The sequence below is a fragment of the Streptomyces sp. NPDC044061 genome, assembly GCF_056434305.1.
The window spans coordinates 217397-275067 of the sequence record NZ_JBWKFL010000013.1; the positions used below are offsets into that span (position 1 = coordinate 217397).

Sequence of the window (57671 nt, forward strand, 5' to 3'; positions counted from 1 at the left end):
TTTTACCGTTGTGTGGTCGGCCTTTGCTCTCTGCCCCTCCTTCCCCCCCCCCCCCCCCCCCCCCCCCCCCCACGCCGGCCGTCAGGCAACTGCCTCGACCAGGTCGTCCCGGGCGACCGTCGTGGGCGTGCAGTGCCCGGACAGGGCGAGCGTGAGGTCCAGCTCCGCGAGCACACAGCGGACGACGTGCTCGACGCCCGCCTGTCCGTCCAGGCCGAGCCCGTAGACGTACGGCCGTCCGAGCAGCACCGCCCGCGCGCCGAGGGCGAGGGCCTTGAACACGTCGTCGCCGGTGCGCACCCCGCTGTCGAACAGCACCGCCAGCCGGTCGCCGACCGCGTCCGCGACCGTGGGGAGCGCGTCGGCCGCCGCGAGGGCTCCGGCGACCTGCCGGCCGCCGTGGTTGGAGACCACCACGCCGTCCATCCCGGCGTCCGCGGCGAGCCGGGCGTCGTCCGGGTGCAGGACGCCCTTGAGGACGATCGGACCGTCCCAGTGCTCGCGCAGGAAGGCCAGGTCCGGCCAGGTGTGGCCGGCGTCCCCGAACAGGCCGAGGAAGTGCAGCACCGCCGCGTTCGGGTCCTCGTGCACGGGCTTGGCGAGCCCCGCCCGGAACGCCGGGTCGGTGAAGTAGTTGGCGGTGCCCACCCCGTGCAGGAACGGCAGATAGGCCTGGTCCAGGTCGCGCGGCCGCCACGACAGCAGCGGCGTGTCCAGGGTGACGACCAGCACCGAGAATCCGGCCGCCCGGGCCCGGGCGAGGAAACTCCGCGTCACCTCGCGGTCCTTGCCCCAGTACAGCTGGAACCACCGCTCGGCGTCCCCCATCGCCTCCGCCACCTGCTCCATCGGCGTGCTGGACGCCGACGACAGGATGTACGGCACCCCGTGCGCGGCGGCGGCCCGGGCGGCTGCGGGCTCGGCGTCCGGGTGCATGATCGACAGCACGCCGACGGGGGCGAGGGCGAGCGGCGCCGGCAGCGCACGGCCGAGGACGTCCACCGACAGGTCCCGCTCGTGCACGTCCCGCAGCATGCGCGGCACGATCCGGCGCCGGTCGAGCGCGGCCCGGTTGGCCCGCGCCGTGCTGCCGTCGCCCGCGCTCCCCGCCACGTACCCCACCGGCCCCGGGCCCAGCCGGTGTTCGGCCAGCTCCTCCAGCCGGGTGAGGTCGGTGGGGAGCCGGGGCACGGCCCCCGTCATCCCGTTCAGATAGATCTCGTACTGGAAGTCCGCCCAGTGCTTCGCCATCCGTACGTCCCGCCTCTCGTCGTCGAGCATGCGCCGCGCCGACCATACTCGCGGGTAGGTACGGGTCCGCCCACCGGGATGCCGTCAGCCCACCCGGGCGACCGCCCGCACCGGAGCGCCGTCCGACCCCGGCAGCCGCAGCGGGAACAGGAACACCTCCGCCGCCGCCGCGCCCACCAGCCGTTCCAGACCGGTCAGGTTCTCGGCGATCACCCCGCCCGCGCCGCACAGCAACCGGTGCGCGGGCAGCCCGGCATCGGCGTGCGGATCGCCCGGCTGGGGCGTGGGGTCGACGCTGAGCGCGTCGACGGCCACCGTCCGCACACCCGAGGCCACCACGGCCCGGGCCGCCTCCGGGGTCAGCCAGGGGTGGGCCAGGTACTCGTCCGTGCCCCAGTGCGCCGACCAGCCCGTCACGAGCAGCAGCAGCGCGCCCGGTGCCGTCGCGAGGGCGGCCAGCGCGGGGGCCAGCAGGGCCGGGGTGATGGGCGAGCGGGCGGGCAGCCCCCGTACGTCGGCCACGACCGCGGGCCCGGCGAACCGGTCCAGCGGCAACTCGTCCAGCCGGGGCCAGGCGTCGTCCACGTGGTACGGCGCGTCGACGTGGGTGCCGGACTGCGAACCCAGGTACAGGGCCAGGACGTTGACGCCGTCGGCCGGGGCCCGCAGGGCGGGGGAGACCGTGACCTCCGGGTCACCGGGATACACGGGCATCCCGGTGACCACGGGCACCGACAGGTCGAGCCAGTCGCTCATCGGCCGCCCTCGGCCGCGAGCGCGGGCGCCACCGCGTCCGCCGGGGCGCCGGGACCGGTGATCGCGGGCACCGGCGCCTCGACGGTACGGACCAGTCGCCCGCCCTCGGGTCCGTACGCCGCCCGGGGCTCGGGGAACAGCCGCAGCAGCGCGAGGAACAGGATCGCGGCCACCGCGAGCGAGAGCGGCAGGCTGATGTCGACGCCGTTCGCCAGGTCGCCCAGCGGGCCGACGAACTGGCCCGGGATGTTCGTGAACAGCACGCCGACCACGGCGGCCACCCACCAGGCCGTCATGCCGCGCCAGTTCCAGCCGTGCGCGAACCAGTACCGGCCGCCGCGCTGACGGCGGTTGAACACCTGTAGCGCGTCGGGGTCGTACCAGCCGCGCCGGGTGTAGAAGCCGAGCATCATCACGACCATCCACGGCGTGGTGCAGGTGATGATCATGGTGGCGAACGTCGAGATCGACTGCACGAGGTCCAGACCGAACCGGCCGATGAAGATGAACGCGATGGACAGCACGCCGACCAGCAGCGTCGCCTGCACCCGGGACAGCTTCGGGAACACCGACGAGAAGTCGAGTCCGGTGCCGTACAGCGAGGTCGTGCCCGTCGACATGCCGCCGATCAGGGCGAGCAGACACACCGGCAGGAAGAACCAGCTCGGGGAGATGGCCAGCAGGCCGCCCACGAAGTCGGGCGCGGCCGGGTCGACGTACTTCGGGGCCTTCGTCGCGATGATGCTGGCGGTGGCCAGGCCGAAGACGAACGGCAGCAGGGTCGCGATCTGCGAGAGGAACGCGGCGCCCACCACCCTGCGGCGCGGCGTGTCGGCCGGGATGTAGCGCGACCAGTCGCCGAGGAACGCGCCGAAGGACACCGGATTGGACAGCACGATCAGCGCCGCGCCGATGAACGACGGCCAGAACAGCGACTGCGTCGAGGCGTCCGCCGAGGCCGTGAAGACACCGGCGTACGACGGGTCGAAGTCACCGGCGAAGGCGATCGCGCCGAGCAGGAACAGCACGGTCGCCGAGGTCACGGCGATCTTGTTGACGAACAGCATGAACCGGAAGCCGTACACGCACACCGCGAGCACCAGCCCGGCGAACAGCGCGTACGCGACGACGTACGACAGCGTGCCGCGCTCCAGGCCGAACAGCCGGTGCGCGCCGCCGACCAGGGCGTCGCCCGAGCTCCACACCGAGATGGAGAAGAAGGCCACGGCCGTCAGCAGCGACAGGAACGAGCCGACCACCCGACCGTGCACGCCCAGGTGCGCGGAGGACGACACCGCGTTGTTGGTGCCGTTCACCGGGCCGAACACGGCCATCGGGCACAGGATCAGCGCACCCGCGACGACCCCGAGGAGAGTGGCCGCGAGTCCCTGCCAGAAGGAGAGCCCGAAAAGGATCGGGAAGGCGCCGAGGACACAGGTCGAGAAGGTGTTGGCGCCGCCGAAGGCGACCCGGAACAGGTCGAGCGGGCTCGCGGTGCGGTCGGCGTCGGGGATGCGCTCGACGCCGTAGGGCTCGACCTCGGTGAGGGACGGCGGCGGCGCCGTCGGCGAGTCGGGGGACTGAGGGGTCACGGGGGGCTCCAGCGAGGTTGCGGCGGTGGAGCGCTTGGTGGCGCGGCGGGAGGCGAACGGCCGCCGGTGCCGCGGGATGTGCGACGCCGGCGGAGGACGTCCTGGAGGGTTCTGCCGACGCTACGGCGCGGTTCGGGACCCCTGCCAGTGGATGTTTCATCCATCTTCGCCGTCGTCGGTGGACGAATCCGCCACCTCCTCGCCGTCCGGCCCCTGGGCCCGGACCCGCTGGACGTGTTCCAGGGACTCGCGCAGCTCGGTCAGCCAGTCGTCGGTGTGGCGCTGGACCAGGCGCACGCACCAGGCGAGGGCGTCGCTGCGGCTGCGGGCGACGCCCCCGGCGACGAGGGTGTCCAGGACCTGGCGCTCGGGCTGCCGCAACCGGGTCATCACCGGCGCCGCCAGGTGGGTGAACAGGGCCCGCTCCGTGCCGCAGACCACGCCCCAGGACACCTTCCGGCGGAACCGGTGCTCGGCCTCGCGGGCCACCTCCATCCGGGCCTCGCGGGTCCGCTCCCGGAACTCCTGGATCCGCGCCCGGACGGCGGCCTCCCGTTCGGCTTCCGAGGCGCCCTCGGCGAGCCGGGGCTCCGGAACGCGCCCGATCACGGTGATCTCCTCGCGGTCGGCGGTCACTTCGACCAGGTCCTCGAAGAGATCGTCGGGCAGTCGGCCCGCGAACCAGCCGCGCAGTTTCTCTCTCTGCTCTGTCGTAATCATGTAATCACAATTACTCCGACCAGTTCATGAACACAAGGCGTCACGAAGGGGTTCGCCGTGGGCGGAGTCGGAATGTTTCAGGCCTATTAACGAGGCGGTGGTTTTCGGCCATCGGTTGGCTGCACACGATCAAGAACCGCTCGGTTGAGCGGCCGACCTGTTCGGTTTCCGTGACTTCACGCCACTGATTCAACACGCAAGGTTACTGAAACCCGTGGGTTGGATGTGTGTTTCGGCGGCGGACTCGGCAGAGTGGCGCACGCCGCTCCGGCGCCACCCGTCCGGAGGCCGGCAACCCTCTATCCGAGCGGAAGGATGCACACAATGCGGAACACCGCGCGCTGGGCAGCGGCCCTCGGCCTCACGGCCGCCGCCGTCTGCGGGCCCCTGAGCGGGGCCGCCACCGCCGCGCCGGACGCCGCCGCGAAGTCGCTCTACGCCCCCTCGGCGCTGGTGCTCACCACCGGTCACGGCGACAACGCGGCCACGGCCACTCCGGAGCGCGCCGTCACCCTGAACTGCGCCCCGACGGCCTCGGGCACCCACCCGGCAGCCGCCCAGGCCTGCGCCGAGCTGCGCGGCGTCGGCGGCGACTTCGGGGCCCTCAAGGCCCGCGACGACGTCTGGTGCACCAAGCTCTACGACCCCGTCGTGGTCACCGTCCAGGGCGTCTGGCAGGGCAAGCGCGTCTCCTACGAACGCACCTTCGGCAACTCCTGCGTGAAGGACGCCCTCAACAGCAGCGTCTTCGCGTTCTAGGGACCGGGATCGCACAGTCCCCGTACAGCCGGATCAGGCCCGCAACTGGGGAGTGCGGCCCCTGGAGCGGGGAACTGCGATCTCGCACCGGGGTCGGACGGGCGGAGTGGGGCCGCCCGCCGGCTTCGGGCACACAGCCGCTCCCCGGGTAGGCCCGTGGGGGGCCTTCCGGGGAGCGGCGAAAAACAATCGGTTTCAACCGTCGGCTAGGCCTTACGGCGGTGACTCGTGTCGCACCAGGGATAGCAGCGGCTCCGCCGGCAGGTGCACAGAGCGACACGGAAACGGTCGGAGGAGACCGTGGTGCCGTCCTCGAGTTCGACTTCCACCGGGCCCTCCACCAGCAGCGGCCCCCGCCGCTGCACGCGGATCCGGCGGGGCCGGTCAGCAGGGTCGTTCGGCACGGATGACCACCAGCTCTTCCTTGTCGTCGGCAGCCGCGAGCAGCCCGCTCCGGCGCAGCCAGGCCTCCCGGGAGCGCAGCACCGGACCGAAGGCGATCCAGCGGCGCCGGACCACCGCGGCCTTCAGACCCGCCGCACGCAGCAGATGCAGGCTGTGCTCGGGTCCGCTCAAGGCGGAGTGGACGATCAGCAGCACACCCCCGGGCCGTAGCAGCCCGGGCCCGTCCCGGCAGATCCGGTCCAGCAGCAGCCGCCCGTCGCGGCCCGCGTCCCAGGCCCGGGAACGGCCGCGCGGCCCGTGCCCCGCGTTGGGCGCCGGCACATAGGGCGGGTTGGCGAGGACCAGGTCGTACGTCCGGCCCCGGACCGGGCCGAAGAGGTTGCCGCGCCGGATCCGGACCGGCAGCCGGGTCAGCCACGCGTTCAGCCGCGCCGTCCACACCGCCCGCCAGGACACGTCCACCGCGGTGACCTCGGCGCCGCGCCGGGCGGCCGCCAACGCCAGCGCACCGCTTCCGGTGCCCACGTCCAGTACGTGCGCGCCCGGCGCGGGCGCCTCCTCGTGGAGGGCCTCGGTCAGCAACGCCGTGTCGTCCTGAGGGGCGTAGACGCCCGGAAGCACCAGTGAGATCACCATGCGCGGGTACCCGCGCATTCAGGATGTATAGGCCACTACCGGGGCAGACGGTGCACGAAGCGACGACCGTCCCGCCCGCCACTCGGTGAGCAGCCGCCGCGCCAGCCGGTCCTCCAGGTACTCCGTCGCGTCGATGCCGAAGGCGATGTCGTCCGCCGACTCCGGCTCCTCCTCGAGCAGTCCGCCGATCACGTCGTGGCGGACGACCTGCTCGTGCACCGCGTCCGCCTCGACGTGCTCGTCGTAGAAGAACTCCGCGGCCGGACCGGCGCCGGTCCGGCGCATCGCCTCCGCCAGCCGGCGCGAGCCGGGCGAGGAGGTGATCTCCACGTCGGCGAAGTGACCCACCAGCGCGCCGCGCAGTTCGCGGTGCAGCCCGAACAGCGACATCAGGTTGACCACGGCGAGCATCTCGGCGCCGGCCGCGTCCAGGTAGTGCCCGTACGCGGTGTCCAGGCCGAGGTCCGTCATCAGGTCGGCGAACAGGCGGGCGTGGACCCGCTCGGCCCGGCCCGCGCCGAACTCGTCGTACTCCACCGCCGCCATCGCCGCCTTGGCCCGCCCCCACAGCCTGGGCAGCACCCAGGCGTGCGGGTCGGCCTCCTTCAGGTGGTACAGGGACCGCTGGGCCGCGTACTCGCGCAGGTGCCACAACTCGCCCTCGTCGCGCAGGAAATGGGTGATCCCCGTGCCCTCGGCCGGTTCGACCAGGAGAGCGGCGAGCGCGGCGTCGAGGCCGTCGTGCACCGGGGTGTCGGCGCGCAGCGCGGTCAGGAAGCGGTGCTCCAGCGCGGCGCGCAGCCGCAGCAGCTCCGGGTCCCACTCGTACCTCGGCGGTACGTCGGCGAAGCCGCGGTAGTGCAGCTCGTAGCACAGGTACAGGGCGAGCTGGAGGTCGTCGCCGTACGGATCCGCATCGGCGGCCGCGGGCAGCCGGCCGGAGCCGCGCAGGTACCCGGTGACGGCGGTGGAGAGCGGTCCACGGGGCGGGGGCAGCCGGGGTCCTCGCAGGTGGTGGTTCATGGGACCCGGGTACCCGCACCCCGTGGAGGCATGATGATCGCCGAGGCCCTCGGATGACCCCCCGGCCGTTCACTCCCCTTCCGACTGCTCCTGCGCCGCGGTGTTGGGGGTGATGGCGTCGGCGGCCTCGCCTCCGCCGCCCTCGTCCTCGTCGCGCTTCTCCGCTTCCTCGACCTCCCGGAGCACCTCCTCCAGGGCCGTCTCGGGCCGCTCCTCGTGGCGGTCACCGCCCGGCATGGCGTCTCCTTTCGTCAGTCTTGATCCACTTCGAGTTACCCGTCTGCGCCGTCTCAAGCGTCCCGGGGAGCGCGCCGCGGCCGGCACGGCCGCGCCGCCCGGCGCCACGACGAGGAAACGGGGCACCGCCCGGCGCCGCCGACGCCTTCCGCACCCCCACCACGACAACGCCGAGGGGCCGCCGTCTCCCTGCTGACGGCGGCCCCTCGGCTCCGGGGGATTCGGCTCTACATGTGGACGACCGGCGCGGCCGCGGCGTCCTGCTTCGGCACCCCGCGCCGGTAGAGCAGGAAGGCGAGGACGGTGCCCGCGGCGAAGAAGACCGCCGACCACCAGAAGGCGGTGGTGTAGCTCTCGATCGTGGCCTGCGCCTGTACCGCCTTGCTCGCGGGGTTGTGGCCCGACAGGTAGTCGGTCGCGGCGCTCGCGGCAAGGGTGTTCAGCAGCGCCGTGCCGATCGAGCCGCCCACCTGCTGCATGGCGTTGACGGTCGCCGAGGCGACGCCCGCGTCCTCGGCCGCGACCCCGCCGGTGGCCAGCTGCATGGCGGGCGGCATGACCAGGCCGAGGCCCGCACCGATCACGATCAGCTGCGGCAGTACCGCGCTCGGGTAGGCGGAGCCGAGACCGATGCCGGTCAGCCAGGCCATGCCGGCCGTGGCGATCGCGAAGCCGAGCGGGATGACCGCCTTCGGGCCGATCCGGGGCAGCAGCGCCGTGGTGCCGACCTGCGCGGCCACCATGAGCGCGCCGACCATCGGCAGGAAGGCCACACCGGTCTTCGTCGGGCTGAAGCCGAGGTTGAGCTGGAGGTAGTAGGTCAGGAAGAGGAACACGCCGAACATGCCCGCGCCGGTGATGAGCACCGCGAGGAAGGAGGCGCCCCGGTCGCGGTCCAGCAGGATGCGCAGCGGCAGCAGGGGGTGCGCGGCCCGGGTCTGCCACCAGGCGAAGGCCGCCAGCAGCAGTCCGCCCGCGGTCAGGAAGCCCCAGGTCAGCGGGGAGCCCCAGTCGTGGGTCTCGGCGTTGGAGAAGCCATACACCAGCGAGAACAGACCGGCGGCGACCAGGACCGTGCCGGGCACGTCCAGCTTGGCGTTCGCCGCGTCGCGGTGGTTGCCCAGCAGCATCCAGCCGCCGGCGAACGCGACCACCGCGATGGCCACGTTGACGTAGAGGGTCCAGCGCCAGTCGAGCGCGTCGGTCAGCACACCGCCGAGCAGCAGGCCGACCGCACCGCCGGCGCCGGCGATGGCACCGTACACGCTGAACGCGCGGGCCCGCTCCCGGGCGTCGGTGAACGTGGTGTTGAGCAGTGACAGCGCGGCCGGTGCGAGCAGCGCGCCGAAGGCACCCTGCAGGGCGCGTGCGGCGACCAGCATGGTGAAGCCGTTCGCGGCTCCGCCGAGCGCGGAGGCCGCGGCGAAGCCGACGACGCCGACGAGGAAGGCGGGCTTGCGGCCGAACAGGTCGGCGATGCGGCCGCCGAGCAGCAGCAGTGAGGCGAAGGCCAGCGCGTAGGCGGTCACGATCCACTGCCGGTTGCCGTCGGAGAAACCGAGGTCGGCCTGGGCTGAGGGCAGGGCGATGTTCACGATCGTGGCGTCGAGGACCACCATCAGCTGGGCGACGGCGATGACCGCGAGGATCCACCACCGCTTGGCCGAGGCCTCGGTGCGGGCCTGCGCGAGGACACCCGTGCGGGAGCCGTCGGCCAGGGTCTTCTGAGGCATGGGGAACCACTCCGGGGAAGTCGTCCGGGATCGCTCACGGGGAGCGCCAGGCACGGCGCATAAACGAAACCGTTTCGTACACCTGGAGACTAGAACACTTTCAGCGAAACGGCAACGTTTCGCTTGGGGGAGTGGTCCGACCAGGCCCCCCGCGGGGAGTGGGTCCGCTACGGTGGCGCCGTCGGCATGGGGGCTCTGAGTCGAGAATCGGTTACAGGTGGCAGACACTTCTTCTGGTCCCGTCGCGGTGATCCTGACCGCGCTGCGCGTGGAGTACGACGCGGTGCGCGCCCGGCTCGCGGACCTCACCAGGCACAGCGAGAGCGGCACGGTCTTCGAGCGGGGCCGGCTGCCCGGCACCCGGTGGAGCGTCGTCCTGGCGCAGACCGGTCCTGGGAACGACAACGCGGCCGTGGTCACCAAGCACGCCCATGACCTGTACCGGCCGAGGGTGCTGTTCTTCGTCGGAGTGGCGGGCGGGCTGAAGGGCGACGTCCGGATCGGTGACGTGGTCGTCGGCGAGCGCGTCTACGACTACCGCGAGAAGCAGAGTCCCCGGGGCGGCCACTACCGGCCCCGCGACTGGGAGGCTCCGTGGTGGCTCGTCCAGCACGTGCAGCGCATGACCTTCGGGCCCGAGGTCGCCGGCCGGGTGCGGGTCGCGCCGATCGCCTCCGGCAACGTCGTCCTCGACCGGGAGGGTTCCGAGCTCGGCGAACTGCTGCGGGGCAACTACGACGACGCCGTCGCGATCGAGATGGAGAGCGCCGGGGTGTGCCTGGCCGCCCATCTCGTGGGCGGGCTGGACACGTTGACGATCCGGGGGATCAGCGACAAGGCCGACGGGAGCAAACGCCACGCGGACGCGGGCGGCTCCCAGGAGATCGCGGCGTGGTGCGCGGCCGCGGCGGCCGTGCGGATCCTCGCGTCGCTGCCGCCCGAGGGGCAGAGCGATTCCGCGACTCTCCCGCTGGGTGTCGAAGCGGACTCCGGGTCCACGGGGCCCGAACACGCGGGCACCGATGCCTCCCCGCCAGGCGGCGGTGACGCGGCCGTATACGAAGCGCGTGGCGGCGACGGGGCCGCGGCCGGGGCCGGTGACGGCGCGTCCGCCGCGACCGGGACGCACGGTGACGGGTCCGGCCCCTCGGCGGGGCGCCGGGGCGACTCGGCGGCACCGACGGCGCAGGGCGGCGACTCCGGGTCCGGGCCGACGGGGAAGCCGCCCGCCGTACCCCCGGCCCGCCGCCGTCCGCGGCCCCTGTCGGCGGCCGCGAAACGCACCCGCTTACCCAGGGGCGCCGCCGGCCGGTCCGCCCGGCGGACCCGAGCGGTCCTCACCGCCTGTGTCGCGGTGGCCGTGGTCGGCGCGCTGGTCGCCTTCCTGCTGAAGGCCGCGGGGGATTCCGGCACGCCGGACAAGAACTCGGCGCTGGCGCGCTGTACCTCGTCCCAGACGCGCGTGAAGCTGCGCATCGCCGCCTCCATCGACGTCTCGACCTCGCTGAGCGAGGCCGCCGCGCAGTACGGGGCTCGGCAGGGCGCGGACGGCAGCTGCGTCGAGGTCGAGGTCTCCTCCGTCAACTCCGGTACCGCGATGCGCACGTTGGCGCGGGGCTGGGGCGAGGACGACGGCGACGAGCCCGACGTGTGGTCGCCGGCCGGCAGCGAATGGCTCACCCTGGCCCGCACCCGGGCGAACGGGCGGGCGAAGCGACTGCTGCCGGAGACCGCCGAGTCCATCGTGACCAGCCCGCTGACCATCGCCATGCCCAAGCCGATGGCCGAGGCCCTGGGCTGGCCCGAGTCCACCATCGGCTGGGGCAAGCTCGCCCAGTGGGCCGCCGATCCGGCCAAGTTCTGGGAGAGCGTCGGCCAGAAGCAGTGGGGCGCGTTCAAGCTCGGCAAGACGAACCCCGCGTACTCCACCTCGGGCCTGAACGCCACCATCGGCGCCTACTACGCGAAGACCCACACCAGCGCCGAACTGTCGCCCGCGGACATCGACGCGCCGGACAACCAGGCCTTCGTCCGCGCCATCGAGAAGTCCGTCGTCCACTACGGCGACACCACGCTGACGTTCCTGGCCAACCTGCGCGCCGCCGACGACCGGGGCGGTGCCGACGAGGCGCTCAAGTACATCTCGGCCGTCACGGTCGAGGAGAACGCCGTCGTCGCATACAACGAGGGCTACCCGTGCGGGGCCCACAGCAAGTCCCGCGACTGCGCCGAACGGAGCCGTCCGCGCACCCCGCTGGTCTGCTTCTACCCGACCGACAGCGACCCGGTCAGCGACCACCCCTACGTCGAACTCGGCACGATGGACAAGGCCAAGCGGCCGGTGGCGCGGGACTTCCTGAACTACCTCCACCGCCCGGAGATCTATGGCAAGTACTTCGCGCCGTACGGATTCCGGACCCACAAGGGCGCCCCGGACGCGGCCCCCGCCCTCTCCGTGAAGAACGGCGCGCTGCGCGACGCCGAAATCTCCCAGTACACGGCGCCGGACGGCGCCGTCCTGCACCGGCTGCAGACCGTCTGGCCCCGCCTGCGGCGGCGGGCGAACGTCCTCGTGGTGATCGACACCTCCAAGTCGATGGACGACAAGGTGCCCGGCACCGGCGGCACCAAGATGGAGCTGCTGCGCCGCGCCGAACCCGCCCTCTTCGGCGACGACGGCTTCGCGGCCACCGACCGGGTCGGCCTGTGGAAGTTCTCCAACGCGGCCAGTCTCGGCGGCAGACACCACTACGTCCCGCTGGTCGACATCGGGCCGATGGGGGAGAGGCTCGCCGACCGTCGCGGTGCGACGCGGCGCACGGAACTCGCCGACGAGGTCGACGGCCTGGTGCCGGACGGCGCGACCGGGTTGTACGGCACCGTCGAGGCGGCCGTGGACACCATGCGCGAGGCATACGACCCCGACGCCATCAACGCCATCGTCCTGCTCACCGACGGCCGCAACGAGGGTGTGCCGCCCACGCCGACCCTCAAGGACGTGCTCGGCAGGATCGGCGGCCCGGACAAACGGGTCCGCGTCTTCACCGTGGCCTACGGGTCGAAGGCCGACCAGCAGGACGTGAACGGCAGAAGCGTGCTCGGGGAGATCGCCGCCGCCACCGGGGCACACGCCTACGACGCCAAGAACCCGAAGATCCTGAGCGAGGTGCTCACCAGCGTGATCTCCAACTTCTGAGGGGCTCCGTTCATTCCTTGACAGGAATATAACTGCCGAGGCATATTGATGGCATGTCCGACGCAGCGCTCTGGACCGCCCTCGCCGACCCCCACCGGCGGGCCATCGTCGCTCTGCTCCTGGAGCGGCCCCGGCCCGTCGGGGAGATCGTGGAGGCGTGCGGACTGAGCCAGCCGAGCACCTCCAAGCATCTGAAGGTGCTGCGGGAGGCCGGTCTGGTACGGGTCAGGCAGGACGCGCAGCGCCGCGTCTACGCCCTCGACCCGGCTCCGATCGCCGCACTCGACGCCTGGCTCGCGCCCTACCGCAGGCTGTGGAACCGCAGTCTCGACGCCCTGGGCCGCTGCCTCGACGAGACTCCGGACGACACCTGAGACCCCGACCGCAAGGACCGAAGCACCATGTCCGTCGACCTCACCGGCACCTTCCTGACGCTCGACGACGGCCGCCCCGCCGTCCGGTTCAGCCGCACCTACGACCACCCCGTCGAACGGGTCTGGAGGTTCGTGACCGACCCGGACGAACTCGCCCGGTGGTTCCCCTCCCGCGCCGAGATGGACCTGCGCCCCGGCGGCACCATCCGGTTCAGCGGAGACCCGAACATGCCGGAGTCCACCGGCACGGTGCTCGCCGTCCACCCGCCCCGCCACCTGTCCTTCGAGTGGGGCGGCGACGAACTCCACTTCGATCTGGAGGAACTGGAAGGGGCGGAGGAGCCTGAGGAGGCGGCCGGCCGGCGCACCCGCTTCACGCTCACCAACGTCCTCGCCGCCGAGAACACCGCCGCCCGCAACGGGGCCGGATGGGAGGTGTGCCTCGCCGCCCTCGACGTCCGGGCCCGCGGCGAGCGGCTCGAAGGGCCGCACACCGGCGCGGGCGCGCCGTGGAAGGAGTTCTACGACGGCTACCTCGGGGCCGGCGTGCCCTCCGGCGCGCCCGTACCGGGCCTGGACTGACCCCCGAGCGGCGTGGACGCACGGGACGGGGACCCGGCGAGCGGCCCGGCGCCGGCGGGGGACACCCGTGCGCCGCGACGGCCGTCCGGGCGTACGAGGAACGCGTCGCTCGCACCGGTCCCGTACCGCTCACGGAACTCGCCCCCGGCCAGGCGCACGGGCGGCCCCGGGCCTACGCCAGTTGTCTGCGGACCAGTTCGTGCAGCCGTCCCCCGGTGTCCGCGAGCAGTTCGGCGGGTGGGCCCTGCTGGATGACCTTGCCGTCCTCCATGACGACGACCCGGTCCGCGTCCAGCACCGTCGACAGGCGGTGGGCGATGACGACGCGGGTGGCGTTCAGCTTGCGGGTGCTCTCGATGACCGTGCGCTGCGTGTCGTTGTCCAGGGCGCTGGTGGCCTCGTCGAAGAACAGCAGGCGCGGGCGCCGGATCAGCGCCTGCGCGATCATCAGTCGCTGCCGCTGCCCGCCGGAGATCGCGCCGTTGCCCGCGACGATCGTGTGCAGGCCCATCGGCATCCGCTTGATGTCCTCGGCGAGACCCGCCAGTTCGGCCGCCGCCATCGCCTCCTCCGGCGTGTACGGCTCGGTGCCGCAGATGACGTCCAGGATGGAGCCCGTGAAGGGCTGCGCGTGCTGCAGCACCACCCCGCACTGACGGCGGACCGCCGACTGGTCCAGGGCCGCCAGGTCCTGGCCGTCGTACAGGACGCTGCCCGAGACCGGCCTGTCGAAGCCGATGAGCAGCCTGAGCAGCGTGGACTTGCCGCAGCCGCTGGGGCCGACGATCGCCACGAACTCGCCCGGGCGGACCGCGAAGGACACGTCGTCCAGGACGAGCGGGCCGTCGTCGGCGTACCGGAAGGAGAGCCGGCGTGCCTCCACCGCGCCGGACAGCGGTCCGGGCCGGGTGCTCGCCGTGCGGACCTCGGGCGTGGCGTCCAGGACCGGCCTGATCTCCTCGAACAGCGGCAGCGCCGCCACCGCGGCGACGAAGGAGCCCGTGAGCTGGGTGACCGACGTCAGCACCATCGTCACCGAGGTGTTGAAGGTGAGGAAGGCCGCCGCCGACATGGCGCCCCTCGCCGGGCCCGCCAGCAGCATGAACATCAGCAGCGTGCACACCGGCAGGTAGACCGCGCCCAGCACCGAGGTGATGTTCTTGATCCGGCCGACCTTCTGCTGCAGCTCCCGGCTGCGCGCGAACTCCCGCGCCCAGGCGGCGTACGCGTAGTTCTCCGCCGCCGCCACCCGCAGCTTCGGCAGGCCCCGCAGCGTCTGGAACGCCTGGTTGTTCAGCTTGTTGCCGAGCACCACGAGCCGCCGCTGCCAGCGCACCTGCCACAGCCCGAGCCCGAGGAACACGGCGGCGATGACCACGAGCATGCCGATCGCCGCCATGGCCATCGGCACGCTGAACCAGAACAGCAGCCCCAGGTTCATCGCGCCGACCGTCACCGACTGCGCGACCACCGGGCCGACGCCCGCCAGCAGCCGTCGGATCGCGCTGATGCCCATGGCCGCACTGGCGAGTTCACCGGTGGAGCGCTGGGTGAAGAACCGGGTCGGCAGCCTCAGCAGCCGGTCCCAGACGGCCGGTTGGAGCGCCGCCTCGATACGGCCCTCCAGCCGCAGGATGGTGAGGTTCTCCAGCAGCGTGAACGCGGCCGACACGACCCCGCTGACCATCACCGCCAGGCAGACCTGGACGATCAGGCCCTCCTGGGCCCTCGGCACGTACTCGCCGAGCACCTTGCCCGTCGCGACGGGCACCAGCGCGCCGATCGCCACCGTCACCAGCCCGGCGAGCATCAGGTTGAGCAGGTCGCCGCGGGTGCCGCGCAGGCTGAACCGGAGCAGCGCCGAGGGGGTGAGGCGGCGCTCGGGCAGTGGCCGGTAGAACATCACCGCGCGCGGTTCGAACTCCTCCTCGTTCGCCTTCTCGATCGGCGTCTCACGTCCGGTACCCGGATGCACGGCCACATAGCCGCCGCGCCGCCACAGCAGCGCGACCGGCGCCCCGGACAGTGCCCGGTGCCCGATCAGCGGGCCCACGTTCTCCCGCCACCAGCGCCCGTCCAGACGTACGGCACGGGTGCGTAGCCGGGAGGCCAGGGCCACCCGTTCGACCGGGTCGAGGCGTTCGCTCTCGGTGCCGCTCTGCGCGGGTTCGGCGAGTGTGATCCCGGCCGCCTCGGCGACCAGCCGGCAGGCCGCGTACGTGGCGTCGGCGTCCGCCGCCGTCGTACGGCGGGCCGAGCGCTTGCCGATGGAGGCGAGCAGGGTCTGGTCGGCCTGGGCGCGCACCGCCTCACCGGCCTTGATCCCGGCGGCCGTGCGCGTCTCGTGGGTGCGCTCCAGTTGCTCGATCCATCGGTCCAGCGCGGTCAGCAGCCGGTACTGCTGGTCCACCATGCTCTGCCACAGAGCGGGGTCCATCAGCAGGTCGGCGGCGGCCTCCGCGCCGTACAGGGAGCCGTACTGCACGCTGCCCGGCGGCACCTGCATCCAGAACACGTCGTCGTCCGACGGAGCGGCGGCCCGCTCCTCGGCCATCGGCGCCTGGAAGAGGACGGACAGACCCCGGCCGACGCCCAGCGCGACCGCGTACTCCAGCGGGCTCGTGGCCGGCGGCACATACTGCGGATTGCCGTACTCGTCGTAGGACCAGGTCTGGGTGTTCGCCGGCTGGTACAGCTCGCGCAGATTGATCCGGTGCACCACGCAGTCGCGGACCGGCCGTGCCACCAGTGTGTGCTGGGGGCCGGCGACCGGGCCGAGCAGCAGCGCGCCCGCCTCCAGCCGGCCCAGGTGGTGCCAGTGGCCCTGCTGGGCCGCGTCCACCGCGAACAGGTCCAGGGCTCCGGCCGCGACCAGCCACAGCACCTGCGGACCCTCCAGGTCCAGACGGTTGAACCCGGCGCAGTCGACGCGCGCGCCCAGCGAGCCGAGCGCGCCGAGGACGAGGTCGCCTCCGTACCCCTCCTGAACAGTCGTCATCTCACCGCTCCCTGACCAGCGTGGCGTACGCGCCGCCGCGCGCCACCAGCTCCTCGTGCCGCCCGCGCTCCACGACCGCGCCGTGCTCGAGCACCACGATCTCGTCGCTGTCCCGCACGGTGCTCAGCCGGTGCGCGATCACCACACACGCGCAGCCGCGCCGGCGCAGGTTGTCCATCACGACCAGTTCGGTCTCCGCGTCCAGCGCGCTGGTCACCTCGTCCAGGACGAGGATGCTGGGCCGCCGCACCAACGCCCGTGCGATCTCCAGGCGCTGGCGCTGGCCGCCGGAGAAGTTGCGGCCGTCCTGCTCGACCGCGCTGTGGATGCCGCCGGGCCTGCGCATCACCACGTCGTACAGGGCAGCGTCCTTCAGCGCCTCCACCACGGCCTCGTCCGGGATCGACGGATCCCACAGGGCCACGTTGTCCCGGACCGACCCCTCGAAGAGGAACACGTCCTGGTCGACGAAGGAGACGGAGGCGGCGAGCGCGCCGCGCGGGATGTCCTCCAGACGCCGCCCGTCGATGCGGATCACGCCGTCCCACGGGGTGTACAGGCCGGAAATGAGCCGCGACACGGTGGACTTGCCGCTGCCCGAGCCGCCGACCAGGGCCACCTGTTGCCCGGGGCCCACGATCAGGTCGAACCCGGTCAGCAGGGGCTTGTCCAGCGGGCTGTAGCCGAAGCTGACGTTCTCCAGCTCTACGTGTCCGTGCAGCCGGCGCGTGGATTCGCCTCCGCCGGGGCGGGCGTAGAGCGGGTCGGCCTGGAAGTTCTCCACGTCCTTTAGCCGGGCCACGTCGGCCGCGAAGTCCTGGATGCGCCCCGCCACGCCGTTGAGCCGGGTCAGCGGGGCGGTGAAGCGGGTGACCAGCGCCTGGAAGGCGACCAGCAGACCGACCGAGATGTGCCCCTCGACGGCCCGCAGCCCGCCGATCCACAGGATCAGCGCGCTGTTGAGCGTGGCCAGGGTCGGCGCGACCACACCCAGCCAGGCGCTCGGCACGCCGAGCCGCTGCTGCTCCTCCAGCGTGGTGGCGTGCTGCCCGGCCCACTTGCGGAAGTAGCCGTCCTCGCCGCCGGTCGCCTTCATCGTCTCGATCAGCTGCAGGCCCGTGTACGACGTGTTGGTGAGCCGTGCGGTGTCCGCGCGCAGCTTCGCCGTCCGGGTGGCCCGCAGCCGTACCACCAGCCGCATCGCCACCACGTTGAGCAGGGCCACGCCGATGCCGACGAAGGTCAGCTGGGGGTCGTAGGTGTAGAGCAGGACCGCGTACAGCACGACCACGATCGCGTCCACGCCCGCCGCCGCCAGGTCGCGGGCGAGGGTCTCGGCCACCTGGTCGTTGGACTGCAGCCGCTGCACCAGGTCGGCCGGGGAGCGCTGGGAGAAGAACGTGACCGGCAGCCGCAGCAGATGGCGCAGGAAGCGGGCGCTGGAGAGCGTGGAGGAGATGATCCGGCCGTGCAGCAGGTTGGCCTGCTGGAGCCAGGTCAGCACCAGTGTGAGCAGCACACAGGTGGCCATCGACGCGAAGAGCACGCCGAGCAGCGAGGTCTGCCCGCCGATGAGGAACATGTCGATGTAGGTGCGGCTGAGGGCGGGCACCGCCGCGCCCACCGCCACCAGCAGCAGACTGGCCAGCACGGCGGCGGGCAGGGTGCCCGCGGTGCCGCGTAGCCGGGCCGGCATCGCGCCGAGCACGCCCGGCCTGCGGCCGCCCTTGGTGAAGCCCTCGCCCGGCTCCAGCACCAGCACGACACCGGTGAAGCTGCCGTCGAACTCCTCCATGGGCAAGAACCGGCGGCCCTTGGCGGGGTCGTTGATGTACACCCCGCGGCGGCCGAAGCGGCGGCCCATGCCGTCGTAGACGACGTAGTGGTTGAACTCCCAGAACAGGATGGCCGGTGCCGTGACCTCGGCCAGGGCGGCCAGGTCCATCTGCATGCCCTTGGCCGTCAGACCGTAACCGCGGGCCGCCTTGAGCAGGTTGCTGGCGCGTGAGCCGTCGCGGGAGACACCGCAGGCGATGCGCAGTTCCTCCAGCGGCACGTGCCGGCCGTAGTGGCCGAGCACCATCGCCAGGGAGGCGGCGCCGCACTCGACGGCCTCCATCTGGAGCACGGTGGGGGTACGGACCGTGCCGCCACGGGGTTTGGGGACCGGCCGCTTGGCCGGGGCGGCCCGTCTGCGGCCGCGGGTTTCCGGTGCGGTGGTCACGGGAGCAGCCAATCGACGGGACGCTGGTCGGCCAGCCGGATCGAACCGGAGGCGAGGGTCATGGAGTCGAGCCGGTACGGCGGACCCTCGGCGGTGGACCACCGGTAACCGCTCTTCGTGGCCCGGGACCTGTCCAGGGTCACCAGGACGGCCACCGGGCGTCCCTTGCGGGTGAACTGCTCCCCGAGCTGGCTGTCCCCGAGGAACGCGGAGATCGACTGGGGTGACTGGGCGGTGCGGTCCACCGACTTCACGTGCCCGCGCAGCACGCCGTACCGCTGCGTCGGTACGGAGGACACGGTCAGGTCGACCGAGGCGTGCGCGGGGATGGCCGCGGCGTTCTCGGCGGGCACGTACACGGTGGCGTAGAGCGGGTCGGAGGCGTGGGCGGCCTTCTCGACGGCTGCCACGGTGGTGCCGGTCCGGATGATCTGGCCGATGGTGGCCGCGAGCGCGGTGAGTCGGCCGGCTGCGACCGTGCGGACCAGCGCATCCCCCTGACCCGTGCGGACCTTGAGGACGGGGGCGTCGGCCGGCAGCCGCTCGCCCTGCTCGGCGAGCACGGCCGTCACCTGGCCGGCCACGGGACTCTGCAGCAGGTAGCTGCCCTGCCCGTGGGTGAGGATGGCCTGCGCGCTTACCGTGGAGGCGACCGAACCGGTCACCGCCCACACGGAGGCCGCCGCCATGACGACGACGGTGACGCCGAGCGCGAGCCAGCCCTGGGGGCGGGCCAGCCGCACCGGAAGGTCCAGCTCCTCCGGCGACTGGAGCTTGGCGAGGGCCTGTTGGCGGAACTGCACGGAACTTCCCTCACCCGAGGAGAGACATCGTCACGGCGAACTTCGGGGCATCCGAGAGTCCCGGAACCGGGGGACGGCTCCGGGACTTCGGTGACACCGGGGTGCGGTCAGAGACCGGCGACCAGGTCGGTGACCGGGGCGACGTTCAGGCCGGTGACACCCTGGACGGTGCCGATGGCCGTGTCCACCGCGCCGGCAACCGGGGCAACGCCGTTCAGGGCACCGGTGGCGGTGTTGAGGGCGTTCACGGAAAGACCGCCGGAGACGTTGTCCAGCTCGGCGTCCGAGATCTCGACGGTCTCAACCTGGGGGGTGGAGTTCATGATGGAACTTCCCTTCGTATGGATATTTCACAAGGGGGGAAGCGGCCCCCTCTGGGGACAGACGGACGGCCGCGGCCGCGGGCGCCGGACGCCCGTCTCCGGGAGCCCGGGGTACCCCCGCGATGCGATGGATCAAAGCACGCACGCGGGCCGCGCTTCCAATCAACCAGGCCCCTCACCAGCGCACTTGGCCCCCACACAGCCTCAACCGTGCAGGCTCGTGCACGGCTTGTCGGCGACTCCTTCACACGGCTCACGGCATCGACGCAACCCGGCCCTTGCCTGCCCGGCGGCGAATCCGGCACTCCGCGCCAAAGGCGTGCAGGGGGGCGCGCGAATGTGCAGAACCGGGGGCGGCGGTGACTTGGTTGAGTATTCAATGTGCAGATTCCCTGAAGCAGGGATTCCGGTACATGTTCGGAACGTACTGCTACCGATCAGTGACCGAACGTGTCAGCCCATGAGGGCGTAGACCGTGCTCGCGCGGGCCGCGAGCGCACCCGATCCGGCGTCGCTCAGGGTGATGTCCGCGAACGCCATCCGCCGCCCCAGCTTGGTCAGGACCGCTTCGATCAGGACATCCGAACCGGTCACCGCCCGCTGGAAGGACGTCGACTGCTGAACGGTCGTCATCGGCACGAAGCCGCCCCGCGCGGCCGAGACGGCGATCACCGTCGCCGTGTCGGCGGCCGCCATCAGCGCTTGCCCCGACAGCCCTCCGCCCTCCCGGGCCAGCCGGTCCGACCAGGGCAGACGCAGGATCGCGCGATCCTCGCCCAACTCCTCCACCGACAGCCCGAGGTCGAGCACCCAGGGGGCGAAGTTGACGGAGAGGATCTTGTCGGCTTCGGCGGTGGTCATCGTCATATGGGCGATTCTTCCCGGCCGCGCGGCGCGACACGCGGAGCGTGGCCGATTCGCCGTGGCGACACGGAAGTTGGGAAGCGGAATTGAACGCACCGGGTGACCCGCCCGTACCTACAGCCATCCAGGCGCCCCCGATCAACTGCCCGACAGCGGCAGACCCCCGTCCCCAGGAGGTCGAGAAGTTTGAGTCACAAGCGAATGCCCAAGCGCAAGGCCGCGATAGCGGTGGGCGGTGTCGCGGCGCTCGGAGCGGCAGCCCTCCTGCTGCCCAACGCCAACGCGTCGCAGGACAAGGACCAGGCCTCGGGCGCCGCAGGCACCGCGAAGACCCTGAAGGCGGCTGACGCCTCGGCTCTCGCCGCGCAGCTGCAGAAGGCCCTCGGTGACGCCCTCGCCGGTTCCTACTACGACAGTGCCAAGCAGCAGCTGGTCGTCAACGTGGTCGGCGGCGACAGCAACGTGATCGTGCAGGCGAAGAAGGCCGGCGCCGCCGTCCGTCAGGTCGACAACAGCACCGCGGAACTCAAGACCGCCGCACGGACCCTGAAGACCAAGGCCACGATCCCCGGCACGGCCTGGGCCGTGGACCCGCGCACCGACAAGGTGGTGGTCACCGCCGACTCCAGCGTCACCGGCGCCAAGTGGAACAAGCTCCAGTCGACCGTGCAGGGCCTCGGCTCCGGCATGGCGACCCTGAAGAAGTCCGCCGGCACCTTCAAGACCTTCGTCTCGGGCGGCGACGCCATCTTCTCCCAGGTGCAGGGCGGCAACGTGCGCTGCTCCCTGGGCTTCAACGTCAAGGCCTCCGACGGCAGCCCCGCCTTCCTGACGGCCGGTCACTGCGGTGTCGCCGCCAAGGACTGGTCCGACTCCCAGAACGGCCAGCCCATCGCCACCGTGGACCAGGCCACCTTCCCGGGCAACGACTTCTCCCTGGTGAAGTACAACGACGCCGCCACCCAGGCGCCGAGCGAGGTCAACGTCGGCAACGGCCAGACCGTGCAGATCACCCAGGCCGCCGACGCCACCGTCGGTGCGACCGTCTTCCGGATGGGCTCCACGACCGGCCTGCACAACGGTCAGGTGACCGGCCTCGACGCCACCGTCAACTTCCAGAGCGAGACGGACCCGAACGGCGTCGACACCGTCAACGGTCTCATCCAGACCAACGTCTGCGCCGAGGCCGGCGACAGCGGCGGCTCCCTGTTCACCCAGGACGGCGGGGCGGTCGGCCTCACCTCCGGCGGCAGCGGCGACTGCACCAGCGGCGGCGAGACCTTCTTCCAGCCGGTCACCGCCGCCCTGCAGGCCACCGGCGCCACCCTCGGTGACGGCGGCAACGGCGCCGGCGCGGGCGACCAGGCGGGCGCGGGCGACCAGGCGGGCACCGCCGACCCCTCGGCCTCGGCCGGCGACCAGGCGGGCGCGGGCGACCAGTCCGGCGCCGGCGACCAGGCGGGCGCAGGCGACCAGGCGGGAGGCGACCAGATCGGCACCGCCGACCCGTCCGCCACGGCCGGCGACCAGAGCGGGGCGGGCGACCAGAGCGGAGCCGGTGACCAGAGCGGTGCCGGCACCGGCGAGGGCACGGGCGCCGGAGACCAGTCCGGCGCGGGCGCGGGCGACGCCACCGGCACCGGCGACCAGTCCGGCACCCACTAGCCGTCCCGCGACGGCACTTGGCGGGCGGTCCCCGCACGGGGGCCGGTCGCGCCGTACCGAGACTCCCTGACCGGCCCTCAGCGGTTCCGGCCGGCAGGGGCGGTCCGGCCCTCCGGCGGGAGGGCCGGACCGCGGTCGTCCAACCCGCGGGCTCAGCCGCACCCCTGGGCCCGCAGCAGCAGCACCGCCACGTCGTCCACCCGTTCGCGTGCCGCCGCGCTGTGCCGTACCAGCTCGTCGGCCAGGTTCTCCAGCGGCTGGTCGCCGGCCTCCGAGAGCAGGGCGCCGAGGTCGACCAGGGAGTCCTCGATGTCCATGCCGGGCGACTCCACCAGCCCGTCCGTGTAGAGGACGAGGACCGAACCGGGGGCCAGGGACACCTCGGTGGTCGGGTACGTGGCCGACGCGTCGATCCCCAGCAGCGGCCCACCGGCGAGGTCCAGGACCCGCACCCGTCCGTCCGGGCGTCTGAGCAGGGGCGGCGGATGCCCGGCGCGGGCCATCACGGCCTGCCCGCGGGCCGGGTCGAGCCGCAGGTACAGACAGCTGGCGAACAGGTCGGCCCCGAGGTCGATGAGCAGCCGGTTGGTGCTGCGCATCACCTCCTGCGGTGTCTGGCCCACCGTGGTGTACGCCCGTACGCCGGTGCGGATCTGCCCCATCAGCGCCGCCGCCGTCACGTTGTGCCCCTGGACGTCCCCGATCACCGCCGCCGCCAGCGGACGGGCCGGGACGAGGTCGTAGAAGTCGCCACCGATCTCCATGCCCTGAGTGGCCGGCAGATACCGCGCCGCCGCCTCGATGCCGGGCAGCCGCACCAGCGAGTGCGGCAGCAGCGACTGCTGCAGCCCCTGCGCCAGCCGGTGCTTGGCGTCGTACAGCAGGGCACGCTCCAGGGCCTGCGCGATCAGGCCGCCGAGGCTGGTCAGGACCGCCCGCTCGTCGGCGGGGAAGACATGCGGCTCGGCGTACGCCAGCACACAGGTGCCGACCGGCCGCCCGGACGCGATCAGCGGCAGATACGCCCAGGCCGCGAACCCGTCCGGTGTCTCGTGCCGGTTCGGGTACAGACGCTCCAACTGGTCCCGCGATTCGAAGAACGCCGGCACCCCGCTGCTCAGCGCGTGGGTGCCGGGGGTGCGCTCGCTCAGCGGCAGCCCGTCGAACCGCTCCACGACGTGCGGGTCGGAGTACCCGCGGTGTCCCAGCACGTGCAGCCGCCCGGCCTGTGAGCCGAGGACCACCATCGCCTGGCTGCCGACCGCCGGGGCCACCTCGTCCCACACCAGCTGCACCACGTCCTGCACCCCCACCGCCTCGGTCAGCGCCCCGGCCAGGCTCAGCACCTGGGAGATGGTCACCAGCCGCGAGGGCCCCCGCTCCGACTGCGGCGCACTCCGCGCCATGTCCGCGACGGCCCGGGCCCGGCTGATGCGCACGCTCAGCCCGGTCGTGCTCGGATACAGCCGGAAGGACAGCCACTCGCCCGGTGGGCGCAGCGCCACGAACGACGTCACCTCCTGGCTGATCAGGGCGGCCCGGTAACGGTCCTCGTACATCGGGTCGTTCAGCCACGGCACCGACACCCAGGGCAAGGTCCCCAGCAGTTCGCGGACGGGACGGCCGATCATCTCGGCGGCGGCCGTGTTGGCGAAGACGATCCGGCCGTGCAGATCCAGCGACACCAGCCCGTACGGCAGCCGGGACACCATCCGTACCGCCTCCACCGACCCCAGCGTGTCCGCCACGCCCGACACCGGGGTCGCCAGCAGATCGGACTCGGGCCCGAGCGGCCGGTTCTCGGCGGTGGCCCGCTCGAGCCGCAGGGCCAGCCGCTCGCAGGCCGCCGTCAGATGCTCGCGCTCCCAGGCGGGCAGCTCAGCGGGATGCGCACCCGGCCAGGTCACGAAGACGGCGCCGTACACCGTGCCCGCACGCGCCACCGGCACCGCGGCCAGCGCGAACGGGTACGGCAGCACCACCGCGATCCGCGGATAGCGGCGGGCCATCTCCTCCTCGCCGCTCACCCACACCAGCCGCCGCTCCCGCACCGCGTCCGCGACCGGAATCGGCGCGCTCAGGCCCACCCGCTCCCACGGCGCGGCGAACGCCCGGGGCATGCCCGCCATCACGGCCATCTCCAGCACCGGCTCATCGGGCCGGAGCAGGTACACCGCGCCGGAGTGCGCGTGCACCTCCTCGAGCATCGCGGCCAGCGCGAGCGACAGCAGCGGTTCGCCGGCCGGCGCCCTGGCGGTCGCCGGGGCCCGCGCCTGCCCTGGCCCGTCGGACACGCCGACCACCTCCTCGTACGGCCGCGCGTCGCATCCCGGGGACAAGGCTCCCTCGCGGATGCGTCCGGCGCACGGCGAGCGCCTCTCGGGTGCCGCGGACGGTCCGCGCTCACCTGCGAAGGAGCACCGTCACCTCGGATGCCCGTGGATACCCCGTCCGGCCCGGACCATGCCCCCAGAGCTGATGCGCGCTGTTGCGTACGGGCGCCCTGTGTGCGCCCCCACGCACCTTGATGGCCGGATCTCCGCGCCCCCGAACGGTGACGGCCGCCAAGAATGGGGCACGCGCTCACCACCCGGGAGAACGGGGACATGAGGCGGCGAAGGACGGCCTACTGGAGGGGGAAGGCAGTGATTCGGGTACTTCTGGTGCACGACGCGTGTCTGGTGCGGTCGGTCCTGGCCGAATGGCTACGGCGGGAACCGGGTCTTCAGGTGGAGGACACGCCGTGGCGTGCCGCGGCCTTACGGGTGCGTTCCTTATGTCCGGACGTGTGCGCGGCCGACCTGGACTGCGGCGACGGTCACGGTGTGCCGCCGCTCGGGGACCTGTGCCCGCCCGGCACGGGCGGCCGGCCGCCCGCGCTCGTGGTCCTCGCGAGCGCGAACAGACCGGGGCTCCTGAAGCGGGCCGCCGAGGCAGGGGCGCTCGGCTTCGTCGACAAGGCGGGCTCACCGGACAGGCTGGTGCGCGCGATCCGCATGGTCGCCGAGCGGGAACGTTACGTCGACGCCTCGCTGGGCTTCGGCTTCCTCAAGGCGGCACAGATGCCGCTGACCCGGCGCGAGCTGAGCGTGCTGTCCCTGGCGGCCGGCGGGGCGTCCATAGCGGAGATAGCGGGAAGCCTGCACCTGTCCCACGGCACGGTGCGCAACTACATGGCGGCGATCACCCGCAAGACCGGCGCGCGCAACCGCGTCGATGCGATCCGGATATCGCGGGGAGAGGGCTGGGTGTGATCACCGGGCCGGCGCGGACGGCTCCACCGTCCAGCCGCCGACCAGATCCCGGTACAGGGCCGAGGCCCGCAGCAGTTCGTCGTGCGTCCCGCAGACGGTGCGCGGGCCGTCCATCACCAGCACCCGGTGGGCGCGCCGGGCCGAGCTGATGCGGTGGGCGACGACCACCAGGGTGCCGCCCGGGCGCGTCGCGAACGCCCGCTCGGCCCGGGCCTCCGCCTCCGGGTCGAGATGGCAGGTGGCCTCGTCGAGCAGGGCGAGCGGCGCGTGCGCGAGATAGGCCCGGGTCAGCGCGACCAGCTGCCGCTCGCCCGCCGACAGCGCGGCCGGGTCGACCCGGGCCGCGGGTCCGCCCAGCGTCCGCAGCAGCGGGGTCAGCCCGACCGCCTCGGCGGCGGCCAGCAGCTCCGCCGCCGGCACCGGGTCCGGGCGGAAAAGGCCCAGGTTCTCGGCGAGGGTGCCGCCGTGGACGTACGCCTCCTGCGGGACCAGCACGCGGGACGCGGCCGCCGCCGGGCCCGGCACGGCATGCCCGTACACCCGGATCACCCCTTCGCGGGGCTCCAGCAGCCCCGCGACCAGCCCGGTGAGCGTCGACTTCCCGATGCCGCTCGGTCCCACGACGGCTAGGTGGCCGCCGGCCGGGACGGTGAGGTCGAGACCGTCGAGCACGGGCTCACTCGCGGGACCGTGGGCGAAGGCGACGGAGGCGAGGGCGAGGGCCGGCGGCGAGACGGTCGTCGGCGCCACCGGGGGCTCGGGCCGGTCGTCCGCCCGCGCTGCCTCCGGGACCGTCGCCGGACTCAGCCGGCGCAGGACGACGGTGAGGCGTGAGCCGCTGGTGCCGAGGCCGTGGACGAGGTTCTGCAGGGCGGGGAGCAGGGACTGGGTGACGTAGGCGAGGGCCCCGACCAGCGCACCCGGGGTCACACCGTGGCCCAGCAGCCAGGGTGCGGCGGCGAGCAACAGGACCACGGGCAGTTCGCCGCCCACCGCCAGCGCGGCCACACGGGCCACGCTCCAGCGGGCCAGGGCGCGGGCGGCCCGCCGCTCCGCCTCGATCGACCGGCCGGTGCCGGCCGCCACCTGTGCCTCGGCGCCCGCCGCCGTGACGTCCCGCAGCCCCCCGCACACCGCGCCCAGGTTCTCGGCGAGTGCCTCGTCCGCGGCGAGGAAGGTCTCCTGACGCCGGGCCAACGGCCGCAGGGTCGCCGTGAACAGGCACACCCCGGCCAGCAGCGGTGGCGCGACGACCGTCAGCAGCAGCGGATCCAGCGAGAACAGGCCGATCAGCGCACCGGCGGCGGTGAACAGGAACGAACGGGAGACCATCACCAGGCCCGCGAGGGTGTCCCGGGCGATCTCCACCTGCTGGGTGAGGCCGGACAGCGCCCCGGCGTCCGCCTCCCGCACCCCGCGCCGCACCACGGTGGCCACCAGCCGGTCCCGCACCGGTTCGACCAGCGCGGCGACCACGCCGTACACCCGCCCGGTCCCGTACGCCCCGGCGCCCACCGCGAGCCCGGCGGCCCCCAGCCACTGCAGGCCCGTCCGCGTGTTCCCGGCCAGGAACCCGGCGTCCAGCGCACGCGCCAGCGCGTAGCCGGCCAGAAAGGTCTGCCCGGCTTCCAGAACGGACCAGAGGCCCAGCCGCAGCAGTACACGCCACCGTGCGCGCAGTGCCCGCAGTGTCCGGATCCGTGCGCTCACGTTTCGTCCTCCGGTTCGAACACCGCTCGGTACTCCTTGTCCCGCCACAGTGCGGAGTGCGTGCCCACCGCCCGCAGGCGGCCCCCGTCCAGCCAGGCGACCGTGTCGGCGCGGGCCGCGGTGGCCGCGCGGTGGGCGATCAGCAGCCGGGTCGGGCCGGTGCCCGAGGCCAGGAGGACCTGGGTGATCTGGTGCTCGGTGACCGTGTCGAGGCTGGAGAGGGCGTCGTCGAGGATCAGCAGCCGGCCGCCGTGGGCGAAGGCGCGGGCGAGGCCCAGGCGCTGGGCCTCGCCGCCGGAGTGCGGCGTGTCGGCGCAGGGGGTGGCGTAGCCGTGGGGCAGACGGCGGACGAAGGCGTCGGCGCGGGCCGTGCGCGCGGCGGACCGGATCCGGTCGGGGGAGGGGGCGGTGAGCCCGAACGCGATCGTGTCCTCGACGGTCCTGCCGAGCAGGGCGGGGCGCTCGAAGGCGTAGGAGACCGCGCGGCGCAGCTCGGCGTGGGCCAGGGCGCGCAGCGGGACTCCGTCGAGCAGGACCTCGCCCGTGTCCGGGTCGGCCAGCCGTCCCGCGAGTTCGGCGAGCAGGGACTTGCCGGTCCCGGAGCGGCCGACGACGGCGAGGACGGTGCCGCCCGGCACCTCCAGGTCGACGCCGTCCAGGACGGTGCGGCCGCCCCGGCGGGCCGTCACCCCCCGCAGCTCCAGCCGCCCGGGGCCGGCCGGCAGGCGGCGGGTGCCGTGCCCGGGCGCCGGTTCGGCCAGCACCTCGGCGAGCCGGCCGGTCGCCGCGCGGGCCCGGGAGAGCGCGGCCAGTTGTCCGACCAGCACGCCGACCCCCGTCGCCAGCACCGCGTACCGGGAGGCGGCCAGCAGTTCGCCCACCGACAGCCGGTGCCGGGCGAGCAGCAGCCCGGCCACCGCCATCACGCCAAGGTTCAGCAGCGGTGCCACGGTGACCGCCTGCGCGGCGGCCCGCCCCTGCACGCGCCACATGCGGTGCCCGGCCCGGGACAGCTCGGGCAGCGGCGCGAGGATCCGGTCCGTCTCCCGGTCCTCGGCGCCCGCGGCCCGGATGGTGCGGAAGCCGCCGACCGCCTCCGCGAGAGCGGCCGCGATCCGGCCCTGCACCCGCTGGTAGTCCGCCACGCACGCCGAGGTGTCCCGGGCGAAGGCACGCAGCAGCAGCGCCAGGACCGGCGCTCCGGCCAGCAGGACGGCCACCAGCCACGGGTCGATGAGGCCGAGCGCCACCACACCCCCGACCGGCCCGGCGAGCGCGGCGACCAGCGCGGCCACCGCACCCGGCGCGGTCCCGGCCTGCGCGGCGTTGCCGACCAGCCGCGCCACGAGATCACCGGACCCGAACCGGGCGCCGGCCCGCGGGCCCAGGGCCAGGACGTGCCCGGTGACCCGGCCGCGCAGCCACGCGGTGGACCGGGCGTCGACGGTGCCGGTGAGCACGCCCGCACACCCGTCGAGCACGGCGAGCAGCAGCACCAGGCCCGCGCAGCAGGCCACCCAGCGGGCCGCCGGAGCGCGGGCGAGCAGCAGGTCGAGGGCCCGGCCGAGTGCGGCGGGCAGCAGCAGTCCGGCGGCCGTGCCGGCCGTGGTCACGGCGCACAGGGCGGCACAGCGGGCACCGCCGTGCCGGAGCACGGCACGCGAGAGACGATCGGGTGCGTCGGGACGGGTCGGCATCGGCTGCGGCCTCGCGTCGGATCGGACGGGAAGGCCCCGTACGGCACCCTCCCGTGCGGACGGGAAGGCTCCGGACAGCCTCTCCCGCATGAGGAGAGGACCGCCCGGAGCCGTGGAGTCACCTGCCCCGTCAGAGACAGAGCAGAACGCTCGCCGCCGAGACGCAGGAGAGCAGGCTCACCGTGCTCGCGCCGCCGTGGGTGTGCTCCTCGGACTCGAGGGTCTGCAGGTCGAGAAGTGCCATGATCGTGTCCTTTCCCTGTTTGGGGACGGGGGTTGTGTCACGACTCCGTCAGTTCGCGGAGCCGCGTGTGTGGGCCGCCGGTGGCGGCGGCAGGAAGGGCAGGTGCGCGGTGGGCTCGGCGTCGAGGGCCGACGCGAGCGCCAGCAGACAGCCGGCCGTTCCGGTGGCGAGGTCCATGGAGAGCCGCATCATCTGGTGCCCGGGGAAGGCGAGTTGGCCCTGATAGGCCATCGCGAACCAGCCGAGCCCCGCGATCTGCTGCTCCAGCCGGTCCCGCCCGGCGCCCGGCGCGGAGCCGCGGGCGAGGTGCAGGACCATTCCGGCGCGGCCCTGGAAGAGGCCGGGCTGCGCGTAGAAGCGGGAGGTGGCCGCGGTGAGGATACCGGCCCGGGCCCGCCCGAACTCCTTCGTGGCGTCGGCCGCGTGGGCGAGGAAGGCCGCCTCCCGGCCGTCGTCGGCCTCCCGGCCGGCGGCCGCGGCCCGCACGAGGGAGCCGTCGTCGCCCGTCAGCGCCAGGTAGTCGTCGAGGACCAGGCCGATCCCCACGCTGCCGTCCCCGAGGTACGGCAGCGTGCGCCAGCCCTCGTCCACCTCCAGACCGCCGCCCGCCTGGACGACGCAGCAGGCCAGGTCGCGGCGGAGGGCCTCGGCCGCCGCCACGAGCAGGCGGGCCTCGCCCGTCTCCTCGTACCGCCGCAGCAGGAACAGCGCGGGCCCGCTCGCGCCGCGCAGCAGCCCGGCCCGCCGCCGGGGCGTGTCCGGCACCGGTTCGGTGAGCCGTCGTACCAGGATCTCGGCGGCCTCGGCGGCCCGGTCGCGCAGTTCCGGCTCGCCGGTCGACTCCGCCAGGCGGCCGAGGACCAGGCCGAGTCCGGACAGGCCGCCGTGCAGGTCGGAGGAGAGATTGTGCCAGTTCTCCCGCAGGATGCCGTCGATCAGGTCCAGCGCCCGCTGCCGGTGGCCGAGCAGGTCGAGGACCAGGGCCACGCCCGCGAGACCGTCGTACAGACCGAGCGGGGTGCCGGGCGGCGGCGGTGCCGTGCGCTCCAGCAGCCAGCGCTCGCCCTCGTCGTACCGGACGGCGCCGGAGACCTCCAGTGCGTACAGCACCCCGGCCGCGCCGTGCGCGAGCCCGAGGCCGCCGCCGTCGGAGAACTGGGCTATGTCGCCGGGAAAGAGCCGGTCGGCGCGCTCCGGGGTCGCGGAGGCGAGGATCGCCTTCACCATCGAGTCCCGGCTGTACGGCCAGTCGCCCGGCACCACCAGCGGCGCCGAGGTACGACGGCCTGGCCCGCCCGCCGTGTCCCGGGTGATCTCGGCGACCGCCTCGTCCAGGAAGGCGCGCGGCACGTCCGGGAACTGCTCTGTGATCACGTCCGCCAGATGCGCCGCCTTCCCGCGGTCCACCACGAACAGCGTGGTCACGGGCAGGAACAGGGCCAGGCGCAGACAGGCCAGCGCATACCGGTCGACATCCTTGCCACGGCGGTCCGGCGGGGCGAAGAAGCCGGGGTGGGCCACCGTCTGCCGGCCGTTCTCCGCGGCCGGCGCCGCCGCCTCGAAGTCGATCAGGTACACCGTCTCGTCGTCCGGCGCGACCATGACGTTGAACACGTGCAGGTCGTTGAAGACCAGCCCGCGCGCGTGCATCGCCTCCACCGCCCGCTCCACGGCCCGGTGGACGCGCAGCGCCCACGCCGTGTAGGCGGCGACCTTCGCCGGGTCGGGGTCGGCGGTGAGCAGCGGGTGCCGTTCGGCGAAGAACGAGTTGAGCGGGCGGCCCTCGAGGAAGTCCATCACCAGGAAGCGGTGGTCCCCGAGCGTGAACCAGTCCCGCACCTCGGGCACCACACCGGTCCCGGCGGCCCGTTCCAGCGCGGCTTTCTCCCGCTCCAGCCGGGCCACCGCGTCCGCGCCGTCGGCGGCGAGCCCCGCGTGCGGACGTCCCTCCTTCAGCACCACCCGGCGCCCGTCCCGGGTGTCCGTGCCGACGTACACCCCGCCGCCGTTGGAGAAGTGCAGGGCCTTCTCGATGCGGTACGGCAGTTCGCCGACCGTCGTGGTGTTGCGGGCCTCGAGGTGCGGGCGCAGGAACTCCGGGAGCGTGACCCACTCCGGCACCTGGAAGGACGGATCCCGCCGGTCCGGCACCAGGCGCCCCTCGCCGTCGGCCACCGCCGGCACCAGCGAGCCGCGCTCGTCGACGACGTACCGGCGCGCGAAGGCGCCGTAGCGGACGTAGAGGGGCCCGTCGGACCAGCGCAGGTCGGTCAGGATGTACGGCCCCTCGCAGCCCTCCAGCAGGGCGCCCAGCTCGCGCAGCACCTCGTGCAGCCGCTCCTCGTCGGCCGGGTAGACGGTGACGAACTTGCCGCTGGTGTCGCGGCCCGCGTACTTGGCGTTGCGCAGGTGCAGCAGATGCGGGGCCGGCACGAACTTGAACGGGATGCGGCGCGGCACGCAGTAGTCCCACACGATCGCGGCGATCCTTTCGGCGTTCGCCGCCGTCGCCGAGGAATGGATCTTCCAGCCCTGCGCGGGGGAGGGGAGCGGCGCGCCGTCGTCGCCGAGCGGGGTGAGTGTCAGCCAGTCGCCGGAGCGCGCCGCGTGCCAGCCGTCCGGGACCGCGCGACGCGCCGTGGCGAACTGCGGCGCCGGCTCGTTCCCGTCCGCCGACAGCCGGTCGGGCGTGTCGTAGAAGTGCCCGTCGGCGAGCGCGTACACCTCGTACCGCTTGTCCATGCGCCTTGCGCCCCTTCCTCCCGATGACGGGGTCGACACTCGCAGCAGGCGGAAGGTCGCGGACAGTCACCGCTGTCATGACATCCACGTGCGGAACGCACGCGTAAAGATGTGTTCGGCGGCTTTCGAGCGAGCCTGGGCCCGCGCGACGCGCGAAGCGTTCACAGGGGCTGCGCAGGCGGCTCATACGCGCTGTAATGGCCAAGTGGCCAGTGAGGGTGCTGCGGTGCGCAGAACGAGAACCGAGCGTGCCGAAACGGCCCTTGAAACGCTCATCGACATGCCCGCCTCCCCCGACCGGCTGCGCCGGGTTCTCGAACAGGCGCTCGTTTTTGCCGGGGCGGCGTTCGTGGGGGTCTACGCGCCCGGCGCCGACCCCGCGGTGCTGTGCCTTGCCGAGTCGGCGGGGCTGCCGCGCACGCTGTACGGCCTGCGCGACGGCTATCAGGCCGCGGGCGGCTCGCCGCCGGCCGAGGCCCACCGCACCGGGCGGCCCCGCTGGCTCGGCCCGGCCGAGCTGGCCGACTGCCCCGAGGCGCGCCGGACACCGTCCCCCGACTTCTCCCTGGCCGCGCTGCCGCTCGGTCCCCCCGGCAGCGGCTGTCTGCTTGCCGTCACCGAGCACCCGGGCGGCTTCGGCACCGACGACCGCGCCTGCCTGGAGCTGATCGCGCGGGCGGTCGCCGTGCCCGCACCGCCCGGCACCGCCGCCGACACCGGCGAACTGGCCGCCGACACGTTCAGCCTGGCCGTGGACACCGGCCGGGTCGAGGTCGGCGACACGATCCTGCGGCTCTTCGGGCTCGGCCGGGAGGAGTTCGACGGCAAGGTGGAGACGCTGCTCGGCCTCACCGTGCCCGAGGACCTGCCCGCCCTGATGTCGGTGGTCGAGGCCGACCACATGTCCATCGGCGAACGCGAGCTGGAGTTCCGCGTCCTGCAGCCCTCCGGGCCGCCCAAATGGCTGCGGCTGCGCGGCCGGCTGCTCCCCGGCGGCGAGGGCCGCCCGACCCGGGTCGTCGGCACCGTCGCGGACGCCTCGACGCTGCGCTCCGACGTCACCGACGTGGCCCGGGTGCAGCGCCTGGCCGCCGCCCTCGCCATGGCCGGCACCGTCAAGGACGTCGGCCAGGCCGTCGTCGCCGCCCTGCGCAAACCCCTCCAGGCCGACCGCATCGCGCTGGCCGAGCTGGAGAACGACCGTCTCGTCGTCACCGTCCTCGACCCGCCCGAACCCGAGGTGTGGCCCGAGCTGTGGCGCTCCGAGTGGCGCACCGAGTGGCCGGACGCGCCGGTGCGCGCCATGCCCACCCTCGCCGCCGCACTGCGCGAGGGCCGCTCGCGCATCTGGCCCGCCGGCACCCCGCTGGAGCCCGCCCTCGCCGAGGTGGGCCCCGGCGGCCTCGCCGTACTGCCGCTGCCCGCCGCCGGCCGCATGGCCGGAGCCTGCCTGATCGGCTGGGACCAGCCGCACGAGTTCGCCCCCGACGAGCGCGCCCTGCTCACCGCCTCCGCCGGCCTCGCCGGGCAGGCCCTGCTCCGCGCCCACGCCTTCGACGCCGAGCACGAACTCGTCGGCATGCTCCAGCGCACCCTCCTGCCGCGCCGCCTGCCCCGGCTGCCCGGCGCGGTCGCCGTCGCCCGCTACCTGCCCACCACCGCCGGGCTCGAGGTCGGCGGCGACTGGTACGACGTCATCCCGCTCGTCGACAACCACGTGGCCTTCGTCATCGGTGACGTCCAGGGGCACAACGCCGGTGCCGCCACCCTGATGGGCCAGATGCGCACCGCCCTGCGCGCCTACGCCGTGGAGGGCCACGCCCCGGACGTGGTCGTCGCGCACGCCAACCGGCTGCTGCTGGACATGGAGACCGACCTCTTCGCCACCTGCTGCTACGTCGACGTCGACATGGAGCAGGGCACCGCCTGGTGCGTCCGCGCCGGTCATCTGCCGCCGGTGCTGCGCCACCCGGACGGCTCCACCGAGATCGTCGAGGCCGAGGGTGGCCCGCCGCTCGGCGTGCTCACCCAGTCCGAGTTCCCGATGACCCCGCTCAGGCTCCAGCCCGGCACCGTCCTGGCGCTCACCACCGACGGACTGGTGGAGTCCGCCGAGGCCGACATCGACGTGGGCCTGGACCGGCTCGCCCACGAACTCGCCGTAGCCGACCCCGGCCACCTCGGCCTGGTCGCCGACGCCCTGCTGACCGGTGCCCACCGCGGCGACGACGTCGCCCTGCTGCTGATGCGCTACGACGGCATGGCGGTGCGCCCGCTGCGCGAGACCTGGACCGTGTGGCGGGTTCCCGAAGCCGTGCGGCACGCCCGCCGCTTCACCCGGCGCACCCTGCGCACCTGGGGCGTCTCGCCCGACACCATGGACGCGGCCCTGCTGGTCGTCTCCGAGCTGGTCACCAACGCCCTCGTGCACACCGGCGGCCAGGTCCGCCTCGACCTCACTCTGGTCAACCACCGGCTGCGGCTGGCCGTGGCCGACGGCTCGCCGCGCAGCCCGGTCAAGCCCACCAGCATCGGCTGGGAGGCCACCGGCGGCCGCGGCATCCTGCTGGTCGAGGCCGTCTCCGCGGCCTGGGGCACGGTGCCGGTCAGCGGCGGCAAACTGGTGTGGGCGGATCTCGTACCCGACGACTGAGCCGCCACTCGGGTACCGGTGCGGACCCCGCACGGCAGGTCGGGAGGCGGCGCGCACCCACCGTGCCTAGGGTCCTTGACGTGGCACACACCTTCGAGGAACTGGTGGCGAAGCAGCGCGCCGCCGACGCGGCACAGCGCACCGTCGACGAACTCCGGGACGCCTACGGCCCGCCCGCCGGGCAGCAGATGACCGGCGCGCAGTCGGGCACCTACGAGACGGCGCTGCGCGCCTGGCGGGACCTGGCGCGCGACGTGCAGACCGCGGTGAGCGAGTACGCGAAGGAGACGGGCAGGCCGCGCGGCGAGGTCGAGGCCGAGGTGGCGGGGGCGGCGGCACCGGAGGACACATGAGCCGAGCCGGTCGTCGCGCGGAACGGCTCGCGGACGCCGCCGACGCCCGGCTCCCCGTGCTGGAGGGCGGCGCGCTGCTGCGCAAGGCGTTCCCCGAGCACTGGTCCTTCCTGCTCGGGGAGATCGCGCTCTACAGCCTCCTGGTGCTGATCCTGACCGGGGTGTGGCTGACGTTCTTCTTCCAGCCCGAGATGCGCGAGGTCGTCTACGACGGCCCCTACGAGCCGTTGCGCGGCGTGCTCATGTCGGCCGCCTTCGACTCCACCCTGCGGATCAGTTTCGACGTGCGCGGCGGCCTGCTGATCCGGCAGGCCCACCACTGGGCCGCGCTCGTCTTCGTCGCCGCCATCGGCGTGCACATGCTGCGGATCTTCTTCACCGGTGCCTTCCGCCGCCCCCGCGAACTGAACTGGACGATCGGGCTCACCCTGTTCGTCATCGCCCTCGCCGAGGGCTTCGCCGGCTACTCGCTCCCCGACGACCTGCTCTCCGGGACCGGACTGCGCATCGCCCAGGGCATCATGGCGTCGCTCCCCCTGGTGGGTACGTACGTGGCCTTCTTCGCCTTCGGCGGCGAGTACCCGGGCCACGACATCATCACCCGGCTCTACCCGGTGCACATCCTGCTGCTCCCGGGCGCGCTCGTCGCCCTGGTGACGGTGCATCTGATCCTGGTGTTCCACCTCAAGCACACCCAGTGGCGCGGCCCCGGGCACACCAACCGCAACGTCCTCGGCAAGCCGCTATTCCCGCAGTTCGCCGCCTTCTCCCTGGGGCTCTCCCTCACGGTCTCCGGCGTGCTGGTGCTGCTCTCCGGCATCGCCCAGATCAACCCCGTCTGGAACTACGGCCCCTACCGCCCGGACATCGACTCCACCGGCTCCCAGCCCGACTGGTACGTCGGATTCCTGGAGGGCGCCCTGCGGCTGGTGCCGCCGTGGGAGACGAACGTCGCCGGGCACACCTTCATGTGGAACGTGCTGCTCCCGGCCGTCGTGCTGCCCGGCCTGCTGTTCGCCGTGCTGTACGCCTACCCGTTCGTGGAGCAGCGCCTGACCGGTGAGTGGCACGAGGAGCAGCACCTGTGCGACCGGCCGCGCGAGCGCCCCGTCCGCACGGGCCTCGGGGTGGCGGGCACCGTCTTCTACGGCGTGCTGCTGCTGGCCGGCGCCAACGACATCATCGCCCAGAGCTTCCGCATCTCCGTCAACGCCCTGACCTGGGTGCTGCGCGTCGCCCTCGTGCTGGCGCCGGTCCTCGCCCTCCTGGTGACCCGCTGGCTGTGCCGGGCGCTGACGGCGGCCGAGCGCGAGCGCCTCGACGAGGGCGTGCCCACCGGCGACATCCGCCAGAGCGTCACCGGCGGCTACGAGACCGACCACGAGCCCGTGGAGGGCTTCCGCCCCGGAGCCCCGCGCCGGCCACTCACCGGTGCGCGTACTGGAACACCATCCCGAACACCCCGCGCGCCAGAACGCCCAGGCCGATGAGGAACAGCCACAGCCCGTAGACCACCCCGGACGCCGTCACCGCGAAACCCAGCGCGGTGACGACCGGCCACACGCTCTCGTCCGGGAAGAACGCCACCGGTCCGGCGGCATCCGCCACCTCCGCGTCCGTGCGGTCCTGCGCCCGCGGACCCCGGCGCCGGTACTGGATCAGGCAGAAGAAGGCGACCAGCGCCGCCATCCCGCACGCGACGACCAGCGCGGTGGTGCCCGTCTCGTCCCCCGACCACACGCCGTACAGGGCGGCGGACCCGCCGAAGAACAGCGCCACCCCGCCGAACAGCATCGCCTCCGCCTTCATCGCACTCCCCTCTGCTCGGTGTCCTCGGCGATCCGCACGACCTCCGGATGGTGCAGGTCGAAGGCAGGGGACTCCGAGCGCACCCGGGGCAGCGCCACGAAGTTGTGCCGGGGCGGCGGGCAGGACGTCGCCCACTCCAGCCCCCGCCCCCAGCCCCACGGGTCGTCCTCGGTGACCCGCTCCGCCTTGGTGGCGGTGCGCCAGACGTTGTAGAGGAACGGCAGCGTGGAGACGCCGAGCAGGAAGGCCCCCACCGAGGAGATGCTGTTGAGCAACGTGAAACCGTCCCCCGGCAGATAGTCCGCGTAGCGGCGGGGCATGCCCTGCTCCCCGAGCCAGTGCTGCACCAGGAAGGTCAGCTGGAACGCCGGGAACAGCAGCCAGAAGTGCAGCTTGCCGAGCCGCTCGTCCAGCATCTTCCCCGTGAACTTCGGCCACCAGAAGTAGAATCCGGCGAACATCGCGAACACCACCGTACCGAACAGCACGTAGTGCAGGTGCGCCACGATGAAGTACGAGTCGGTCAGGTGGAAGTCCAGCGGCGGGGAGGCGATCAGCACCCCGCTCAGCCCGCCGGTGAGGAAGGACACGAGGAACCCCAGCGACCACAGCATCGGCGTCTCGAACGAGAGTGACCCGTGCAGCATCGTCCCGATCCAGGCGAAGAACTTGATGCCCGTGGGCACGGCGATCAGGAACGACATGATGGAGAAGAACGGCAGCAGCACCGCGCCGGTCGCGAACATGTGGTGCGCCCACACCACCGCCGACAGCATGGTGATCGCGATCGTAGCCCCGATCATCGGCAGATAGCCGAACAGCGGCTTGCGTGAGAAGACCGGGATGATCTCCGAGACGATCCCGAAGAACGGCAGCGCCACGATGTAGACCTCGGGATGCCCGAAGAACCAGAACAGGTGCTGCCACAGCAGCGCACCCCCGTCCGCCGCGTCGAAGACGTGCGCCCCGAACTTCCGGTCCGCCTCCAGGGCCAGCAGCGCCGCCGCGAACACCGGGAACGCCGGCAGGACCAGGATCGAGGTGAACAGTACGTTCCAGGTGAAGATCGGCATGCGGAACATCGTCATGCCGGGCGCCCGCAGGGACACGATCGTGGCGATGAAGTTCACCGCGGTCAGCGTCGTCGACACACCGGAGACCACCAGCCCCATCGCCCACAGGTCGCCGCCGGCGCCGGGGGAGAAGTAGGCGCTGTTCAGGGGCGCGTAGGCGAACCAGCCGAACGCCGCCGCCCCGCCGGGCACCAGGAAGCCGGAGACCACCATCAGGCCGCCGAAGAGGTACATCCAGTACGACATCGCGTTGAGCCGCGGGAAGGCCAGGTCGGGGGCGCCGATCTGCAGCGGCATGACGGCGTTGGCGAACCCGGCGAACATCGGCGTCGCGAACAGCAGCATCATGATCGTACCGTGGATCGTGAAGAACTGGTCGTAGCCCTGCTTGCTCAGCAACTGCATCCCGGGCGTGGCCAGTTCGGCGCGCATGCCGAGGGCGAGCAGTCCGGCCAGCAGGAAGAAGCAGAACGCGGTGACCATGTAGAGCCGGCCGATCACCTTGTGGTCGGCGGTGGAGACCCACCGCAGCAGCGCCCGGCCGGGCCGGGGGGCGGGGGCCGTGTACCGTGCGGTGATCTCCCTGATCTCTGACATTTCCGGTGAATCGGTCATCGCGGCCGACGCTACTCCGGGGGCTTCCGGGCCCGCCCGCGCCACGCCCTGCGCGCCCACGGTCGTGTGCGCCGCCCACTGCGCCGATCGGCTGAAGCCCGTCGCGACCGGGCATCCGCCAGGCGGCCCCGGGTACCCGACGGCCATGAACGCAGCCATACACGAAGCAGCCGCGGGCGGTCAGGTGCTCGGATACGTCCTCATCCTCGTCGCAGGCGTCGTCGTCACCGCCGGGCTGGTGTGGGCCGTCCGGCTGGGCATGAACGTGCGCCGGCGTGAACCGGCCCCGCCCCGGCCCGACGAGCAGCCGAAGGCCCCGCCGTCCGGTCCGGTGCGCGAGACCCGTGAGATGCGGGAGCCCGACGAGGTGCCCCGCGCGGCGGACGAGAGCGAGCGGCTGACCCCCTACCAGCTCGGCAACGCCGGCACCCGGCGCGCCGAGGACCAGCGTCGCCCGCGCTGGTCGCCCGGATCCAGCGGGTCCTTCGGCGGCGGTGGCGGCGGCCGGACCTGAGGCCGTGCCGCCCGCCCGGGTTTGCGCGCTCCTCGGCGCGGGGACCCGGGCAGGCACACACCGCGCAACGGGCCGGCTCGGGACACAGCCGCACCGGCCCCGGAGCCAGAAGGAAGATGAACCGCCGTGACCGCGCACACCAACGCCAAACCCACGCTTCCCTACGCCGAGACCGGTTGGTCCAAGGCCCGGCGCCGGCGGGGCAAGGGCGTGACCACCTGCCTGCCGGCCGTCATGGAGCGCGCCACCGTCCCGGAGCAGGGGGCCACGGCCGAGGACAACATCGTCCGCGGCGACGACTGAGCGGCGGGCGGGCGCACGCGGCACGACGCCTCCGCACCGGCACACCGCCGGCGGCGGGCAACCGACCGGTGAACCCCCGGCGGCACCAGAGCCACACGGTCGTGACAAACCAGTACGACAAACAAAGGCCCGATCCGGACGATCGCCGTTAGGGTATGGCCAATGAAGGCTCTGGTGCTCTCCGGCGGAGCCGGCACCCGACTGCGTCCGATCACGCACACCTCGGCGAAACAGCTGGTGCCGGTGGCCAACAAACCCGTCCTGTTCTACGGTTTGGAGTCCCTCGCCGACGCGGGCATCACCGAGGTCGGGATGATCGTCGGGGACACCGCGGCGGAGATCGAGGAGGCGGTCGGCGACGGGTCGAAATTCGGCCTCGACGTCACCTACATCCGCCAGGAGCGCCCCGTCGGACTCGCCCACGCGGTGCTGACAGCACGGGACTTCCTCGGCGACGACGACTTCGTGATGTACCTCGGGGACAACTTCGTCGTCGGCGGCATCCGTTCCTTCGTGGACGAGTTCCGGGCCGCCCGCCCCGACGCCCAGATCCTCCTCACGCACGTCCCCGACCCACGCGCCTTCGGCGTGGCCGAACTCGCCGCGAACGGACAGGTGCTCGGGCTGGAGGAGAAGCCGGAGCACCCCAGGAGCGACCTCGCGCTCGTCGGCGTCTACCTGTTCACGCCGGCCGTCCACGAGGCCGTGCGCGCCGTCCGGCCGTCCTGGCGGGGCGAGTTGGAGATCACCCACGCGATCCAGTACCTCATCGACTCCCGGGCCGACGTGCGCTCCACGGTCATCCAGGGCTACTGGAAGGACACCGGCGACGTCGACGACATGCTGGAGGTCAACCGCGCCGTCCTGGAAGGCGTGCGACGGCGCATCGACGGCGAGGTGGACGACCGCACGGAGACCGTCGGCCGGGTGGTGGTCGAGGAGGGCGCGCGGATCTCCAACTCCCGCATCGTCGGCCCCGCCGTCATAGGAGCCGGAACCGTCGTCACCGACTCCTACGTCGGCCCCTTCACCTCCGTCGCGGAGAACTGCCGGATCACCGACAGTGAACTGGAGTTCTCCATCGTGCTGCGGGACTCCTCGATCTCCGGGGTGGGCCGGATCGAGTCCTCGCTGATCGGCCGGCACGTCGAGGTGACCCCGGCGGACGGAGTGCCCAGCGCCCACCGCCTCGTCCTCGGAGACCACAGCAAGGTGCAGATCCGTTCATGAGGTGGCTGGTCACGGGCACGTGCGGGACTCGGGCCGGCAAGGCGCGCGTCGCCCCCTGCCCCGAGGCCCCCCGACCGGGTCCGCCCCACCGACGGCCGGTCCTTCCACCGAGGGACCGGTGCTCCGCCCCGTACGAAGCCCTGCCTCACATCCGCAAGGAGATGTCCCAGTGAAACGGCACGAGTTCCTGCGGGAGCTCCACAAGGTCACCGCGAACCGCAACTACCTGGAGATCGGCGTCAACGACGGCCGCAGCCTGACGCTGTCCCGGGTGCCCAGCATCGCGATCGACCCCGCGTTCAAGGTGGTCACGGAGATCCGCTGCGACGTGCACCTGGCCAAGGCGACCAGCGACGACTTCTTCGCCCGCGACAATCCCCTCGCGCACCTGAGGGGCGGCCGCCACCCCCTGCGCAACCTGGCCCGCAACCGCAGCCCGTTCGGGTACTGGAAGCGCACCACCCTGGACCTCGCGTTCATCGACGGCATGCACCTGTTCGAGTACGCGCTGCGGGACTTCATCAACATCGAGAGGCACTCGGACTGGGCGGGCGTGATCGTCTTCGACGACATGCTCCCGCGCAACGTCGACGAGGCCGCCCGTGACCGGCACACCGACGCCTGGACCGGTGACGTCTACAAGCTGGTCGAGATCCTGAACCGGTACCGCCCCGACCTGGTGACGGTCCTGGTCGACACCGCGCCCACCGGCCAGCTGGTGGTGTTCGGCGCCGACCCGGAGAACACCGTCCTCAAGGACAGGTACGACGAGATCATCGCGGAGTTCGAGGTGCCGGACCCGCAGAAGGTCCCCGAGTCCGTCCTGGAGCGCACCACGGCCGTCAACCCCGAGGAGTTCCTCGGCGCCGGCTTCTGGAAGCCGCTGGTCGCGGCCCGCAACCGCGGGACCGGGCGCTCCCGCGGCTGGGAGCCGCTGCGCCGCGCGGTGGCCCCGTACGGCGTCAGCCGCTGAACCGGCCCGAGCGCAGCCGCTCGTAGTGGGCGGAGCAGTCCGCGTAGCTGGGCAGCAGCCCGGACCGCTCCGCCTCGGCCAGCGTGGGCGCCTCGGCGTCCTTGGCCGACAGCACGGGCTCGATGCCCTCCGGCCATGCGATGGCCAGGCCGGGATCGAGCGGGTGCACCCCGTGCTCACGCCCCGGCGCGTACCCCGCCGAGCACAGGTACACCACGGTGGCGTCGTCGGTCAGCGCCATGAAGGCGTGCCCGAGGCCCTCCGCTAGGAACACCGCGTGCCCGGTGTCGTCGCCGAGGCGTACGGCCTCCCACCGGCCGAACGTGGGCGAGCCGACCCGGATGTCCACCACCACGTCCAGGACCGCACCGCGCACACAACTGATGTACTTGGCCTGCCCGGGCGGTACGTCGGCGAAGTGGACGCCGCGCAGCACACCCCGCCGGGACACCGAGCAGTTGGCCTGGGCGAGCGCGAGATCGTAGCCGGTGGCCTCGCGGAACTCCTCGCCCCGGTACCACTCGTGGAAACTGCCCCGCTCGTCCGGGAACACCTTGGGCTCCAGCACCCAGGCGTCGGCTATCTCCAACTGGCGCAACTGATCAGGCCTTTCTCGTCGTCCGGCCCAGCACGGTGCCGAGCACGCGTCGGGCACCGCGCACCACCCGCCGCAGCAGCCCGGGCGGCGCGGCGCGGGTCACCTCGACGGCACCGCGGGTCCGGCCCGCCCTCAGCAGCAGCGGCAGCGCGAGGACCCGGCCGTCGGCCCGGCGCAGGTCCGTCCGCCAGGTGCCGCTGCGCAGCTCGCCCGGCGGCAGCCCGGCCTCCAGCAGCGAGTGGACACCGTCGGCGGGGGTCAGCACGGCCGCCCGGTCGTGGGTCCGGCCGCAGGAGGTGTCGGTCAGGCGGAGAGTGATCCGGGTGGTGTCCGGCACGTACAGCGGCAGCGCCACGGTCAGCACCTCGGCGTCGGAGACCGCCGCGTCCGCCGGGGTGAGCCGGTGCAGGCCGAGCGACCTGACCGCCCGGTCCACGTCCAGGGAGAGGTTGCGGTACTGCTTCGTCCAGTACGGCAGCACCGTGCGGTCCGCGACGATTCCGGCCGGTGGCAGCGCGGACCCGTGCGCGGGGGCGGGACCCAGACGGCACTCCTTGGTCCAGCCGCCGAGCGTGACCCGGACGTGGGCGTCCCACAGGCCGCCGTGCAGCGGGCCGCCGCCCGCCGCGGTGGCGGGGTCGACGGTGGCCGTGCCCCGCAGCACCAGCCGGATGCGGCCCTCTGCGCCCGGGACGCGCTCGCGGGTGAGCTCCACCCGCTGGAAGAAGGAGGCGGCGGTCTCCCGGTCGCGCAGGATCAGATCGGCACGCGCCTGGTCGAAGCCGTCGACGGCCGCCCCGGCCAGCCAGGCCGCCGCGTCGGCGAGGCCGGCGGGCGCGCCGTCGGCCGGCGGGCGGGGGCCGTCCGGGTCCACGGTGACGGCGCCGTCGGCGCCGTGGTACTCGGCGGTGAAGTGCACGCGCAGCGCGCCCTCGTCCCATTCGACGGCCGTGGGGGCGGCCTTGGGCCGGACGTCGATCTCCCACTCCGCGTAGCCGACCAGGTCGTCGTACCGGTCCTCCCGGATCAGCGCGGCGACGATCCGCTGGCCCGGACGCAGCCCGGGGGCGACGCCGGGGCCGAAGCGCTCCACCACGACCGCGTGCATCTCCCGGAACAGCTCGCGCCGGTAGTCGTCCGGCATCGCCAGCAGCCGCCGCCCGCTCATCCGCTCGACCATCTCCACCCGCAGCCAGCGGCGCAGCAGCCGGTCGCGCAGCGGGCCGGGCTCGGTGTACCGCTCGACGACGTCGAGCGCCTCGCGGAGGTTCTTGAAGTAGCCGACGGGCTCGAAGCGCTGGAAGCCGGCGTTGGCGGCGTCCTCGCGCTTGACGTGGTAGTAGCAGACGTAGTCGCCGAGCACCGACACGTTGTCCGCGCGCAGATACGCCTCGGCGACGAAGACGTGGTCCTCCAGACGCCGCCGGCCCTCCGGGAACCTCAGCCCGGTGCGGTCCAGGAAGGAGCGCCGCAGCATCTTGTGCGGGGTCAGGCTGTCGATCAGCGGGGCGTTCTCGACCGTCGCGTGCGGATGGTTGCGGCGGAACAGCTCCACCGGCACCGGGCGGCCCTTCCCGGCCATCTTCCCGACGATCACGTCGGCCTTGTTCGCGACCCCGTACTCGTACATCCGCTCCAGGGCCTCGTCGCCGAGGTGGTCGTCGTTGTCGACGAACATCACGAACTCGCCGCGCGAGGCTGCGATGCCCACGTTGCGGGGCTTGCCGGACCAGCCGGAGTTCTCCTGGTGGATGACGCTGATGTGCGGGTGCTCGGCGGCGAGGGCGTCCAGCCGGGCCGGGGTGGCGTCGGTGGAACCGTCGTCGACGAAGATCACTTCGAACTCGTCCGGGGGCAGCGACTGGCGCAGCATCGAGGCGACGCAGTCCTCGATGTACGGACCGGGGTTGTACACGGGTACGACGACGCTGACCTTGACCGGCATCCGGTTTCCAAGCCCCCTTGGTTCGCTTCCGTGGCCTGGGTGGCACGGTGCGCGTGGCCGAATGTTAACCCGGCCCCTTGCGCGGACGAACGTCTGCCCGCCCAAGGGGCCGCAGCGGCCGGTCAGTTGTGCGTCTTGGCCAGCAGCTCCAGAACCTCCGCCGTCGTGCCGCTCTCGCCGAGCCGCGGGAAGATCCGCTCGACGCTGCCCCGGTGCGCCTCGGGGTCGCTGTCGGCCATGGCGTCGGTGGCGAGGGTGACGTGGTAGCCGTGGGCGTACGCGTCGCGGGCGGTGGACTCGACGCCGATGCTGGTGGCGATGCCGGTCAGCACGATCTGGGTGATGCCGCGGCGGCGCAGCTGGACGTCCAGGTCGGTGCCGTGGAAGGCGCTCCAGTTGTGCTTGGTGACGCGGATGTCGCCGGGGTGGCCGGACAGTTCGTCGACGAGGACGTCCCAGCCCTCCGGGAAGGCGAGGCCACGGGCCTGGCGCTCGGTCCGGCCGGGGACGGCGTCCGCCCAGTCGGGCGCGAAGGAGACCCGGACCAGGACCACGGGCAGACCGCGGGTCCGGAAGGCGTCGGCGAGTTCGGCCGTACGGGCCACGACGTCCGCCGCGGCGTGCGGCTGGGTGGGCATGCCCACGATGCCGTTCTGCAGGTCGATCGCGACGAAGGCGGTACGGGGGTCGAGCGTGGTGAGCGACATGAGTCGGTCAGGCCTTTCGAGGGGTGAGCCGGCCGAGTGAACGGTCGGGGAGGGTCGTCGCCAGCAGGAGGGCCGAGCCGGCGAGCATGAACAGGGCCAGGCCGTGCAGCCCGGCCGTGTCGGCGCGGTGCGGGAAGAACGCCGCGGTGGCGGCGGACGCGCCCAGCGCGCCGAGGTACATGAAGGTCCGCAGCAGCCCGGCCGCCGAGGCGATCCGCTCGGGGTCGGCCTGCCGGTACAGGGCGTTCTGCGCGGCGAGGCCGATGAGGCCCTGCGGGACGCCGAGGAGGGCGCCGGCCGCGAGCAGCAGCCACAGCGGGCTGTCCGCGCCGACCAGGAGCAGCACGGCACTGCCGGCGATCTGCAGCGCGGATCCCACGAGCAGCTTGGCGCGCACCGCCTCGCGGCGCCCGGTGAGGGTGGAGACGGTGAGCGCGGCGACCGACAGCGGCAGCAGCACGAGCCCGGCCACCGAGGCGCTCAGCCCCCGGCCCTGCTCCAGCCACTGCGTGTAGCCGTACATGAAGGCGTAGGCGGTGGTGTAGGCGAGGAACTGGCGCAGGTAGGTGGCGAGCAGCGGACCGTTGCCGCCGAGCACCCTGAGGTCGACGAAGGGGTCCGGCACCCGCAGCTCGCGCAGTGCGAACGCGGCCGCCGCGGCTGCGGACAGGACCGGCAGGTACCAGTGGCCGGCGCTCGGGGCCATCAGGAACAGCATCAGCGCGACCAGCAGGACCGCGAACAGCGCCATGCCGGGCACGTCCACGCCCCGGTTGCGCCGCCCCTCCCTCCGCGGCAGCCGCAGCGCGCCCAGGACCAGACAGGCGGCGGAGAGCGGCACGTTGACGGTGAAGACGGCTCGCCAGCCGCCCACGCCGATCAGCAGGCCGCCGAGCGCGGGTCCGACCACCGCCACCGTCTGGCCCGCCACGGCCAGCGCCGCCAGCACGCTCGCCGGGCTGTCCCGGCCGGTGCGTTCGGCCTCGCCGCGGGTCAGCCGCATGGCCGCCGGGTACGCGGCCGACGTCCCGAACCCGAGCAGCACCCGGGCCGCGATCAGCGCGCCGAGCGAGGGCGCGCACGCGCCCAGCAGGCCGGCGACCCCGACCAGGGCCGTACCGGCGAGATAGAGGCGGCGCGGGCCGTACATGTCGACCAGCCGGCCGACGACGGGCTGGCCGACGGCCGTGGCCAGATAGAGCGCCGAGACCAGCCACACCGTCTCGGCGGGCGGCGCCCCGAACGCGAGCCCGATCGGCACCAGCGCCACGGCGATCATCGACGAGTTGACGGGGTTCAGCACGGAGCCGAGGACCATCGGCGCGATCAGCCGGCGGTCGAAGCCGGTGGGGGAGGGGCGGGCGGTGCGCCGGGCGAGCCTCGGTATCACTGCTGCGAGAGCCGTTCCATCAGCTCCAGGGCCTTGAGCACCGTCTGCCGCTCCTCCTCGGTGTAGCGGTCCTCGAAGGCGCGGGCCAGCCACTCCTCGCGCAGCTGCTTGTTGCCCTCGACGCGGGCCCGGCCGGTCTCGGTGAGGGTGACCAGCTGACGGCGGCCGTCGTCGGGATCGGGGGCGCGCCGGATCAGGCCGTGCTGCTCCAGGGCGGCCAGCGTGGTCGCCATCGACTGCGGCCGTACGCCCTCCGCAGCCGCCAGGGCGCTGGCCGTGGCCGCGCCGTGCTTGCCGACCAGGGAGAGCGCCGACTCCTGCGACGGCGTCAGGTCGGAGTCCTGCGCGACCTCGCGGATACGGCGCCGCAGCCGGCTGAACACCACGCGCAGGTCGCGTGCGGCGTGGGCCGCGGAGTCCGAGATGTGAACCATGCCGTCACCCTAGGGCCGGCAGGAGAAACTGTCCAGTCAAAGCTGCCCAGTTTTGCTGTTCAGTTTTACCTGAAGAATTCCCGGGTACTCGCCTCGCCGCAGGCAGCGCAGCTCGTCGGTGATCTCAGGGAGCGCAGAATGACCCCTCCGGACATGTCCGGCCTGGAGGCGGCCCTTCGTGCCGAAGTGGACGGCGAGATCCGCTTCGACGCGGGCAGCCGCGGCGCCTACGCGACGGACGGCTCGAACTACCGGCAGGTCCCGCTCGGCGTGGTCCTGCCCCGCACGGTGGAGGCGGGCGCCCGCGCGGTGTCGGTGTGCGCACGCTTCGCCGCGCCGGTCCTGTCCCGGGGCGGCGGCACCAGCCTCGCCGGGCAGTCCACCAACACGGCCGTGGTGATCGACTGGACCAAGTACTGCCACCGGCTGCTCTCCGTCGACCCCGACCGGCGCACCTGCGTGGTCGAGCCCGGCATCGTCCTGGACCAGCTCAATCGCCGACTCGCCGTGCACAGGTTGCAGTTCGGGCCGAAGCCGTCCACGCACAGCCACTGCGCCCTCGGCGGCATGATCGGCAACAACTCCTGCGGCGCCTCGGCCCAGGCCTACGGCAAGACCGTCGACAACGTGCGCCGCCTGGAGATCCTCACCTACGACGGCCAACGGGCCTGGGTGGGCCCCACACCGCCCGACGAGCGCGAACGGATCACGGCCGGCGGCGGGCGGCTCGCCGAGATCTACGCCGGCCTGGACCGCATCGCCACCGAGTACCTGGCGGACATCCGCCGCGGCTACCCGAAGATCCCCCGCCGCGTCTCCGGCTACAACCTCGACTCCCTGCTCCCGGAGAACGGATTCGACGTGGCCCGGGCGCTCGTCGGCAGCGAGGGCACCCTGGTGACCGTCCTGCGCGCGGAACTCGACCTCGTCCCCGTCCCCGCCAACCAGTCCCTGCTGGTCCTCGGCTACGACGACATCTGCGCCGCCGCCGACGACGTACCGCACCTGCTGGAGCACTGCTCGCCGAGCCAGCTGGAGGCCCTGGACGGCCGCATGGCCCAGCTGATGCGCGAGGAAGGTGCCTACCTCGACTCCCTCAACGTCCTTCCCGAGGGCGGCAGCTGGCTGATGGTGCAGTACAGCGGCGACAGCCAGGAGGATGTCGACGAGCAGGCCCACGCCCTGCTCCGGGCCGTCGGCCGCGCCGGTAAGGACGCGAACGTCGCCTTCTCCGACGACCCCGAGCGCGAGCAGAAGATGCTCAGGGCCCGCGAGGCCGGGCTCGGTGTCACCGCCCGCCCGCCGGACGACCGTGAGACCTGGGAGGGCTGGGAGGACTCGGCCGTACCGCCCGAGCGGCTGGGCGACTACCTGCGGGACCTGAAGAAGCTGTTCGAGGAGTTCGGCTACGACCACCCGTCCCTTTACGGGCACTTCGGGCAGGGCTGCGTGCACACCCGTGTCCCGTTCGGGCTGAAGACCGCCGAGGGCGTCGCCGACTTCCGCCGCTTCCTGGAGCGCGCCGCCGACCTCGTCTCGTCCTACGGCGGCTCGCTGTCCGGCGAGCACGGCGACGGCCAGTCCCGCGGGGAACTGCTCACCCGGATGTTCGGCGAACGGCTCGTCAGGGCTTTCGGCGAGCTGAAGGCCCTGTTCGACCCGGACAACCGGATGAACCCGGGCAAGATCGTCGACCCCAACCCCGTCGACGGCCAGTTGCGCCTCGGCCCCACCTGGCGGCCGGACACCCCCGCGACCCACTTCGACTTCCCCGAGGACGAGCACTCCTTCAACCGCGCGGTGATGCGCTGCGTCGGCATCGGCAACTGCCGCAGCCACTCGGGCGGCGTGATGTGCCCCTCCTACCGGGCCACCATGGAGGAGGAGCACTCCACCCGCGGCCGGGCCCGGCTGCTGTTCGAGATGCTCGACGGGCACGCCGACTCCGCGATCAAGGACGGCTGGCAGTCCACCGCCGTGCACGACGCGCTCGACCTGTGCCTGGCCTGCAAGGGCTGCAAGTCGGACTGCCCGACAGGGGTCGACATGGCGACCCTCAAGGCGGAGTTCCTCTCCCACCACTACGAGGGCCGCGTCCGCCCCGCCGCCCACTACTCCATGGGCTGGCTCCCGGTGTGGGCACGGCTCTCCCGTGTCGCCCCCGGCCTGGTCAACTCCGCGCTGCACGCGCCCGGTCTGGCCGGCGCGGGCAAGCGGCTGGCCGGCGTGGACGGCGCCCGCTCCGCACCCGTGTTCGCCCGGGAGTCCTTCGTGCAGTGGTGGCAGGCCCGCGACCGAGAGGAGCCGGACCCGGCCGACCCGCGCACCGTGGTCCTGTGGCCCGACACCTTCAGCAGCTACTTCCACCCCTCGATCGCCAGGTCGGCGGTGCGCGTCCTGGAGGACGCCGGATTCCGGGTCGCCGTCCCCACCGAGCCGGTGTGCTGCGGCCTGACCTGGATCTCCACCGGGCAACTTCGCATCGCCAAAAGGGTGTTGCGCCGCACCCTCGACGTGCTCGGGCCCTGGCTGGCGGCGGGCACCCCGATCATCGGCCTCGAACCGTCCTGCACCGCGGTCTTCCGCGCCGACGCCCCCGAACTCATGCCCGCCGACCAGGACGTGCAGCGGCTGGCCGGGCAGGTCCGCACCTTCGCCGAACAGCTCGTCCACCACGCGCCGGACGACTGGCGGCCCCCGCAACTGACCCGGCAGGCGACCGTGCAGACCCACTGCCACCAGCACGCCGTCATGAAGTTCGACGCCGACCGCGAACTGATGCGCAGGGCCCACCTCGACGCCGACGTCCTCGACGAGGGATGCTGCGGCCTGGCCGGGAACTTCGGCTTCGAACGCGGCCACCACGAGGTCTCCATGACCGTCGCCGAACAGGGCGTGCTGCCCGCCGTCCGGGGCGCCGCCCCCGACAGCCTGGTCCTCGCGGACGGCTTCAGCTGCCGCACCCAGATAGAAGACGGCGGCACCGGCCGCCGCGCCCTGCACCTCGCCGAGGCCCTCGCGCTCGGACTCGCCGGCAACCTGCCGAGCGAGCACCCGGAACGCCTGGCCGACCGCCCGCCCCAGCCCTCCCGCACCGCCCGCTGGGCCACGACCGCGACCGTCGCCGGGCTCGCCGCCGCGGGTGCCGCCCTCGGACTGCGCCGCCGCGGCTGAGGAGGGGGACCATGAGCGACCGGCCGACCGTCGAGGCGGTGGACACCGCCGTCTACACCGTGCCCACCGACGCCCCCGAGGCCGACGGCACCCTCGCCTGGGACAGCACCACGCTCGTCCTGGTCACCGTACGCTCCGGTGCCACCACCGGGCTCGGGTACACCTACGCGCCCGCGGCCACCGCGCACCTCGTCCGTGAACTGCTCGCCGGCACCGTCACCGGGACACCCGTCCACGACGTCCCGCGCGCCAACGAGACCATGTGCCGGGCCGTCCGCAACGCCGGACTGCCGGGCGTGGCCGCCCAGGCCGTCGCCGCCGTCGACATCGCCTTGTGGGACCTGAAGGCCCGCGTCCTCGGCCTGCCCCTCGTCGACCTGCTGGGCGCCGCCCGGGACACGGTGCCCGTCTACGGCAGCGGAGGCTTCACCACGTACGACGCCGACCACCAGGACCGCCAGCTGCGCGGCTGGGCCGAGGACGAGGGCATCCCCCGCGTCAAGATCAAGATCGGGGAGTCCTGGGGCGCCCGCGAGACCCGCGACCTCGAACGGGTCGCACGCGCCCGGGCGAGCGTCGGCGGCACGGTCGAGCTCTACGTGGACGCCAACGGCGGCTACAGCGGCGGACAGGCCGTACGGGTGGGGAACGCGCTCGCGGACGAGGGCGTCACCTGGTTCGAGGAACCCGTCTCCTCCGACCACCTCACCCTGCTCGCGGACATCCGCGGCCGGGTCCCGATGGACGTCACGGCCGGCGAGTACGGCTACACGCTGCCCTACTTCGAGCACATGCTGGCCGCCGGCGCCGTCGACTGTCTCCAGGCCGACGTCACCCGGTGCGGCGGCATCACCGTCTGGCTGCGCGCGGCCGCCCTCGCCCACGCGCGCGGCACCGACATCTCCGGCCACTGCGCACCCCACGCCCACGCCCATGTCGCGGCCGCCGTGCCCGGTCTGCGCCATCTGGAGTGGTTCCACGACCACGTCCGCGTCGAACGGCTCCTGTTCGACGGCGTCCTCGATCCCGGCGGCGGCAGCATCGCACCGGGCGCCGACGGGGCGCCCGGCCTCGGCCTGACCCTCGCCGAGGAGCGGGCGCGGCCCTACCGGATCGAGTGAGGCCGCTTCGTGTCACGGTTCCCTGTCGGTAGGAGAGGAGAGATGACCATGTCGCCGACCGTCGTCATCACCGGTGCCAGCGCGGGGATCGGGCGGGCCACCGCCCGCCTGTACGCCAGGCGCGGTGCCGACGTCGTGCTGATCGCGCGTGGCAAGGGTGGCCTGGAGGAGGCGGCGGACGAGGTCGCGGCCCTCGGCGGACGACCGCTGGTCCAGGTCGCCGACGTGGCCGACCCGGCGCTCGTGGAAGCGGCCGCCGACGCCGCCGAAGAGACGTTCGGACCCATCGACGTCTGGATCAACTGCGCCTTCTCCACGGTGTTCGCGCCCTTCGAGGAGATCACCGCCGAGGAGTTCGAGCGGGTCACCAAGGTGACCTACCTCGGGTTCGTCAACGGCACCCGCTCGGCGCTCAAGCGGATGCTGCCCCGAGACAGGGGCACGGTCGTGCAGGTCGGCTCCGCGCTCGGGGAGCGGGCGATCCCGCTGCAGGCCGCCTACTGCGGCGCCAAGCACGCCATCAACGGCTTCACGTCCTCCCTGCGCACCGAACTGCTGCACCGCGGGAGCCATGTGCACATCACCGTCGCCCAGATGCCCGCGGTCAACACGCCCCAGTTCCAGTGGGTGCGCTCCCGGCTGTCCGAGCACCCCATGCCGGTGCCGCCGATCTACCAGCCGGAGGTCGCCGCACGGGGCGTGGCGTACGCGGCCGACCATCCGCGCCGCAAGCAGTACTACGTCGGCGCCACCACGGTGGCCACCGTCTGGGCGAACCGTCTCGCCCCGGCCCTGCTCGACCGGTACCTGGCCCGCACCGGCTTCGGCTCCCAGCAGACCGACAGCGTCCCGCCCGCCGGCCTGGACAACCTTTTCGAGCCGGCCGACCGTGAGCCCACCGACGACCAGGGCGCCCACGGCGCCTTCGACGACAGCTCCCACGCCCGCTCCTGGCAGGAGATCCTGGTCCGGCACCCCGCCGCCACGGCCGTCGGCGCGGGCGCCGCCGTGCTGGGTGCCGTACGCGGCATCCGCCGACTGACCTCGTGATCCGCATAGGCTGACCGTGTGCGCCTCCTCCTCATGTCCGACACTCACCTCCCGAAGCGCGCCAAGCGGCTCCCGGAGCCGCTCCTCGCCGAACTCCAGCGGGTGGACGTGGTGTTCCACGCCGGGGACTGGGTCGACGTGGCCACCCTCGACCTGTTGGAGAGCCGCAGCCGCCGGCTGATCGCGGTCTACGGCAACAACGACGGCCCCGAGCTGCGCGCCCGCCTCCCCGAGGTGGCGTACGCCGAACTGGGCGGCCTGCGCTTCGGCGTGGTGCACGAGACCGGCCCGGCGCAGGGCCGCGAGGCCCGCTGCGCCGCCCGCTTCCCGGACCAGGACGTGCTGGTCTTCGGGCACAGCCACATCCCCTGGGACACCGTCGCCCCCGGCGGGCTGCGGCTGCTCAACCCCGGCTCCCCGACCGACCGCCGCCGCCAGCCGCACTGCACCTACCTGACGGCGACCCTCGCCGACGGCGCGCTCACGGACGTGACCCTGCATCGCCTGCCCCAGCGGTAGCCGGGCTGTGGCACCATGCCGGGACGATCTCCAGTTCCGGCATACTCGCCGTCGTACCCGACGGCCGCCTCGCCGACGAGAGCCAGCCCGTCCTCGGGCTGCCCGGCGCCCTGGAACTGCGCCCCTGGCGGCTGGACGACGCCGACGCCGACGCCCTGCTCAGCGCCGGACAGGACCCGTCGATCAGCCAGTGGAACCTCTTCTCCGTCGGCAGCCGCGAGGAGGCCCGCGGCCGGATCGACCGCCTGCGCCGGCGCCGCCCGGCCGAGACCGGCGTCATCTGGGCCGCCGCCGCGCTCGGCGGCGCGCCCGTCGGGCTCGCCGGCCTCAACGACGTCGACCTCGCGGCCGGCTCCGCCGAAGTCGCCATCGCCGCGGTGCCCGGCGAGCGCTCCGGACCGGCCTCCGCCGTCAACATCACCGCGCGCCAGACCGGCGGCGCCATCGGCATCGCGGTGGCCGGCACGATCGCCGGACAGCCCGGCGACCAGGACCGCTTCCTGCGCGGATTCCAGGCCGTCGCCCTGGGCTCAGCCTGCCTCTACGCGGTCACGGCCGCTCTCGCCCCGGCACTGCTGCCAGGAGCCCTGCCATGGACCCGCGGGCGTGCGGACGACCAGGGAGGAACAGGCCTGTCCGACCCTCTCCGTCCGCGCCACGTGGGTCCTATCGCCGCCGGGCCGCCCGACCGGAGCCCGCGCGGCTCCGCCGACGCAGACACACGGCCACCAGGACGACCACGGCAACCGCCGCCACCGCGACGGCGGCCCGCTTGGCCACCGGCAACCCGGCCGTACGCAGCAGGTCGAGCGGCTCCGGCTCCTGCGGGGCGGGCGGCACCTGTTCCTCCGCGGAGGACGGGGCGGACCGTTCGCCCAGCCGCTCGGCGAGGCAGGCCGCGAACTGTCCCACCAGCCGGTCGCCCACCTCCGCCAGTACCCCGCGCCCGAACTGCGCCGGCCGTCCGGTCACCGTCAGATCGGTGCGCACCGACACCGCCGTACCGCCGTCGCGCTCGCTCAGCGTGCCGGTGACCGTCGCCCTGGCCGTGCCCTGCCCCCGGGTCTCCCGGCCGCTGGCCACCAGCACCATCCGGTGCGCCGCCGCGTCCTGCTCCTCGAAGACCGCGGTGCCCCGGTAGGTCACCGTGACCGGCCCGACCTTCACCTTCACCGAACCGGTCACGGTCTTGCCGTCGTACTCCTCCACCGCCGCGCCCGGCAGACACGGCGCCACGCGCTCGATGTCGAGGAGCGCGTGCCAGGCGTCGTCGACCGGGACGGGGACGGTGAACTCGTGGTGCAGCTCCATGACTTCCTCCTCGCATCTCAGGACGTGGCGGCCGGGTGGATCGCGCCGGCGGTCGTGGTCAGGGGCGCGCCGCTGCCGCCCCAGCGCAGGGCGACGATCTCGCCGGCGACGGACACGGCGACCTCCTCCGGCGTACGGGCCCCGAGGTCGAGCCCGAGCGGCGAGCGCAGCCGGGCCAGTTCGGCCTCGGTCAGCCCGGCCTCGGTCAGCCGGATGCGCCGCTCGTCGTGGGTACGGCGGCTGCCCATCGCCCCGATGTAGGCGGCCGGCCGGCGCAGCGCCTCCTCCAGCAGCGGCACGTCGAACTTCGGGTCGTGGGTGAGGACGCAGATCACCGTGCGATCGTCGGTGTCCGTGCCCTGCAGATAGCGGTGCGGCCACTCGACGACGACCTCCACGCCGGCCGGGAACCGCTTGGGCGTGGCGAAGACCGGTCGGGCGTCGCACACGGTGACCCGGTAGCCGAGGAAGTCACCGATGCGGGCCACCGCGGCCGCGTAGTCGATCGCGCCGAAGACCAGCATGCGCGGGGGCGGGGCGAACGACTGCAGGAACACGGTGACGGCGTCCTCGCGGCGCTCCCCGTGCGCCCCGTAGTGCCTGAGGGCGGAGGCGCCGAGGGCGAGTTCGCCGCGCGCGTCGGCCGTGACCGCGACATCGAGCCCGGACGCGCCGAGCGTGCCGGTCACGGTGTCCGGCCAGACCGCGAGGGCGGCCCCGCGCGGGGCCGGCCCGTCGACCACCGTGGCCACGGTCACCGGTTCACCCGTGCCGACCGACTCGGCGACCGCCCCGAACGCGGGATCCGTGGCGGGGGTCACGGGCCGCACCAGCAGCGTGATCTCGCCGCCGCAGGTGAGCCCGACCGCGAACGCGTCCTCGTCGCTGTACCCGAAGGTCTCCAGCCGCGCCTCGCCGCTCGCCACGACCTCCTGGGCGAGCTCGAACACCGCGCCCTCCACACAGCCCCCGGACACGCTCCCCACGACCTCGTCGTCGGGACCCACCGCCATGGCGGCGCCGGGCCCGCGCGGTGCGCTGCGGCTGACCCCGACGACCGTGGCGAGCCCGAACGGGATCCGGGCCGCGTACCAGCGCTCCAGCGCCGGCAGAATCTCACGCACGCTGCGCTCCTTTCACCAGGTCCTCTGCGGCCGTCGCCCCGCGTACCACCGCCGCCAGCCGTTCGAGTGCCGCGAGGCTGTGCCCCTCGACGAAGGCGTCCACGCTGGGCAGGGCCGCCGCCATCCCGGCGGCCAGCGGCGCGTAGCCGGGGCGGGCCTTGCGCGGGTTGGCCCAGACCACCTGGTGGGCCAGGGCGTGCAGACGGCGCATCTGCGCCCCGAGCAGCTCCGGATCGCCGCGCTCCCAGCCGTCCGAGAGCAGCACGACGACCGCCCCGCGCGCCATGCCGCGCTGCCCCCAGCGGTTCAGGAACTCGCGCAGCAGTTCGCCCAGCCGGGTGCCGCCGCGCCAGTCGGGCACGGCCGCCGCGAGGGCCGTCATGGCCAGGTCCGGGTCGCGGTGGGCGAGTTCGCGGGTCACCCGGGTCAGCCGGGTGCCGATGGTGAACACCTCGGTGCGGCCGCCGCGCACCGCCGCGTGCGCGAACCGCAGCAGCGCGTCGGCGTACGGTGCCATCGAGCCGCTCACGTCGACGAGCAGGACGACCCGGCGGGGCCGCTCCACGCGCGCGTGCCGCCGCAGCCGGGCGGGTTCCCCGCCGCGCCGCAGCAGTTCCCGCACGGTGCGGCGCGGGTCGACGTCCCCGCGCCGGGCGGGCCGCCGCCGCGCGGAGCGCCGGGTCTGCCCGTGCAGCGCGAACGCGGCGAGCAGACGGCGCAGCTGCGCACGTTCCACGGCGTTCAGCTCGCCGACGTCGCGATGCCGCAGCACCTCGGCGGAACTGGCGAGCGTGGCGGTGGGCGGACCCGACGGCTCGCTCTCACCCGGCCCGGGCGGGGCGCCTGACGCCTCCCGGGCGACGAGCCTGAGCCGGGGTGGGGGAGTGGCCGGCACGGAGCGCGGCGCGGACTCGCCGGGCGCCCCGAAGTACGCGGCGAACACCCTCTCGTACCGCTCCAGGTCGTCGTGCCCGCCGCACAGCGTCGCCCGCCCCGCCCAGTACACGTCCGCCCGCATCCCGGGCCGCAGCACGTCCACGGCGCGCAGAAAGGCGTACAGCCGCTCGGAACTGGCCTCGAGGCCCGCCGCCCGCAACGCCCGCACAAAGCCGACCAGCACGGCATCGGCCCGAAACGCCCGAGCCCCCGCGTCGGACGGCCGACGCGCCGCCGACACGGGCTCCGCCCCGGCCGGCTCGGCATCCCCTGTCCACGGCCGGTTCGCCCCACCCATGGCATCCGCCTCGACCGGTTCGGCACCGGTGCCGGGCGCTCCCGGGGCGCTGCCTCTCTCGGCGGTGGCGTCCGTGCCGGACGGTTCGTCCGCCTCCGCTCCGGTCGGCTGGCCTTGTCCACCCGTCGTTTTCGCCTCGTCCGGTTCGGCACCGGTGCCGGGCGCTCCCGGGGCGCTGCCTCTCTCGGCGGTGGCGTCCGCGCCGGACGGTTCGGCCCCCGCCGAGGTCGGTCGGCGTGCCTTGTTCGCGGGATCGATCCCGGCCGGCTCGGCCTCCGCTCGAGAGGGCCGTCCCGCCCCGCCCGCCGCGTCCTCCCCGGCTCCGGCGCCAGGCGTTCGGCCCTCCGTGGTCGTGAGGTCGGCCCCGAGCGGGTCTGCATCCGCACCCGGCGTCCGGTCGGCGGCGCCGCGTGTCGGGCGTGCCCGGCTCTCGCCACCCGCCCCTGGGGAAGTGCCGCCGGCCCCGGACGGCTCGGCCCCCGCCGAGGAGCGTCGGCGTGCGCTGTTCGGGGGACCCGTCCCGGCCGGACCGGCATCGCCTGTCGGTGGTGGTCGGTCCGCCCCGGTCACGGCATCCGTCTCCGTCGGACGGGCCGCTCCGTTTCCGCTGGTGGTCATCGCCGTCACGCTCCCCGGGACGCCAGGACCGCCGCCAGATCGAGTCCCCGTGCCCGGTCCGCGTCCTCCCGGTACTTGAGGACCGATCCCAGTGTCGTCACTGCCAGTTCGGCGTCCACCTCGCTCGCGCCCAGTGCGTGCAGGGCCTCGGCCCAGTCGATCGTCTCGGCCACTCCGGGCGGCTTGAGCAGGTCCGCGCCGCGCAGAGTCTGCACCAGCGCGGTGACCTGTTCGGCCAGCCGCGCCGACACCTCGGGCAGCCGGCTGCGCACGATGGCCAGTTCGCGCGCGAACGAGGGATGGTCGAACCAGTGGTAAAGGCACCGCCGTTTCAGCGCGTCGTGCACCTCGCGGGTCCGGTTCGAGGTCAGCACGACCACCGGCGGCCGCTCGGCCCGCAGCGTGCCCAGCTCGGGGATCGTGACGGAGTACTCCGACAGCAGCTCCAGCAGGAACGCCTCGAACTCGTCGTCGGCCCGGTCGATCTCGTCGACCAGCAGCACCGACGGCTGAGTCTGCAGCGCCCGCAGCAGCGGCCGGGCGATCAGGAAGCGCAGGTCGTACAACTCGCTCTCGAGCCGGTCCGCGTCCGTGATCCCGACAGCCTCGGCCGCCCTCAGGTGCAGCAGCTGGCGCGGGAAGTCCCAGTCGTACAAAGCCTGGGAGGCGTCGATGCCCTCGTGGCACTGCAGCCGGATCAGCGGCGCGCCGAGTGCCTCGGCCAGTGCGGCCGCGAGCGCGGTCTTGCCCACGCCCGCGTCGCCCTCGCAGAACAGCGGCCGGTGCAGCCTCAGCGCCAGGAAGCAGGTGACGGCCAGCCCTTCGTCGACGAGGTACCCCGTCTCCTCCAGACGGGCCCGCACCTGCTCCGGGTCGTCCATCCGGGTGATCGGCGCTCACCCCATTCCGGTGGCGGTCAGCACCGCCCGCCTGGTCAGCACCCGCGCGAGGTGCTCCCGGTACTCGGGCGAGGCCGACAGGTCCTGCGAGGGCCGTGCGCCCTCGGCCGCCGCCTCGGCGGCCCGTGCCACCGCCTCGGGACCGTCGGCGCCGGACAGCGCCTCCTCGGCCGCCGTGGCCCGCAGCGGGGTCGAGCCCATGTTGGTCAGCCCGATGCGCGCCTCGGCGATGTGCC

Annotated in this window: 48 protein-coding genes and 1 pseudogene (1 of these 49 cut by a window edge); 18 read left to right on the forward strand and 31 right to left on the reverse strand. The window is 73.3% G+C overall.

All coding sequences use genetic code 11. The annotated features are described in order from the left end of the window. Positions 1-81 precede the first annotated feature (81 nt). The 4 genes from AC07CM_RS22745 to AC07CM_RS22760 all read right to left on the reverse strand — a co-directional run bounded on the left by AC07CM_RS22745 (position 82) and on the right by AC07CM_RS22760 (position 4319). Entirely contained in the window at positions 82-1251 is a 1170-nt protein-coding gene (locus AC07CM_RS22745; protein WP_478878315.1) for a lactate 2-monooxygenase, read from the reverse strand. Positions 1252-1335: 84 nt separating this feature from the next. Continuing rightward, complete coding sequence (locus tag AC07CM_RS22750) at positions 1336-2007, reverse strand: cyclase family protein (protein ID WP_478878251.1); 672 nt, start codon at positions 2005-2007, stop codon at positions 1336-1338. Further along, positions 2004-3599: a purine-cytosine permease family protein gene (locus AC07CM_RS22755; RefSeq protein ID WP_478878252.1), complete on the reverse strand. Its 1596-nt coding sequence runs from the start codon at positions 3597-3599 to the stop codon at positions 2004-2006. The genes AC07CM_RS22750 and AC07CM_RS22755 overlap by 4 nt, the downstream gene beginning before the upstream one ends. Positions 3600-3755: 156 nt before the next feature. Then, positions 3756-4319, reverse strand: coding sequence for a hypothetical protein (locus AC07CM_RS22760; RefSeq protein WP_478878253.1), 564 nt, complete (start codon positions 4317-4319; stop codon positions 3756-3758). Positions 4320-4643: 324 nt separating this feature from the next. On the opposite strand from AC07CM_RS22760, the gene AC07CM_RS22765 reads away from it, so the two are divergent. Beyond that, positions 4644-5078 (forward strand): protease inhibitor, encoded by a 435-nt coding sequence (locus AC07CM_RS22765; RefSeq protein WP_478878254.1) that lies wholly within the window; start codon positions 4644-4646, stop codon positions 5076-5078. Positions 5079-5284: 206 nt separating this feature from the next. Here the strand turns inward: AC07CM_RS22765 and AC07CM_RS22770 are convergent, their stop codons facing one another. From AC07CM_RS22770 to AC07CM_RS22790, 5 genes are all read right to left on the reverse strand, one after another. Then, positions 5285-5482, reverse strand: coding sequence for a CDGSH iron-sulfur domain-containing protein (locus tag AC07CM_RS22770; protein WP_478878255.1), 198 nt, complete (start codon positions 5480-5482; stop codon positions 5285-5287). Next, positions 5463-6137: a HemK2/MTQ2 family protein methyltransferase gene (locus AC07CM_RS22775; protein ID WP_478878256.1), complete on the reverse strand. Its 675-nt coding sequence runs from the start codon at positions 6135-6137 to the stop codon at positions 5463-5465. Before AC07CM_RS22775 ends, AC07CM_RS22770 begins: the two co-directional genes overlap by 20 nt. After that, a complete protein-coding gene (locus AC07CM_RS22780; protein ID WP_478878257.1) occupies positions 6138-7142 on the reverse strand; it encodes an iron-containing redox enzyme family protein in 1005 nt (334 codons plus the stop codon). It lies immediately after the preceding gene. 69 nt (positions 7143-7211) lie between these two features. After that, the gene (locus AC07CM_RS22785) at positions 7212-7379 is read right to left on the reverse strand and encodes a hypothetical protein (RefSeq protein ID WP_478878258.1); all 168 of its coding nucleotides are present in this window, start codon (positions 7377-7379) and stop codon (positions 7212-7214) included. Between the two features lie 227 nt (positions 7380-7606). Further along, the gene (locus tag AC07CM_RS22790) at positions 7607-9112 is read right to left on the reverse strand and encodes an MFS transporter (protein ID WP_478878259.1); all 1506 of its coding nucleotides are present in this window, start codon (positions 9110-9112) and stop codon (positions 7607-7609) included. Positions 9113-9329: 217 nt separating this feature from the next. On the opposite strand from AC07CM_RS22790, the gene AC07CM_RS22795 reads away from it, so the two are divergent. Genes AC07CM_RS22795 through AC07CM_RS22805 form a run of 3 tightly spaced genes read left to right on the forward strand, consistent with a single transcriptional unit; the run spans position 9330 to position 13264 of the window. Further along, positions 9330-12308 carry a phosphorylase family protein gene (locus AC07CM_RS22795; RefSeq protein ID WP_478878260.1) on the forward strand — a complete coding sequence of 993 codons (2979 nt, stop codon included), beginning with the start codon at positions 9330-9332 and terminating at the stop codon, positions 12306-12308. Positions 12309-12361: 53 nt separating this feature from the next. Beyond that, positions 12362-12682, forward strand: a complete 321-nt coding sequence (locus AC07CM_RS22800) for an ArsR/SmtB family transcription factor (protein WP_478878261.1) — start codon at positions 12362-12364, stop codon at positions 12680-12682. A gap of 27 nt (positions 12683-12709) precedes the next feature. After that, entirely contained in the window at positions 12710-13264 is a 555-nt protein-coding gene (locus tag AC07CM_RS22805) for an SRPBCC family protein (protein WP_478878262.1), read from the forward strand. A gap of 172 nt (positions 13265-13436) precedes the next feature. On the opposite strand, the gene AC07CM_RS22810 is transcribed toward AC07CM_RS22805, so the two are convergent. From AC07CM_RS22810 to AC07CM_RS22830, 5 genes are all read right to left on the reverse strand, one after another. Next, positions 13437-16262 carry an NHLP bacteriocin export ABC transporter permease/ATPase subunit gene (locus AC07CM_RS22810; RefSeq protein ID WP_478878263.1) on the reverse strand — a complete coding sequence of 942 codons (2826 nt, stop codon included), beginning with the start codon at positions 16260-16262 and terminating at the stop codon, positions 13437-13439. A 1-nt stretch (position 16263) separates the two neighbouring features. After that, a complete protein-coding gene (locus AC07CM_RS22815; protein ID WP_478878264.1) occupies positions 16264-18486 on the reverse strand; it encodes an NHLP family bacteriocin export ABC transporter peptidase/permease/ATPase subunit in 2223 nt (740 codons plus the stop codon). Further along, positions 18483-19289 (reverse strand): hypothetical protein, encoded by an 807-nt coding sequence (locus tag AC07CM_RS22820; protein WP_478878265.1) that lies wholly within the window; start codon positions 19287-19289, stop codon positions 18483-18485. Before AC07CM_RS22820 ends, AC07CM_RS22815 begins: the two co-directional genes overlap by 4 nt. Positions 19290-19396: 107 nt before the next feature. Beyond that, the gene (locus AC07CM_RS22825) at positions 19397-19612 is read right to left on the reverse strand and encodes a type A2 lantipeptide (protein ID WP_478878266.1); all 216 of its coding nucleotides are present in this window, start codon (positions 19610-19612) and stop codon (positions 19397-19399) included. Positions 19613-20065: 453 nt separating this feature from the next. Beyond that, positions 20066-20479 carry a PaaI family thioesterase gene (locus AC07CM_RS22830; RefSeq protein WP_478878267.1) on the reverse strand — a complete coding sequence of 138 codons (414 nt, stop codon included), beginning with the start codon at positions 20477-20479 and terminating at the stop codon, positions 20066-20068. Positions 20480-20677: 198 nt separating this feature from the next. On the opposite strand from AC07CM_RS22830, the gene AC07CM_RS22835 reads away from it, so the two are divergent. After that, positions 20678-22141 (forward strand): S1 family peptidase, encoded by a 1464-nt coding sequence (locus tag AC07CM_RS22835; protein WP_478878316.1) that lies wholly within the window; start codon positions 20678-20680, stop codon positions 22139-22141. Positions 22142-22293: 152 nt separating this feature from the next. Here the strand turns inward: AC07CM_RS22835 and AC07CM_RS22840 are convergent, their stop codons facing one another. Beyond that, entirely contained in the window at positions 22294-24435 is a 2142-nt protein-coding gene (locus AC07CM_RS22840; protein WP_478878268.1) for a SpoIIE family protein phosphatase, read from the reverse strand. Between the two features lie 351 nt (positions 24436-24786). Here AC07CM_RS22840 and AC07CM_RS22845 point away from each other — a divergent pair, with 351 nt between their 5' ends. Further along, on the forward strand, positions 24787-25395 hold the full coding sequence (locus tag AC07CM_RS22845) for a LuxR C-terminal-related transcriptional regulator (protein ID WP_478878269.1): 609 nt from the start codon (positions 24787-24789) through the stop codon (positions 25393-25395). On the opposite strand, the gene AC07CM_RS22850 is transcribed toward AC07CM_RS22845, so the two are convergent. The 4 genes from AC07CM_RS22850 to lanKC form a co-directional block, all read right to left on the reverse strand. Next, entirely contained in the window at positions 25396-27105 is a 1710-nt protein-coding gene (locus AC07CM_RS22850) for an ATP-binding cassette domain-containing protein (protein ID WP_478878270.1), read from the reverse strand. It lies immediately after the preceding gene. Then, a complete protein-coding gene (locus AC07CM_RS22855; protein WP_478878271.1) occupies positions 27102-28802 on the reverse strand; it encodes an ABC transporter ATP-binding protein in 1701 nt (566 codons plus the stop codon). The genes AC07CM_RS22850 and AC07CM_RS22855 overlap by 4 nt, the downstream gene beginning before the upstream one ends. Positions 28803-28932: 130 nt before the next feature. Continuing rightward, the gene (locus tag AC07CM_RS22860) at positions 28933-29046 is read right to left on the reverse strand and encodes a SapB/AmfS family lanthipeptide (protein WP_478878272.1); all 114 of its coding nucleotides are present in this window, start codon (positions 29044-29046) and stop codon (positions 28933-28935) included. 48 nt (positions 29047-29094) lie between these two features. Next, positions 29095-31788: a class III lanthionine synthetase LanKC gene (gene lanKC / locus AC07CM_RS22865; RefSeq protein ID WP_478878273.1), complete on the reverse strand. Its 2694-nt coding sequence runs from the start codon at positions 31786-31788 to the stop codon at positions 29095-29097. 205 nt (positions 31789-31993) lie between these two features. Between lanKC and AC07CM_RS22870 the strand changes: the two genes are divergently transcribed. The 3 genes from AC07CM_RS22870 (at position 31994) to qcrB (ending at position 36284) form a co-directional block, all read left to right on the forward strand. Further along, positions 31994-34441 (forward strand): SpoIIE family protein phosphatase, encoded by a 2448-nt coding sequence (locus AC07CM_RS22870; RefSeq protein ID WP_478878274.1) that lies wholly within the window; start codon positions 31994-31996, stop codon positions 34439-34441. Positions 34442-34521: 80 nt separating this feature from the next. Next, positions 34522-34794 (forward strand): hypothetical protein, encoded by a 273-nt coding sequence (locus tag AC07CM_RS22875; protein WP_478878275.1) that lies wholly within the window; start codon positions 34522-34524, stop codon positions 34792-34794. Further along, complete coding sequence (gene qcrB / locus AC07CM_RS22880; RefSeq protein WP_478878276.1) at positions 34791-36284, forward strand: cytochrome bc1 complex cytochrome b subunit; 1494 nt, start codon at positions 34791-34793, stop codon at positions 36282-36284. Before AC07CM_RS22875 ends, qcrB begins: the two co-directional genes overlap by 4 nt. On the opposite strand, the gene ctaF is transcribed toward qcrB, so the two are convergent. Both ctaF and ctaD read right to left on the reverse strand, forming a co-directional pair. Beyond that, the gene (ctaF, locus tag AC07CM_RS22885) at positions 36220-36603 is read right to left on the reverse strand and encodes an aa3-type cytochrome oxidase subunit IV (RefSeq protein ID WP_478878277.1); all 384 of its coding nucleotides are present in this window, start codon (positions 36601-36603) and stop codon (positions 36220-36222) included. The genes qcrB and ctaF overlap by 65 nt on opposite strands. Further along, entirely contained in the window at positions 36600-38291 is a 1692-nt protein-coding gene (gene ctaD / locus AC07CM_RS22890) for an aa3-type cytochrome oxidase subunit I (protein ID WP_478878278.1), read from the reverse strand. Before ctaD ends, ctaF begins: the two co-directional genes overlap by 4 nt. 145 nt (positions 38292-38436) lie before the next feature. Between ctaD and AC07CM_RS22895 the strand changes: the two genes are divergently transcribed. The 4 genes from AC07CM_RS22895 to AC07CM_RS22910 all read left to right on the forward strand — a co-directional run bounded on the left by AC07CM_RS22895 (position 38437) and on the right by AC07CM_RS22910 (position 41311). Further along, positions 38437-38805, forward strand: a complete 369-nt coding sequence (locus AC07CM_RS22895) for a DUF6479 family protein (RefSeq protein WP_478878279.1) — start codon at positions 38437-38439, stop codon at positions 38803-38805. Positions 38806-38931: 126 nt separating this feature from the next. Further along, positions 38932-39108: a hypothetical protein gene (locus AC07CM_RS22900; protein WP_478878280.1), complete on the forward strand. Its 177-nt coding sequence runs from the start codon at positions 38932-38934 to the stop codon at positions 39106-39108. Between the two features lie 162 nt (positions 39109-39270). Continuing rightward, positions 39271-40338 (forward strand): glucose-1-phosphate thymidylyltransferase, encoded by a 1068-nt coding sequence (locus AC07CM_RS22905; protein WP_478878281.1) that lies wholly within the window; start codon positions 39271-39273, stop codon positions 40336-40338. Positions 40339-40507: 169 nt separating this feature from the next. Further along, positions 40508-41311, forward strand: a complete 804-nt coding sequence (locus tag AC07CM_RS22910; protein ID WP_478878282.1) for a class I SAM-dependent methyltransferase — start codon at positions 40508-40510, stop codon at positions 41309-41311. Here AC07CM_RS22910 and rfbC read toward each other — a convergent pair. The 5 genes from rfbC to AC07CM_RS22935 form a co-directional block, all read right to left on the reverse strand. Further along, positions 41301-41909: a dTDP-4-dehydrorhamnose 3,5-epimerase gene (gene rfbC, locus AC07CM_RS22915; RefSeq protein WP_478878283.1), complete on the reverse strand. Its 609-nt coding sequence runs from the start codon at positions 41907-41909 to the stop codon at positions 41301-41303. The genes AC07CM_RS22910 and rfbC overlap by 11 nt on opposite strands. A 4-nt stretch (positions 41910-41913) precedes the next feature. Beyond that, positions 41914-43854 (reverse strand): glycosyltransferase family 2 protein, encoded by a 1941-nt coding sequence (locus tag AC07CM_RS22920; RefSeq protein ID WP_478878284.1) that lies wholly within the window; start codon positions 43852-43854, stop codon positions 41914-41916. 122 nt (positions 43855-43976) lie between these two features. Next, the gene (locus tag AC07CM_RS22925; RefSeq protein WP_478878285.1) at positions 43977-44561 is read right to left on the reverse strand and encodes a hydrolase; all 585 of its coding nucleotides are present in this window, start codon (positions 44559-44561) and stop codon (positions 43977-43979) included. Between the two features lie 7 nt (positions 44562-44568). Beyond that, on the reverse strand, positions 44569-45951 hold the full coding sequence (locus AC07CM_RS22930) for an MFS transporter (RefSeq protein ID WP_478878286.1): 1383 nt from the start codon (positions 45949-45951) through the stop codon (positions 44569-44571). Next, positions 45948-46385: a MarR family winged helix-turn-helix transcriptional regulator gene (locus tag AC07CM_RS22935; protein WP_478878287.1), complete on the reverse strand. Its 438-nt coding sequence runs from the start codon at positions 46383-46385 to the stop codon at positions 45948-45950. Before AC07CM_RS22935 ends, AC07CM_RS22930 begins: the two co-directional genes overlap by 4 nt. A 138-nt stretch (positions 46386-46523) precedes the next feature. On the opposite strand from AC07CM_RS22935, the gene AC07CM_RS22940 reads away from it, so the two are divergent. The 5 genes and pseudogenes from AC07CM_RS22940 to AC07CM_RS22960 form a co-directional block, all read left to right on the forward strand. Next, the gene (locus AC07CM_RS22940; RefSeq protein ID WP_478878288.1) at positions 46524-49559 is read left to right on the forward strand and encodes an FAD-binding and (Fe-S)-binding domain-containing protein; all 3036 of its coding nucleotides are present in this window, start codon (positions 46524-46526) and stop codon (positions 49557-49559) included. A gap of 11 nt (positions 49560-49570) precedes the next feature. Beyond that, positions 49571-50680, forward strand: coding sequence for an enolase C-terminal domain-like protein (locus AC07CM_RS22945; protein ID WP_478878289.1), 1110 nt, complete (start codon positions 49571-49573; stop codon positions 50678-50680). Positions 50681-50728: 48 nt separating this feature from the next. Further along, on the forward strand, positions 50729-51730 hold the full coding sequence (locus AC07CM_RS22950) for an SDR family oxidoreductase (RefSeq protein ID WP_478878317.1): 1002 nt from the start codon (positions 50729-50731) through the stop codon (positions 51728-51730). 18 nt (positions 51731-51748) lie between these two features. Further along, positions 51749-52249, forward strand: a complete 501-nt coding sequence (locus AC07CM_RS22955; protein WP_478878290.1) for a metallophosphoesterase family protein — start codon at positions 51749-51751, stop codon at positions 52247-52249. A 155-nt stretch (positions 52250-52404) separates the two neighbouring features. Then, a pseudogene (locus tag AC07CM_RS22960) lies at positions 52405-52566 on the forward strand (GNAT family N-acetyltransferase); the annotation flags it as partial. Between the two features lie 349 nt (positions 52567-52915). On the opposite strand, the gene AC07CM_RS22965 reads toward AC07CM_RS22960, so the two are convergent. The 5 genes from AC07CM_RS22965 to AC07CM_RS22985 form a co-directional block, all read right to left on the reverse strand. Continuing rightward, the gene (locus AC07CM_RS22965; RefSeq protein ID WP_478878291.1) at positions 52916-53560 is read right to left on the reverse strand and encodes an SRPBCC family protein; all 645 of its coding nucleotides are present in this window, start codon (positions 53558-53560) and stop codon (positions 52916-52918) included. Between the two features lie 17 nt (positions 53561-53577). Continuing rightward, positions 53578-54684 carry an XdhC family protein gene (locus AC07CM_RS22970; protein ID WP_478878292.1) on the reverse strand — a complete coding sequence of 369 codons (1107 nt, stop codon included), beginning with the start codon at positions 54682-54684 and terminating at the stop codon, positions 53578-53580. Further along, on the reverse strand, positions 54677-55804 hold the full coding sequence (locus AC07CM_RS22975) for a vWA domain-containing protein (RefSeq protein WP_478878293.1): 1128 nt from the start codon (positions 55802-55804) through the stop codon (positions 54677-54679). Before AC07CM_RS22975 ends, AC07CM_RS22970 begins: the two co-directional genes overlap by 8 nt. Positions 55805-56541: 737 nt before the next feature. Beyond that, positions 56542-57417 (reverse strand): AAA family ATPase, encoded by an 876-nt coding sequence (locus AC07CM_RS22980; RefSeq protein WP_478878294.1) that lies wholly within the window; start codon positions 57415-57417, stop codon positions 56542-56544. A gap of 15 nt (positions 57418-57432) precedes the next feature. Then, a protein-coding gene (locus tag AC07CM_RS22985) for an FAD binding domain-containing protein (RefSeq protein ID WP_478878295.1) crosses the window boundary here: on the reverse strand, positions 57433-57671 show its end. It continues 616 nt past the right edge of the window; the window shows 239 of its 855 coding nt (coding positions 617-855); its start codon lies beyond the right edge, outside the window — the gene reads right to left on this strand; the stop codon is at positions 57433-57435.

Bases quoted from the DNA above. Each gene is read 5' to 3' on its own strand.
- AC07CM_RS22745 (WP_478878315.1), bottom strand. From the start codon at position 1,251: ATGGCGAAGCACTGGGCGGACTTCCAGTACGAGATCTATCTGAACGGG.
- AC07CM_RS22750 (WP_478878251.1), bottom strand. From the start codon at position 2,007: ATGAGCGACTGGCTCGACCTGTCGGTGCCCGTGGTCACCGGGATGCCC.
- AC07CM_RS22760 (WP_478878253.1), bottom strand. From the start codon at position 4,319: ATGATTACGACAGAGCAGAGAGAGAAACTGCGCGGCTGGTTCGCGGGC.
- AC07CM_RS22765 (WP_478878254.1), top strand. From the start codon at position 4,644: ATGCGGAACACCGCGCGCTGGGCAGCGGCCCTCGGCCTCACGGCCGCC.
- AC07CM_RS22775 (WP_478878256.1), bottom strand. From the start codon at position 6,137: ATGCGCGGGTACCCGCGCATGGTGATCTCACTGGTGCTTCCGGGCGTC.
- AC07CM_RS22780 (WP_478878257.1), bottom strand. From the start codon at position 7,142: ATGAACCACCACCTGCGAGGACCCCGGCTGCCCCCGCCCCGTGGACCG.
- AC07CM_RS22785 (WP_478878258.1), bottom strand. From the start codon at position 7,379: ATGCCGGGCGGTGACCGCCACGAGGAGCGGCCCGAGACGGCCCTGGAG.
- AC07CM_RS22790 (WP_478878259.1), bottom strand. From the start codon at position 9,112: ATGCCTCAGAAGACCCTGGCCGACGGCTCCCGCACGGGTGTCCTCGCG.
- AC07CM_RS22800 (WP_478878261.1), top strand. From the start codon at position 12,362: ATGTCCGACGCAGCGCTCTGGACCGCCCTCGCCGACCCCCACCGGCGG.
- AC07CM_RS22805 (WP_478878262.1), top strand. From the start codon at position 12,710: ATGTCCGTCGACCTCACCGGCACCTTCCTGACGCTCGACGACGGCCGC.
- AC07CM_RS22810 (WP_478878263.1), bottom strand. From the start codon at position 16,262: ATGACGACTGTTCAGGAGGGGTACGGAGGCGACCTCGTCCTCGGCGCG.
- AC07CM_RS22825 (WP_478878266.1), bottom strand. From the start codon at position 19,612: ATGAACTCCACCCCCCAGGTTGAGACCGTCGAGATCTCGGACGCCGAG.
- AC07CM_RS22830 (WP_478878267.1), bottom strand. From the start codon at position 20,479: ATGACGATGACCACCGCCGAAGCCGACAAGATCCTCTCCGTCAACTTC.
- AC07CM_RS22835 (WP_478878316.1), top strand. From the start codon at position 20,678: ATGCCCAAGCGCAAGGCCGCGATAGCGGTGGGCGGTGTCGCGGCGCTC.
- AC07CM_RS22855 (WP_478878271.1), bottom strand. From the start codon at position 28,802: ATGCCGACCCGTCCCGACGCACCCGATCGTCTCTCGCGTGCCGTGCTC.
- AC07CM_RS22860 (WP_478878272.1), bottom strand. From the start codon at position 29,046: ATGGCACTTCTCGACCTGCAGACCCTCGAGTCCGAGGAGCACACCCAC.
- lanKC (WP_478878273.1), bottom strand. From the start codon at position 31,788: ATGGACAAGCGGTACGAGGTGTACGCGCTCGCCGACGGGCACTTCTAC.
- qcrB (WP_478878276.1), top strand. From the start codon at position 34,791: ATGAGCCGAGCCGGTCGTCGCGCGGAACGGCTCGCGGACGCCGCCGAC.
- ctaF (WP_478878277.1), bottom strand. From the start codon at position 36,603: ATGAAGGCGGAGGCGATGCTGTTCGGCGGGGTGGCGCTGTTCTTCGGC.
- ctaD (WP_478878278.1), bottom strand. From the start codon at position 38,291: ATGACCGATTCACCGGAAATGTCAGAGATCAGGGAGATCACCGCACGG.
- AC07CM_RS22895 (WP_478878279.1), top strand. From the start codon at position 38,437: ATGAACGCAGCCATACACGAAGCAGCCGCGGGCGGTCAGGTGCTCGGA.
- AC07CM_RS22905 (WP_478878281.1), top strand. From the start codon at position 39,271: ATGAAGGCTCTGGTGCTCTCCGGCGGAGCCGGCACCCGACTGCGTCCG.
- AC07CM_RS22920 (WP_478878284.1), bottom strand. From the start codon at position 43,854: ATGCCGGTCAAGGTCAGCGTCGTCGTACCCGTGTACAACCCCGGTCCG.
- AC07CM_RS22925 (WP_478878285.1), bottom strand. From the start codon at position 44,561: ATGTCGCTCACCACGCTCGACCCCCGTACCGCCTTCGTCGCGATCGAC.
- AC07CM_RS22935 (WP_478878287.1), bottom strand. From the start codon at position 46,385: ATGGTTCACATCTCGGACTCCGCGGCCCACGCCGCACGCGACCTGCGC.
- AC07CM_RS22940 (WP_478878288.1), top strand. From the start codon at position 46,524: ATGACCCCTCCGGACATGTCCGGCCTGGAGGCGGCCCTTCGTGCCGAA.
- AC07CM_RS22945 (WP_478878289.1), top strand. From the start codon at position 49,571: ATGAGCGACCGGCCGACCGTCGAGGCGGTGGACACCGCCGTCTACACC.
- AC07CM_RS22950 (WP_478878317.1), top strand. From the start codon at position 50,729: ATGTCGCCGACCGTCGTCATCACCGGTGCCAGCGCGGGGATCGGGCGG.
- AC07CM_RS22965 (WP_478878291.1), bottom strand. From the start codon at position 53,560: ATGGAGCTGCACCACGAGTTCACCGTCCCCGTCCCGGTCGACGACGCC.
- AC07CM_RS22980 (WP_478878294.1), bottom strand. From the start codon at position 57,417: ATGGACGACCCGGAGCAGGTGCGGGCCCGTCTGGAGGAGACGGGGTAC.